Annotated in this window: 52 protein-coding genes and 8 pseudogenes (1 of these 60 cut by a window edge); 34 read left to right on the plus strand and 26 right to left on the minus strand. The window is 65.0% G+C overall.

What is annotated here, in order from left to right:
• From H1Q64_RS26280 to H1Q64_RS26335, 12 genes and pseudogenes are all read left to right on the plus strand, one after another.
• Positions 1–394 carry the 3' portion of a BON domain-containing protein gene (locus tag H1Q64_RS26280; RefSeq protein WP_014197826.1) on the plus strand. The gene continues 260 nt to the left of window position 1, outside the view, so 394 of the gene's 654 nt are visible here — the last part of the coding sequence; the start codon falls outside the window, past its left edge; the stop codon is at positions 392–394.
• Between the two features lie 12 nt (positions 395–406).
• Entirely contained in the window at positions 407–1,033 is a 627-nt protein-coding gene (locus H1Q64_RS26285) for an HdeD family acid-resistance protein (protein ID WP_330874595.1), read from the plus strand.
• Between the two features lie 126 nt (positions 1,034–1,159).
• Complete coding sequence (locus H1Q64_RS26290; RefSeq protein ID WP_237906793.1) at positions 1,160–1,813, plus strand: nucleotide exchange factor GrpE; 654 nt, start codon at positions 1,160–1,162, stop codon at positions 1,811–1,813.
• A gap of 12 nt (positions 1,814–1,825) precedes the next feature.
• A pseudogene (locus H1Q64_RS26295) lies at positions 1,826–2,126 on the plus strand (co-chaperone GroES).
• Positions 2,127–2,141: 15 nt separating this feature from the next.
• Positions 2,142–3,167: pseudogene (groEL, locus tag H1Q64_RS26300) on the plus strand (chaperonin GroEL); the annotation flags it as partial.
• A 93-nt stretch (positions 3,168–3,260) separates the two neighbouring features.
• Positions 3,261–5,216, plus strand: coding sequence for a molecular chaperone DnaK (dnaK, locus tag H1Q64_RS26305; protein ID WP_237906794.1), 1,956 nt, complete (start codon positions 3,261–3,263; stop codon positions 5,214–5,216).
• A 27-nt stretch (positions 5,217–5,243) separates the two neighbouring features.
• The gene (gene clpB, locus H1Q64_RS26310; RefSeq protein WP_237906795.1) at positions 5,244–7,868 is read left to right on the plus strand and encodes an ATP-dependent chaperone ClpB; all 2,625 of its coding nucleotides are present in this window, start codon (positions 5,244–5,246) and stop codon (positions 7,866–7,868) included.
• Between the two features lie 4 nt (positions 7,869–7,872).
• Positions 7,873–8,166 (plus strand): hypothetical protein, encoded by a 294-nt coding sequence (locus H1Q64_RS26315; RefSeq protein ID WP_237906796.1) that lies wholly within the window; start codon positions 7,873–7,875, stop codon positions 8,164–8,166.
• 38 nt (positions 8,167–8,204) lie between these two features.
• Positions 8,205–8,573 (plus strand): NADH dehydrogenase ubiquinone Fe-S protein 4, encoded by a 369-nt coding sequence (locus tag H1Q64_RS26320; protein ID WP_237906797.1) that lies wholly within the window; start codon positions 8,205–8,207, stop codon positions 8,571–8,573.
• Positions 8,574–8,732: 159 nt separating this feature from the next.
• Positions 8,733–9,335 (plus strand): Hsp20/alpha crystallin family protein, encoded by a 603-nt coding sequence (locus tag H1Q64_RS26325; protein ID WP_237906798.1) that lies wholly within the window; start codon positions 8,733–8,735, stop codon positions 9,333–9,335.
• A 46-nt stretch (positions 9,336–9,381) separates the two neighbouring features.
• The gene (locus H1Q64_RS26330; protein WP_237906799.1) at positions 9,382–9,897 is read left to right on the plus strand and encodes a DUF1269 domain-containing protein; all 516 of its coding nucleotides are present in this window, start codon (positions 9,382–9,384) and stop codon (positions 9,895–9,897) included.
• A 50-nt stretch (positions 9,898–9,947) separates the two neighbouring features.
• Positions 9,948–10,337, plus strand: a complete 390-nt coding sequence (locus tag H1Q64_RS26335) for a PRC-barrel domain-containing protein (RefSeq protein WP_237906800.1) — start codon at positions 9,948–9,950, stop codon at positions 10,335–10,337.
• A gap of 534 nt (positions 10,338–10,871) precedes the next feature.
• On the opposite strand, the gene H1Q64_RS26345 is transcribed toward H1Q64_RS26335, so the two are convergent.
• From H1Q64_RS26345 to H1Q64_RS26395, 11 genes are all read right to left on the minus strand, one after another.
• Positions 10,872–11,843, minus strand: a complete 972-nt coding sequence (locus H1Q64_RS26345; RefSeq protein ID WP_237906801.1) for an LLM class oxidoreductase — start codon at positions 11,841–11,843, stop codon at positions 10,872–10,874.
• Between the two features lie 9 nt (positions 11,844–11,852).
• Positions 11,853–12,296: a hypothetical protein gene (locus tag H1Q64_RS26350; RefSeq protein ID WP_237906802.1), complete on the minus strand. Its 444-nt coding sequence runs from the start codon at positions 12,294–12,296 to the stop codon at positions 11,853–11,855.
• Between the two features lie 21 nt (positions 12,297–12,317).
• Positions 12,318–13,856, minus strand: a complete 1,539-nt coding sequence (locus H1Q64_RS26355) for a DegQ family serine endoprotease (RefSeq protein WP_237906803.1) — start codon at positions 13,854–13,856, stop codon at positions 12,318–12,320.
• Positions 13,857–13,895: 39 nt separating this feature from the next.
• A complete protein-coding gene (locus H1Q64_RS26360) occupies positions 13,896–14,630 on the minus strand; it encodes a universal stress protein (RefSeq protein WP_237906804.1) in 735 nt (244 codons plus the stop codon).
• 24 nt (positions 14,631–14,654) lie between these two features.
• Positions 14,655–15,176 carry a DsbA family protein gene (locus H1Q64_RS26365; RefSeq protein ID WP_237906805.1) on the minus strand — a complete coding sequence of 174 codons (522 nt, stop codon included), beginning with the start codon at positions 15,174–15,176 and terminating at the stop codon, positions 14,655–14,657.
• A gap of 66 nt (positions 15,177–15,242) precedes the next feature.
• A complete protein-coding gene (locus H1Q64_RS26370) occupies positions 15,243–15,710 on the minus strand; it encodes a redoxin domain-containing protein (RefSeq protein ID WP_237906806.1) in 468 nt (155 codons plus the stop codon).
• A gap of 141 nt (positions 15,711–15,851) precedes the next feature.
• Positions 15,852–16,283 carry a hypothetical protein gene (locus tag H1Q64_RS26375; protein WP_237906807.1) on the minus strand — a complete coding sequence of 144 codons (432 nt, stop codon included), beginning with the start codon at positions 16,281–16,283 and terminating at the stop codon, positions 15,852–15,854.
• Positions 16,258–16,497, minus strand: a complete 240-nt coding sequence (locus tag H1Q64_RS26380) for a hypothetical protein (protein WP_237906808.1) — start codon at positions 16,495–16,497, stop codon at positions 16,258–16,260. Before H1Q64_RS26380 ends, H1Q64_RS26375 begins: the two co-directional genes overlap by 26 nt.
• A gap of 56 nt (positions 16,498–16,553) precedes the next feature.
• Positions 16,554–17,783 (minus strand): hypothetical protein, encoded by a 1,230-nt coding sequence (locus tag H1Q64_RS26385; protein ID WP_237906809.1) that lies wholly within the window; start codon positions 17,781–17,783, stop codon positions 16,554–16,556.
• Positions 17,780–18,451, minus strand: a complete 672-nt coding sequence (locus H1Q64_RS26390) for an RNA polymerase sigma factor (RefSeq protein ID WP_237906810.1) — start codon at positions 18,449–18,451, stop codon at positions 17,780–17,782. Before H1Q64_RS26390 ends, H1Q64_RS26385 begins: the two co-directional genes overlap by 4 nt.
• A complete protein-coding gene (locus H1Q64_RS26395; RefSeq protein WP_119508544.1) occupies positions 18,448–18,828 on the minus strand; it encodes a DUF5335 domain-containing protein in 381 nt (126 codons plus the stop codon). The genes H1Q64_RS26390 and H1Q64_RS26395 overlap by 4 nt, the downstream gene beginning before the upstream one ends.
• 282 nt (positions 18,829–19,110) lie before the next feature.
• Here H1Q64_RS26395 and H1Q64_RS26400 point away from each other — a divergent pair, with 282 nt between their 5' ends.
• Entirely contained in the window at positions 19,111–20,058 is a 948-nt protein-coding gene (locus tag H1Q64_RS26400; protein ID WP_237906811.1) for a DnaJ C-terminal domain-containing protein, read from the plus strand.
• Positions 20,058–20,423 (plus strand): chaperone modulator CbpM, encoded by a 366-nt coding sequence (locus tag H1Q64_RS26405; RefSeq protein ID WP_237907204.1) that lies wholly within the window; start codon positions 20,058–20,060, stop codon positions 20,421–20,423. Before H1Q64_RS26400 ends, H1Q64_RS26405 begins: the two co-directional genes overlap by 1 nt.
• A gap of 496 nt (positions 20,424–20,919) precedes the next feature.
• On the opposite strand, the gene H1Q64_RS26410 is transcribed toward H1Q64_RS26405, so the two are convergent.
• Positions 20,920–21,765 carry a DUF2279 domain-containing protein gene (locus tag H1Q64_RS26410; RefSeq protein ID WP_237906812.1) on the minus strand — a complete coding sequence of 282 codons (846 nt, stop codon included), beginning with the start codon at positions 21,763–21,765 and terminating at the stop codon, positions 20,920–20,922.
• 199 nt (positions 21,766–21,964) lie between these two features.
• On the opposite strand from H1Q64_RS26410, the gene H1Q64_RS26415 reads away from it, so the two are divergent.
• A complete protein-coding gene (locus H1Q64_RS26415) occupies positions 21,965–22,777 on the plus strand; it encodes an IS5 family transposase (RefSeq protein WP_237906813.1) in 813 nt (270 codons plus the stop codon).
• Positions 22,778–22,793: 16 nt separating this feature from the next.
• On the opposite strand, the gene trxC is transcribed toward H1Q64_RS26415, so the two are convergent.
• Entirely contained in the window at positions 22,794–23,246 is a 453-nt protein-coding gene (trxC, locus tag H1Q64_RS26420; protein ID WP_237906814.1) for a thioredoxin TrxC, read from the minus strand.
• 146 nt (positions 23,247–23,392) lie between these two features.
• Between trxC and H1Q64_RS26425 the strand changes: the two genes are divergently transcribed.
• Complete coding sequence (locus H1Q64_RS26425; protein ID WP_237906815.1) at positions 23,393–24,109, plus strand: TMEM175 family protein; 717 nt, start codon at positions 23,393–23,395, stop codon at positions 24,107–24,109.
• Positions 24,110–24,260: 151 nt separating this feature from the next.
• Here H1Q64_RS26425 and H1Q64_RS26430 read toward each other — a convergent pair whose 3' ends face one another.
• The 3 genes and pseudogenes from H1Q64_RS26430 to H1Q64_RS26440 all read right to left on the minus strand — a co-directional run.
• Entirely contained in the window at positions 24,261–24,944 is a 684-nt protein-coding gene (locus H1Q64_RS26430; RefSeq protein WP_237906816.1) for a helix-turn-helix domain-containing protein, read from the minus strand.
• A 146-nt stretch (positions 24,945–25,090) separates the two neighbouring features.
• Complete coding sequence (locus tag H1Q64_RS26435) at positions 25,091–26,254, minus strand: response regulator (RefSeq protein ID WP_330874619.1); 1,164 nt, start codon at positions 26,252–26,254, stop codon at positions 25,091–25,093.
• Positions 26,166–28,784, minus strand: a pseudogene (locus H1Q64_RS26440) (ATP-binding protein); the annotation flags it as partial. The gene H1Q64_RS26435 and the pseudogene H1Q64_RS26440, both read right to left, overlap by 89 nt.
• 968 nt (positions 28,785–29,752) lie before the next feature.
• Here H1Q64_RS26440 and H1Q64_RS26445 point away from each other — a divergent pair.
• From H1Q64_RS26445 to H1Q64_RS26460, 4 genes and pseudogenes are all read left to right on the plus strand, one after another.
• Positions 29,753–30,174: pseudogene (locus H1Q64_RS26445) on the plus strand (YbhB/YbcL family Raf kinase inhibitor-like protein).
• A 54-nt stretch (positions 30,175–30,228) separates the two neighbouring features.
• Positions 30,229–30,774: a DUF2267 domain-containing protein gene (locus H1Q64_RS26450; RefSeq protein WP_237906818.1), complete on the plus strand. Its 546-nt coding sequence runs from the start codon at positions 30,229–30,231 to the stop codon at positions 30,772–30,774.
• Positions 30,775–30,800: 26 nt separating this feature from the next.
• Positions 30,801–30,995 (plus strand): ComEA family DNA-binding protein, encoded by a 195-nt coding sequence (locus H1Q64_RS26455; protein WP_237906819.1) that lies wholly within the window; start codon positions 30,801–30,803, stop codon positions 30,993–30,995.
• 41 nt (positions 30,996–31,036) lie between these two features.
• Positions 31,037–31,219, plus strand: a complete 183-nt coding sequence (locus H1Q64_RS26460; protein WP_014197791.1) for a hypothetical protein — start codon at positions 31,037–31,039, stop codon at positions 31,217–31,219.
• 23 nt (positions 31,220–31,242) lie between these two features.
• Here H1Q64_RS26460 and H1Q64_RS26465 read toward each other — a convergent pair whose 3' ends face one another.
• Both H1Q64_RS26465 and H1Q64_RS26470 read right to left on the minus strand, forming a co-directional pair.
• A complete protein-coding gene (locus H1Q64_RS26465; protein ID WP_237906820.1) occupies positions 31,243–31,383 on the minus strand; it encodes a hypothetical protein in 141 nt (46 codons plus the stop codon).
• Between the two features lie 85 nt (positions 31,384–31,468).
• A pseudogene (locus tag H1Q64_RS26470) lies at positions 31,469–32,050 on the minus strand (Tn3 family transposase); the annotation flags it as partial.
• A 519-nt stretch (positions 32,051–32,569) separates the two neighbouring features.
• On the opposite strand from H1Q64_RS26470, the pseudogene H1Q64_RS26475 reads away from it, so the two are divergent.
• Positions 32,570–33,073: pseudogene (locus H1Q64_RS26475) on the plus strand (recombinase family protein); the annotation flags it as partial.
• A gap of 58 nt (positions 33,074–33,131) precedes the next feature.
• On the opposite strand, the gene H1Q64_RS26480 reads toward H1Q64_RS26475, so the two are convergent.
• Genes H1Q64_RS26480 through H1Q64_RS26490 form a run of 3 tightly spaced genes read right to left on the minus strand, consistent with a single transcriptional unit; the run spans position 33,132 to position 35,210 of the window.
• Positions 33,132–33,599 carry a DUF2269 family protein gene (locus tag H1Q64_RS26480; protein ID WP_237906821.1) on the minus strand — a complete coding sequence of 156 codons (468 nt, stop codon included), beginning with the start codon at positions 33,597–33,599 and terminating at the stop codon, positions 33,132–33,134.
• A gap of 1 nt (position 33,600) precedes the next feature.
• Positions 33,601–34,842, minus strand: a complete 1,242-nt coding sequence (locus H1Q64_RS26485) for an SDR family oxidoreductase (protein WP_237906822.1) — start codon at positions 34,840–34,842, stop codon at positions 33,601–33,603.
• Positions 34,839–35,210 (minus strand): hypothetical protein, encoded by a 372-nt coding sequence (locus H1Q64_RS26490; RefSeq protein ID WP_237906823.1) that lies wholly within the window; start codon positions 35,208–35,210, stop codon positions 34,839–34,841. The genes H1Q64_RS26485 and H1Q64_RS26490 overlap by 4 nt, the downstream gene beginning before the upstream one ends.
• A 195-nt stretch (positions 35,211–35,405) precedes the next feature.
• Between H1Q64_RS26490 and H1Q64_RS26495 the strand changes: the two genes are divergently transcribed.
• The 3 genes from H1Q64_RS26495 to H1Q64_RS26505 are packed head-to-tail and all read left to right on the plus strand — an operon-like array spanning position 35,406 to position 38,698.
• Positions 35,406–37,067 carry a sensor histidine kinase gene (locus tag H1Q64_RS26495; protein WP_237906824.1) on the plus strand — a complete coding sequence of 554 codons (1,662 nt, stop codon included), beginning with the start codon at positions 35,406–35,408 and terminating at the stop codon, positions 37,065–37,067.
• Positions 37,064–38,407, plus strand: coding sequence for a sigma-54-dependent transcriptional regulator (locus H1Q64_RS26500; RefSeq protein ID WP_237906825.1), 1,344 nt, complete (start codon positions 37,064–37,066; stop codon positions 38,405–38,407). Before H1Q64_RS26495 ends, H1Q64_RS26500 begins: the two co-directional genes overlap by 4 nt.
• Positions 38,408–38,455: 48 nt before the next feature.
• Positions 38,456–38,698: a hypothetical protein gene (locus H1Q64_RS26505; RefSeq protein WP_237906826.1), complete on the plus strand. Its 243-nt coding sequence runs from the start codon at positions 38,456–38,458 to the stop codon at positions 38,696–38,698.
• A gap of 68 nt (positions 38,699–38,766) precedes the next feature.
• Here H1Q64_RS26505 and H1Q64_RS26510 read toward each other — a convergent pair whose 3' ends face one another.
• Positions 38,767–39,771, minus strand: coding sequence for a sensor histidine kinase (locus tag H1Q64_RS26510; RefSeq protein WP_237906827.1), 1,005 nt, complete (start codon positions 39,769–39,771; stop codon positions 38,767–38,769).
• 254 nt (positions 39,772–40,025) lie between these two features.
• Between H1Q64_RS26510 and H1Q64_RS26515 the strand changes: the two genes are divergently transcribed.
• The 3 genes from H1Q64_RS26515 (at position 40,026) to H1Q64_RS26525 (ending at position 44,000) form a co-directional block, all read left to right on the plus strand.
• On the plus strand, positions 40,026–40,499 hold the full coding sequence (locus H1Q64_RS26515) for a lysozyme (protein WP_237906828.1): 474 nt from the start codon (positions 40,026–40,028) through the stop codon (positions 40,497–40,499).
• Positions 40,500–40,809: 310 nt separating this feature from the next.
• On the plus strand, positions 40,810–42,021 hold the full coding sequence (locus H1Q64_RS26520) for an HlyD family secretion protein (protein ID WP_237906829.1): 1,212 nt from the start codon (positions 40,810–40,812) through the stop codon (positions 42,019–42,021).
• Positions 42,021–44,000, plus strand: a complete 1,980-nt coding sequence (locus tag H1Q64_RS26525) for a glycosyltransferase (RefSeq protein WP_237906830.1) — start codon at positions 42,021–42,023, stop codon at positions 43,998–44,000. The genes H1Q64_RS26520 and H1Q64_RS26525 overlap by 1 nt, the downstream gene beginning before the upstream one ends.
• On the opposite strand, the gene H1Q64_RS26530 is transcribed toward H1Q64_RS26525, so the two are convergent.
• Positions 43,969–45,165: a cache domain-containing protein gene (locus H1Q64_RS26530; protein WP_237906831.1), complete on the minus strand. Its 1,197-nt coding sequence runs from the start codon at positions 45,163–45,165 to the stop codon at positions 43,969–43,971. The genes H1Q64_RS26525 and H1Q64_RS26530 overlap by 32 nt on opposite strands.
• Before the next feature lie 1,406 nt (positions 45,166–46,571).
• Between H1Q64_RS26530 and H1Q64_RS26535 the strand changes: the two genes are divergently transcribed.
• The 3 genes from H1Q64_RS26535 (at position 46,572) to H1Q64_RS26545 (ending at position 49,070) form a co-directional block, all read left to right on the plus strand.
• Positions 46,572–46,949, plus strand: a complete 378-nt coding sequence (locus H1Q64_RS26535) for a response regulator (protein WP_237906832.1) — start codon at positions 46,572–46,574, stop codon at positions 46,947–46,949.
• A 587-nt stretch (positions 46,950–47,536) separates the two neighbouring features.
• Positions 47,537–47,695, plus strand: a complete 159-nt coding sequence (locus H1Q64_RS26540; protein WP_237906833.1) for a hypothetical protein — start codon at positions 47,537–47,539, stop codon at positions 47,693–47,695.
• A 1,021-nt stretch (positions 47,696–48,716) separates the two neighbouring features.
• Positions 48,717–49,070 (plus strand): hypothetical protein, encoded by a 354-nt coding sequence (locus H1Q64_RS26545; protein ID WP_237906834.1) that lies wholly within the window; start codon positions 48,717–48,719, stop codon positions 49,068–49,070.
• 322 nt (positions 49,071–49,392) lie between these two features.
• Here H1Q64_RS26545 and H1Q64_RS26550 read toward each other — a convergent pair.
• A pseudogene (locus tag H1Q64_RS26550) lies at positions 49,393–49,542 on the minus strand (IS5/IS1182 family transposase); the annotation flags it as partial.
• Between the two features lie 100 nt (positions 49,543–49,642).
• On the opposite strand from H1Q64_RS26550, the gene istA reads away from it, so the two are divergent.
• From istA to H1Q64_RS26565, 3 genes are read left to right on the plus strand one after another with little or no spacing between them, the layout of a single operon-like run.
• Positions 49,643–51,169 (plus strand): IS21 family transposase, encoded by a 1,527-nt coding sequence (gene istA / locus H1Q64_RS26555; protein WP_237906835.1) that lies wholly within the window; start codon positions 49,643–49,645, stop codon positions 51,167–51,169.
• A 29-nt stretch (positions 51,170–51,198) separates the two neighbouring features.
• On the plus strand, positions 51,199–51,942 hold the full coding sequence (gene istB / locus H1Q64_RS26560; RefSeq protein WP_419468866.1) for an IS21-like element helper ATPase IstB: 744 nt from the start codon (positions 51,199–51,201) through the stop codon (positions 51,940–51,942).
• Positions 51,943–51,986: 44 nt separating this feature from the next.
• Positions 51,987–52,607: a plasmid pRiA4b ORF-3 family protein gene (locus H1Q64_RS26565; protein WP_237906837.1), complete on the plus strand. Its 621-nt coding sequence runs from the start codon at positions 51,987–51,989 to the stop codon at positions 52,605–52,607.
• Between the two features lie 61 nt (positions 52,608–52,668).
• On the opposite strand, the pseudogene H1Q64_RS26570 reads toward H1Q64_RS26565, so the two are convergent.
• Positions 52,669–53,804 (minus strand): annotated as a pseudogene (locus tag H1Q64_RS26570) (transposase); the annotation flags it as partial.
• Between the two features lie 340 nt (positions 53,805–54,144).
• Between H1Q64_RS26570 and H1Q64_RS26575 the strand changes: the two are divergent.
• Positions 54,145–54,600, plus strand: coding sequence for a nuclear transport factor 2 family protein (locus H1Q64_RS26575; protein ID WP_237906838.1), 456 nt, complete (start codon positions 54,145–54,147; stop codon positions 54,598–54,600).
• A 634-nt stretch (positions 54,601–55,234) separates the two neighbouring features.
• On the opposite strand, the gene H1Q64_RS26580 is transcribed toward H1Q64_RS26575, so the two are convergent.
• Entirely contained in the window at positions 55,235–55,429 is a 195-nt protein-coding gene (locus H1Q64_RS26580) for a hypothetical protein (RefSeq protein WP_237906839.1), read from the minus strand.
• Positions 55,430–55,715: the final 286 nt, after the last annotated feature.

Below are 55,715 nucleotides of genomic sequence, written 5' to 3' on the forward strand. Positions count from 1 at the left end.
CGCGGCGATCAAGAGCTGGCTGCCGCTGTCCTGGGAGAGCATCAAGGTCATCGTCAAGTCCGCCTGGGTGACGCTGGAAGGCACGGTCGAATGGAACTATCAGCGCGAGAGCGCCGAGAAGGCGGTCCGCCAAGTGCGCGGGGTTAAGGGCGTCACCAACCTGATCACCCTGAAGCCCCAGGTCGCCCCCTCCGAGATCAAGCAGAAGATCGAGCAGGCGTTCCGGCGCAGCGCCGAAGTCGATGCGAACCGCATCACCGTCGAGGCCAACGGCAGCGAGATCGTCCTGAAGGGCACCGTCCGGTCCTGGGCGGAGCGGCAGGAGGCCGAACGGGCCGCCTGGGCGGCGCCCGGCGTCACCAAGGTTGAGAACCGGATCGTCATCAGTCCGTGAGAGGAGGCTGCGATGGGCACGGCTTTCGGCGCAGACAATGCCTTTCCCAATTCCGAGCCCGCGAAGTCCGGGGCAATGAACGCCATGCTGGCCCGGAACTGGTGGGTGATGGCATTGCGCGGCGTGTGCGCTGTCCTGTTCGGCCTGATCGCGCTGCTGCTGCCGGGCGTCACGATCGCTTCCCTCGTTCTGCTTTTCGCCGCCTACATGCTGTTCGACGGCGTCTTCGCCATCGTCGCCGGCGTGCGCGCGGCGACCCGCCGCGAGCGATGGTGGCCCTTTATCCTCGAAGGGGTGATCGACCTCGCGGCGGGGGTGGTCGCCGTCGTCGCGCCGAGCGCCACCATCCTCGCCTTCGTCTGGCTCAGCGGCGCCTGGGCGGTCGTTTCGGGTGTGATGATGATCGCCGCCGCCATCCGCCTGCGGACATCGCACGGCAAGTGGTGGCTGGGCTTCGGCGGCCTGGTGTCCATCGTCTGGGGCATCCTGCTCTTCATGGCGCCGATCGAGGGCGCGGTGGTCATGACGTGGTGGCTCGGCGCCTACGCGCTCGTCTTCGGCGGTGTGCTGATCGTGTTGGCGTTCCGGCTCAGAGGACACCGGAACGAGCCGCGGGGAGCCGTGCCGCAGGGTGCCTGAGAGAGAGCCTGAGAGAGGTCCGATCCCTACCCAATCCATACCCGGCCCCATTCCATACCCGGCCAAGGCGGCGCACCCATGAACCCTGACCCGAGACGCACCGATCCCATGCCAGACGAGCCCCCCGTGGACCGTGTCGACGAGGCGTCCGACGAGTCCTTCCCCGCGAGCGACCCGCCGGCCTGGACTCCCGTTCGCGGCGAACGGGGGGGCAGTCCCGAAGCCGCCAGTCCCGAAGCAGAAGGCACCGGCAAGAACAGGGACGGCAACGATGGGGGCGGCGATGACGCAGCCCCGCCGCTCGAAGGCGAGGTGTCCCACCTCAAGGACCGGCTTTTGCGCGCGCTGGCGGAGCAGGAAAACATGCGGCGCCGGGCCGAGCGGGACCGTGAGGAGGCCGTGCGATTCGCCGCCTCGGGGTTCGCGCGGGATTTGCTGCCGTCGGCCGACAACCTCCGCCGCGCCATTGAGACCGTGCCGATGGAGTTCGCCGCAGCCGAATTGTGGGTCCGGAACCTTATGGCCGGCCTCGTGGCGACCGAGAAGGCGCTGCTCGACGCCTTTGAGAAGCACGGCATCCTCCGGATCGATCCGGCCCCCGGCGAGCCGTTTGATCCCCATCGCCATCAAGCGATGTTCGAAGTGGGGAACAGCGGGCTGCCGGCTGGCGCCGTGGCGCAGGTCCTGCAACCCGGCTACGCCCAGCATGAGCGCCTGTTGCGTCCCGCGCTGGTCGGTGTCGCCGCGGACGGCACCGCGCCATCTGATCAACACACCTGATTGGAGGGAAGCATGACGGGCTTCAGACCGCTGCACGACCGTATCCTGCTTAAGCGCGTCGCGGCGGAGGAAAAGACCCCGGGTGGCATCATCATCCCCGACACCGCCAAGGAGAAGCCGGTCTGAGGGCGAGGTGCTGGCCGTCGGCCCGGGTGCTCGGGACGAGGCCGGCAGGGTGCAACCTCTCGACGTCAAGATCGGCGACCGCGTGCTGTTCGGCAAATGGTCGGGCACGGAGGTGCGCATCGAGGGTGAGGACCGGCTGATCCTCAAGGAGTCCGACATCTTGGGCGTGATCGAACGAGGCGCGTAACGGAGGATTGATGCCATGGTTGCGAAGGACGTTCGGTTCAGCACCGATGCGCGCGAGAAGATGCTGCGCGGCGTCGACATCCTGGCGAATGCGGTCAAGGTGACGTTGGGCCCGAAGGGGCGCAACGTCGTCATCGAGAAGCCGTTCGGCGCCCCGCGCATCAGCAAGGACGGCGTCACCGTCGCCAAGGAAATCAAGCTCGCCGACAAGTTCGAGAACATGGGCGCCCAGATGGTGCGCGAAGTGGCCTCGAAGACCAACGATGTGGCCGGCGACGGCACCACCACCGCGACCGTGCTGGCGCAGGCCATCGTGCGCGAGGGCGTCAAGGCCGTCGCCGCCGGCATCAACCCGATGGACCTGAAGCGCGGCATCGATGTGGCCGTGAACACGGTCATCGACGATGTCCGCAGGCGATCGCGGAAGATCGCCACCTCCGATGAGATCGCCCAGGTCGGCACGATCTCGGCGAATGGCGACCGTGAGATCGGCGAGATGATCGCCCGGGCCATGGAGAAGGTCGGCAACGAAGGCGTGATCACGGTCGAGGAGGCCAAATCCCTCGACACCGAACTGGACGTCGTCGAGGGCATGCAGTTCGACCGCGGCTACACCAGCCCGTACTTCATCACGAACGTGGAGAAGATGATCGTCGAATTCGAGGATCCGTACATCCTGATCTACGAGAAGAAGCTCTCGAGCCTCCAGCCGCTGCTTCCCGTTCTCGAGGCGGTGGTGCAGAGCGGTCGGCCGTTGTTGATCATCGCCGAAGACGTGGAGGGTGAAGCACTCGCCACGCTGGTGGTGAACCGGCTGCGCGGCGGGCTGAAGGTTGCGGCGGTGAAGGCGCCTGGCTTCGGCGACCGGCGCAAAGCCATGCTCGAGGACATCGCCACCGTCACCGGCGGCCAGGTGATCAGCGAAGACCTCGGCATCAGGCTGGAAAACATCACGCTGGACATGCTGGGCCGCGCGCGCCGCGCGCGGATCGACCGCGAGAGCACGACGATCATCGATGGCGCCGGTCGGAAGGAGGACATCATGCCGGGCGGCGGCATGGGCGGCATGGGCGGCATGGGCGGTATGGGCGGCATGGATTTCTGACAACCGGGACAGAACACGCCGGAGGGCGACATGGCAAAAGTCATCGGAATCGATCTCGGCACCACGAACTCGTGCGTCGCCGTCATGGAGGGCGGCCAAGCCAAGGTCATCGAGAACGCCGAGGGGATGCGGACCACGCCGTCCATCGTGGCGTTCGCCAGGGAAGGCGAAATCCTCGTCGGCACGCCGGCGAAGCGGCAGGCGGTCACCAACCCCGAGAACACCATCTTCGCGATCAAGCGCCTGATCGGCCGCCGCTACGACGACCCGATCACGGAAAAGGACAAGGCCCTCGTCCCCTATAAGATCGTGCGGGGCGACAATGGAGACGCCTGGGTCGAGGCGCAGGGCAAGAAATACAGCCCGAGCCAGATCAGCGCGCTCATCCTGACGAAGATGAAGGAAACCGCGGAAGCCTACCTCGGCGAGAAGGCAACCCAGGCGGTCATCACCGTGCCGGCCTACTTTAACGACAGTCAACGCCAGGCGACCAAGGACGCCGGTCGGATCGCCGGGCTCGAGGTGCTGCGCATCATCAACGAACCGACCGCCGCCGCGCTGACCTACGGCCTTGAAAAGAAGGGCCAGGGCAAGGTCGCGGTGTACGATCTGGGCGGCGGCACCTTCGATATTTCCGTTCTCGACATCGGCGAGGGCGTTTTCGAGGTCAGGGCCACCAACGGCGATACGTTCCTCGGCGGCGAGGATTTCGACAAGCGCATCATCGACTATCTGGCCGACGAGTTCAAAAAGGAGCAGGGCATCGACCTGCGCAACGATCGGTTGGCGCTCCAGCGCCTGAAGGAAGCCGCGGAGAAGGCGAAGATCGAGCTCAGTTCGACGGTGCAGACCGACGTCAACCTGCCCTTCATCACCGCCGATCAGCATGGGCCCAAGCACCTCAACGTCAAGCTCACCCGCGCCAAGCTGGAAGCCCTGGTCGACGATCTCGTGCAGCGCACCATCGAGCCCTGCCGGGCGGCGCTCAAGGACGCCGGCCTCAAGGCCGCGGACATCGCCGAGGTGATCCTGGTCGGCGGTATGACCCGCATGCCGAAGGTGCAGGAGGTCGTCAAAGACTTCTTCGGCAAGGAGCCGCACAAGGGCGTCAACCCGGACGAAGTCGTCGCCATCGGCGCCGCCATCCAGGCGGGCGTGCTCCAGGGCGAGGTGAAGGACGTCCTGCTGCTCGACGTGACTCCGCTGTCGCTCGGCCTCGAAACGCTGGGCGGCGTGATGACGAAGCTCATCGACCGCAACACGACCATCCCGACCAAGAAGTCCCAGACCTTCTCCACCGCCGAGGACAACCAGACCGCGGTGACCATCCGCGTCTTCCAGGGCGAGCGCGAGATGGCGGCGGACAACAAGATGCTCGGCCAGTTCGATCTCGTCGGCATCCCGCCGGCCCCGCGCGGCGTGCCGCAGATCGAGGTGACCTTCGACATCGACGCCAACGGCATCGTCAGCGTCACGGCGAAGGACAAGGCCACCGGCAAGGAGCAGCAGATCCGCATCCAGGCCTCGGGCGGTCTGTCGGAGGCCGACATCCAGAAGATGGTCAAGGATGCCGAGGCGCACGCCGAGGAGGACCGGAAACGGCGTGAGTTGGTCGATGCCCGCAACCAGGCGGACGCCGCGATGTACACGGCCGAGAAGCAGTTGCAGGAGCATGGCAGCCGGGTGGGCGAGACGGAGCGCAAGCCCGTGGAAGACGCCCTGAACGCCCTGCGCGAGGCGGTCGGTGGCGACGACATCGACCGCATCCGGCAGCGGATCGACACGCTCTCGCAGGCGCTCACGCGCTTCGGCGAGACGATCCACCGTGCCGCCGCCGACACCGGCACGCGCAGCGCAGCGGAGCAGGCTGCCGCCGCCAATGCCGACCCGTCCGGACCGTCCGGTAGCGGGGCCGGTGGCGGGAGCGAAGGCATCGTCGACGCCGAGTTCGAGGAAGTGGACGACCAGAATCGGCAGCGCGGCTGAGTGCCACGGGAAAGGAGCACCACAGCCATGGACCCCGAAAAATACACGGATCGAGCGAAGGGTTTCCTCCAGTCGGCACAGACGCTCGCGGTGAGCCGCGGCCATCAGCGCCTGACGCCGGAGCACCTGCTCAAGGTGTTGCTGGAGGATTCGGAAGGGCTTTGCGCGAACCTCATCCGCGCGACCGGAGGCGACCCGAAGGCAGCGCTTTCAGCCGTCGACGCCGCGCTCGACAAGCTGCCACGCGTCGAAGGGGCCGGCGCCGGGCAGGTCTACATGGCGCCGGAGCTGGCGCGCGTCTTCGAGGCCGCCGAGCAGCTGGCGCAGAAGGCCGGCGACAGCTTCGTCACCGTGGAGCGGCTGCTGCTGGCGCTGGCCGCCGCTGCGGGCACGCCGGCCGCGAAGGCGCTGGCTTCGGCGGGGGTCAACGCCCAGGGCCTCAACAAGGCCATCGAGGACATCCGCAAGGGCCGCACCGCCGATACGGCGTCGGCCGAGGAAGGTTACGACGCGCTGAAGAAGTACACGCGCGACCTCACGGCCGTGGCGCGCGACGGCAAGCTTGACCCCGTCATCGGCCGCGACGAGGAGATCCGCCGTACGATCCAGGTTCTCGCGCGCCGCACCAAGAACAACCCCGTGCTGATCGGCGAGCCGGGCGTCGGCAAGACCGCCATCGTCGAAGGCCTGGCGCAGCGCATCGTCAAGGGCGATGTGCCTGAAAGCCTGAAGGACAAGAAGCTGCTGGCGCTCGACCTCGGTTCGCTGCTGGCCGGGGCCAAGTACCGTGGCGAATTCGAGGAGCGGCTGAAGGCGGTCCTGTCGGAAGTCACCTCAGGCCGGGAAGGGGTTATCCTCTTCATCGACGAACTGCACACGCTGGTGGGAGCGGGCGGGGCGGAGGGGGCGATGGACGCCTCCAACATGCTGAAGCCGGCGCTTGCCCGCGGCGAACTGCACTGCGTCGGCGCCACCACGCTGGAGGAGTACCGCAAGCATATCGAGAAGGACGCCGCCCTAGCCCGGCGTTTCCAGCCCGTCTTCGTCGGGGAACCCTCGGTGGAGGACACCATCTCCATCCTGCGCGGCATCAAGGAGAAATACGAGGTTCACCACGGCGTGCGCATCACGGACAGCGCCATCGTCGCCGCGGCGACGCTGTCGCATCGCTACATCACCGACCGCTTCCTCCCCGACAAGGCCATCGACCTGATGGACGAAGCGGCATCGCGGCTTCGCATGGCGGTCGATTCCAAGCCCGAGGAGATCGACGAGCTCGATCGCCGCATCGTGCAGATGAAGATCGAGCGCGAAGCGCTCAAGAAGGAGAGCGATCCGGCCTCGCGGGAGCGCCTGCAGAGGCTGGAGAGGGAGCTCAGCGAGCTCGAGCAGAAATCCGCCGAACTCACGGTGACGTGGCGGGCGGCGAAGGAGAAGCTCGCCGGCGCGCGCACGCTGAAGGAGCGGCTCGACCAAGCCCGCATCGAACTGGAGCAGGCGCAGCGGCGCGGCGACTGGACCCGCGCGGGCGAACTCGCCTACGGCATCGTCCCCGATCTCGAAAGGCAGCTAAAGGAAGCCGAGGCTCAAGGCGACCAGCAGATGCTCGAGGAGGCGGTCACCGCCGAGCATATCGCCGCGGTCGTGTCCCGCTGGACCGGCATTCCGGTCGACAAGATGCTGGAGGGCGAGCGCGAGAAGCTGCTGCACATGGAGGACGCGCTGAGGCAGCGTGTCATAGGCCAGGACGAAGCCATCGTCGCGGTCTCGAACGCGGTGCGCCGCGCCCGTGCCGGCCTTCAGGATCCGAACCGGCCGATGGGATCCTTCCTGTTCCTTGGGCCCACCGGTGTGGGCAAGACCGAGCTGACCAAGGCACTGGCCGAATTCCTCTTCGACGACGAGCACGCGATGGTGCGCATCGACATGTCGGAGTTCATGGAGAAGCACTCCGTGGCCCGCCTGATCGGCGCCCCTCCGGGCTACGTCGGCTACGAAGAGGGAGGCAGCCTGACCGAGGCGGTGCGGCGCCGGCCCTATCAGGTGATCCTGTTCGACGAGGTGGAGAAGGCGCACCCGGATGTCTTCAACGTGCTGCTCCAGGTGCTCGACGACGGGCGCCTGACCGATGGGCAGGGCCGCACGGTCGACTTCCGCAACACGCTGATCGTGATGACCTCCAACCTCGGCAGCGAGTATCTCGCGACCTTGGGGGAGGACCAGGACGTCGACACGGTCCGCGCCGAGGTGATGGAGGCGGTGCGGGCGGCGTTCCGGCCCGAGTTCCTGAACCGGCTCGACGAGATCCTGATCTTCCGCCGCCTCTCGCGCGAGGACATGAGCGGCATCGTCGACATCCAGTTCCGGCGGCTCCAACGCCTGCTCGACGACCGCAAGCTCGTGCTGGAGGTGGACGACGCGGCGAAGCGCTGGCTGGCCGACGCCGGCTACGATCCCGTGTACGGCGCCCGGCCCTTGAAGCGGGTGATCCAGCGCGAACTGCAGAATCCGCTCGCGGAGATGATCCTGCGCGGCAAAGTCCGCGACGGCGATACGGTCCGGGTCACCGCCACGGAGCTGGGTCTGCTCATCGAACCGCCGCAGCATGGCGATGGGGCGACCGAACAGCCGTCTCGAAACGCTGCGGAGTGACGCGATGTACGCCCGGATGACGCGGTTCCGTTTGAAGCTGGGAACCAGGGACGAATGGTTCCGCCTGCGGGACGGGATGGCGGCCGACATTCATGCCCTGAAGGGTCTGAAGCACTGGTTCACCCTTCAGGGGGACGAGGTCGTGGTCGTCGCCATCCATGACTCGGTGTGGAGCGCCGAGGCGGCCATGCCCGATGTCCTGAAGCTTTGGCAACGGATTGCGCACCTCATGGACGATCAACCCTCGACCAAGTTTTACGACGTGACGCGCTTCGACACGATCTTCGACAATGTCTAGCAAGCGCAAGGACCGGCTGCAAAAAGCGGAGGCAGGGCATGGCTTTCAGGCTGCCGCACCCACGCGATCACAACCTTTGGCGAAAGCCGCCGACCATGCCGGGCGTGTCGCTGCCGGCGACGACCGCCGTGCCGATGGCCTACATCCACCGGCCGTCGCCCTCCGTCACGCAATCGGGGCCCGGTCGCAAGCAGTGGGTTCTGGAGTTCGAGCCGACCAACCCGCCGTTTCCGCATCCGGTCATGGGCTGGACCGGGAGCGCCGACCCCTTCGCCCACATCCAGGTCTCCTTTCCGGATCTGGACAGCGCCGTGTCCTTCGCCGAGCGGCACGGCTGGCGCTTCCAGGTTGAGGAGTCGCCGAAAAGGAAGACGATCTCAAAGAATTTTTCGGACAAATTTAAGTAGCGGTTGGCCAGATCCGTCCTAATTTCGAGACATTAGAAGGAGGATGTGCCGTAAAAGCGTTGGCCTGTCGGCATTCGTTTGTGTCCTATGTGGAATTTATTTGTTCGGATCTTTGAAACCATCATTTCAAAGAAACACGAAACATCAAGGAGGACAGCCATGGCGCAGCGTTCCCAACTTCCATCGCTCTTCGGAGGCTCGCCGTTTGCGAGGTCGGGCGCCGATCCCTTCGCGATGCTCCAGCGCGAGATGGGCCGTCTGCTTAGTGAGGCCGCCCGTGGCGGCGGTGGGTTTGTGCAGACGGCGGAGACCCCGGCGATCATGGCGCCGCGCATCGACATCAGCGAAAGCGAGAGCGACATCAAGGTTCGCGCCGAGCTTCCCGGCGTCGACCCGAAGGACGTCGAAGTCACGGCCACCGAGGATTTGCTGACGATCCGCGGCGAGAAGCGGGTCGAGCGCGACGAGGACAAGGAGAATTTCCACTTGGTGGAACGCGCCTACGGGTCGTTTGCCCGGAACATCCGCCTGCCGTTCAAGGTCGACCCCGGACAGGTTCAGGCCAACTTCGAGAACGGCGTGCTGACGATCGCTCTGCCAAAGCCAACGGAACTTCAGCCGCGCACGAGCCGCATCGAGGTCAAGGGGGCCGGTCAGCCGGGCGCTTCGGAACAGAAGCTGAAGAGCGCCGCCGACGAAATGCGCACCGCCAACGCATCCCAGGAGGAACCGGCGTCCAAGGCCGGCGCGGGCACCCGGTAACGCGTATCCGCGCGTCGAACACCCCATCATCGGAAGGGAGAAGGCCATGAGCGACCTGATCGTCATCGCGTACGACGAGGAGTCCAAAGCGGAGGAGGTCCGTTCGACGCTCCTGCGTTTGCAGAAGGAGTACTTGGTCGATCTGGAAGACGCGGTTGTCGTGACGAAGAGCAAGGACGGCAAGGTCCGGCTAAGCCAGACCTACAACATCATGCCGGCATCCATCGCCTCCGGAAGCCTGTGGGGCCTTCTGGTCGGCATGCTGTTCTTGAACCCGCTGCTCGGGGTTGCCGCCGGCGCGGCCAGCGGCGCGTTGGCGGGCGCGCTCACCGACATCGGCATCGATGACGGTTTCATGCGTGAACTCGGCGAAGCCTTCGAACCCGGCACCTCGGCGCTGTTTATCCTCGTCCGCGAGGCGCGGCTGGACAAGGTCCTGCCCGAGATCAGCCGCTACGGCGGCAAGGTTCTGCGCACCTCCCTGCCCAAAGAGCAGGAGGAGAAGATCCAGGCCGCGCTCATGGGCGAGGCGCGGAACCAAACCATGCAGCAGGCCGCCTGACGGCGGTCGGCCGTATTGCCCAATGTCCACACAAACTCGGGAGAGCAACAATGAAATCGTTCCGGAGCATTCTGGCGGCAGCGGGGCTTGGCGCCGCAATTCTGGCCGTCCAAACCCCCTGGCCGGCGCTGTCGCAGGCCGTCGCGTTGGTCGTCGTCGATGTGAAGGCCGTCGCGGCGGGCTACCGCGCGAGCAAGCTGACGGGCACGTCCGTCGTGAACGACAAGAACGAGAAGATCGGCGCACTCGACGACATTATCATCGGACGGGACAAGGTGCTCTTCGCGGTGCTCGAGGTCGGCGGCTTCCTCGGCATCGGTGCCCACTTGGTGGCCGTCCCGTTCAGCGACCTGCAGTTGGACGAAACCGGCAAGAAGATCACATTGCCGGGAGCGTCGAAGGATGAACTCAAGAAACTGCCGGAATTCAAGTACGGCTGATACGCCCGGCCGGAGGTGAGAGTCAGCGATGGGTGTGGCCAAGTCCAAATGTTTCTCTCGCAATGCCGCGTGGTTGGACGTCGATAAGGAAATTATCAAGCGCTTCGGTGACTTTGTCAGCCAAAGGGGCTGCAATCCTCTCTTGCGTTATCAGGCCACACAGTGAAGTCAAATGGTCGCGATATTATAGAACCATTTGACCTGCTGATCACCGAAGACTGCATGAGCGCATTCATGACTGCGAGCGCAGCGACGAAGAGGTCTAACTGCGCTCTATTCTGGATGGCCCATTCTGGATGGCCTGACCGCGCGGCCCCGCTCGATCTCGACTACAGCAATGAAGCCGAGACCCCGCTCTCCGCCGTGACCGGCAGACTCCGGCAGACTTGGCGTGGCTCTCGCTGACACGTTCAAGGCGATCAATCCCGATCGCAAAGATCCTCAGGCCGAGGATTGGGAGGGCGCTTTCCGTCTTTTCGACCTTCTGATGAGGCACCTGATGGCGCCCATCGGCATGCCCCTCTCGATCAATGCTCACGGGGCGGCATTGAGACGTGGGAGCACGTTCCGGCCGATCTCGTCGATCACCTCCGCCGCGTCGCGCGCGCCGTACTTCACGTTGAGAATGACGTGGTTGACGCCCGCCTGGCGCAACGCGTCGAGGAATTGGAACAGGATGTTCCGGCCGCCGCGGAAGCCCAGGTGAATCGGCTGGGCAGGGTGGTCCGGCTCCGCGGTCAGGTCGATGTAGAGCGATTGCACGAACGGCGTGAAGACGCCCGGCCTCATGGCCGTTACGGTGGCGTGCCAGTGCGCGGCGTGCTCCGCCTGTTGCGCGAGGGATCGCGGGTAGGTGATCCAGCCGTCGGCATGCCCGGCGATCCATTCCAGGGTCTGCCGGCTGGTGCCGGTGATCAGGATCGGCAGCGCGCCGACCGGCTTCGGCACGAGGTCGGTGGTTCCCTGCATCACGCCATAGGAGGACTGGATGCGGGGGAAGTTCTGGGTGAGCACGGTGCGCAGAACGGCGAAGCTCTCGCGGAAGAGGGCGCCCCGCTTGTCCATGTCGACGCCGAACGCCGGGAATTCGACCGGTCGGTCGCCGGACGCAACCCCGAGCACGAGGCGGCCGCCGGAAAGCTGATCCACCGAAGCGGCCGCCTTCGCCGTGTGCAACGGATGGCGCAGGGGCAGGATGATGGAACCGGTGGCGAGCGCAATGTCGCGCGTCTGCGCCGCGATCCATCCCAGATAGACCCACGGATCGTAGACCTGCCCGATGTCGCCGAACGACGGGTCGCGCAACGGCACGTCCCGCACCCAGAGCGCGGCGAAGCCCAATTCCTCGGCCCGCTTGGCCAGGCGTTCCTGGTCGCGCATGGTCGGCTCGTCGCGTTGGAAGGCCTCGATGGGAAAGAAGACGCCGAGCGTCAACCGGCCCGGCGCGAACATCCGCCGGAAGCCCTTCGAATCGCCCGGCCGGGCCGTCGTGTTTGCCTCCAGCATGGCAGCTCCTTACCGAGGTGACGTCACGCTCAACCAGTTTGTCGGTCCGGGGAGCCGCATGGAGATCATGCGATCCTCGACCGTCCTGGGGGGAAGGGCGGCGAATTGCTCCGGCGTCAGGTCCACGAGGACGACGGCGGCCCGTTCCGGCGCATAGCGCGTGTTCGCCGGGCTCACGGCCACGAGATGAGCCTTGGGAACCGCCGGAGGACCGCTCGCCACGACGATCTCGGCCGGTTGGCTATCGGTGCCGACGACCACATCCTGGACGACCCCCACGCGGCGGGACCCATCCTCCGACAGGACGACGAGGCCGACCAACGCGGGTGCCGCGGGCATGGGTTCGGCCGCGGCGTATCGACGGTCTTCATGCTGGGCGCAGGCGCTTGCGGTCATCAGGACGGTTGCGCACAGCAACGGCAGAATCGGTAATGGCAGAATCAGTGTCCGCATGGTCTGGGTCTCCCTTTTTGGTCAACTGCCGACCGGCAGCGGCACGAACAGGGCGCCATCCTCACGCCGACGCAGAACGAGCACGTAGTCCTTCTTGGCTTTGCGCGCCTCCTCCACCGCCTTGGCCACATCGGCGGGACCGGTCACCGGGGCCTGCCCGACGCGGGTGATGACGTCGCCGGGTTGCAGGCCGACACCGGCGGCCGGGCTGTTCGGTGCCACATCGACCACCACCGCGCCTTGGGCGTCGGGGTCGAGCCCGTACTCCTTGCGCAGCTCCGGGGTCACCGGGGCCAGCGCCAAACCCAACTTGCCCTCGCCGGGGTTCTGCGGCTGTGCCTCGGCCTGCCGGGTCGGTTGCAGTTCCAGGACATGGGCGTTCAGCGGGATCGCACGGCCGTCGCGCAGCACCGCGATCGGGACGGTGTCGCCCGGTTTGGTCTGCGCCACCAACCCCGTCAGGGTGTGCGGCTCGGACACGGGTTTGCCGGCGTAGTCGGTGATGACGTCACCCGGCTGGATACCGGCCAGGGCGGCGGGGCCGTCCTTGGACACGTCGGCGACCAGCGCGCCCGAGCGGTCCTTGAGGCCGAGAGCATCGGCGACCTCCGGACCCACCGGCTGGATCATGACGCCGAGGTAGCCGCGCGTCACCCGCCCTTTGTCGCGCAGCGCGGCGATGACGGGCTTTGCCAAGCCCGACGGAATGGCGAAGCCGATGCCGACGTTGCCGCCGCTTTGGCTGAAGATGGCGGTGTTCACACCGATTACCTCTCCCTGAAGGCTGAACATCGGGCCGCCGGAGTTGCCTTGGTTGATGGCGGCGTCGGTCTGCAGGAAGTCGTCGTAGGGACCCGCACCGATGTCACGGCCGCGGGCCGAGATGATGCCGGCGGTCACGGTGCCGCCGAGACCGAAGGGGTTGCCGATGGCCAGCACCCAGTCGCCGATCCTCGATCGGTCGCTGTCGCCCCACTGCACGCTGGGCAGCGGGTGTTTGGGGTCGACCTTGAGCAAGGCGAGGTCGGTCTTCTGATCGGTACCGACGATCTTGGCGGGCAAGGCCTGCTTGTCGGACAGCGTGACCTCCACCTTGTCGGCATTCTCGACAACGTGGTTGTTGGTGACGACGTAACCGTTCGGGTCGATGACGAAGCCGGAGCCCAGCGCCCTGGCAGGCCGGTCGCGCGGCGCGGCGTCCGGGCCTTCACCCCGGTGCGGTGTCTGCCGGCGCATCAGATCTTCCAGAAAGTCGCGCAGCGGCGAATCCGGCAGCGTGGAGAACGGTCCCATGCCGGGGCCGATGTCCGGCTGCTCGGATTGCGCCATCTGGCGTACCGGGGGAGCGCCGCTGGAGGCGATGATGGTGACGACGGCGGGCAGCTTGGCGGTGGCGAGGTCGGCGAAGGTGGGAGGCACCTCGCGCTGCTGCGCCACAGCCGGGTGCGCCAGCAGCAGACAGGCCGACAGTGCAAGGCCGACGGCGTGCACATGGGCGGGCGGTGCCAGCGCGGCGGCTCGGGCACTCGATCGGCTGGGCATGGTGTAAGCGCTGGGCATGGCGGCCTCTGTGTTGCATCGGCCAGGCAGGGGTACGGGTCAGTGAGCCATCAGGACCGGCACGGTCATGTTCTCGAGGACATCTTGCGTCATGCCGCCGAGGATCATTTCGCGCAGGCGCGACCGGCCGTAGGCGCCCATAACGATGAGGTCGGCTCCGATGTGGACGGCGCGGGACCGCAGGGCATCGGCATCGGCCAGTGCCTCCGGCTCGAACGTCTCCGCCCGGACGGTGAGGCCGTGCCGCGCAAGATGCTGGACCACGTCGTCGACCCCCCAGTCCTCGTCGGGATCCGGATTGACGGAGAGGACGGTCACCGTGGTCGCCATGGTCAGAAGCGGCAGGGCGTCGTGCACGGCGCGCGTCGCCTCGCGGCTGCCGTTCCAGCCGATCAGCACGGTCGTGCCGACCTGCTCAATGAGTTTGGCATGCGGCACGACCAGCGCGGGGCGGCCGCAGGCGAGGATGACGTCCTCCGGCGCGTCCAGGCCCGTGGGCTCATCGGGATCGTGCTGCCCGAGGATGACAAGGTCGGCGCCGCGCGCCTGACGGGCGACGAACGGTTCGGGAAGCCCGATGATGCCTCGCCACTCGCCCACCACCCCGGCGCTCCGCAGCATGGTCCGGAATCCGTCCTCGTCGGTGGGCGACTCCGGCGCGCCGGCACCGATCAGGTAGGCGTCGTACCGGCGCGCGAGATCGACGGCGAGGGCGAGACGATCGGCGCACGCGGGCGAAGAGCCGACATGGACGAGGATGTCTTTGATGGGCATGGTGCTTCTCCCGGACCCGACGGCCTAGAACTGCGTGTCGATGGCTGCGACGAGATGGGGGAAGTCGAACGGGCCATCGTGCCGCCGATCGTTTATGAAGAAGGCCGGGGTGCCGTTCACCCCGCTGCGCACGCCGCCGAGGAAGTCGTCGCGGACCTTGGGCGTGTATGTCCCCTCGGCCAGTGCGTCGCGGAGCTCGGTTTCGGACAGCCCCAACGACCGCACCGCGGCGAACAGAAGCGGAATGCCCAAGCGCTCCTGGTTCTCGAAGAGGAGGTCGTGCATCTCCCAGAACCGCCCATGCGCCCCTGCGAACTCCGCACTCTCCGCCGCGCTTTGGGCATTGGGGTGGACTTCCGTCAGCGGGAAGTGCCGGAACACGAACCGGAGCTGCCGGCCGTAGTGCTTCTGCACGAGCTGGACGTGAGGGTGCGCGGCCCCGCAGTACGGACACTCGTAATCGCCATATTCGACCAGGGTAACCGGGGCGTGGGCGTCTCCCTGGATGTGGTCACTCGAAGTGACCGGCATTTTCAACACCGCCATGGCTGCTCTCCCGAAGCGATGGTCCGTTCGGCATGAACGGCATGTCGCCCCTAACGTGAATCCGGTCTAGCTGGGCAACCGCTCCAGCGCATTGAGGATGCCGTCGGCACCGGGGTTGACGGCGAGCGGCGAGCGGTAGCTCCAAAAGATGACGCCGTTCTTGTCGATCACAAACAGCGCGCGTTCGCTGACCCCGTCCCCGTCCCGATAGGCCCCATAGGACTTCGAGACGCCGCCCTTTGGTTCGAAATCGGCAAGCAGCGGGAAGTGCAGGTTGCGAGCTTTTGCGAACGCCTGATGGCACCACGCGCCGTCGACGGAAACGCCCAGCACCTCGGCTCCATGTTTCAGGAACTCGGGACGGACCTGGTTGTACAGCACCATCTGGTCGCCACAGACTGGGCTCCAATCGGCGGGGTAGAAGGCAAGGATCACCGGCCTGTCACGAAATTCAGAAAGCGACAAGCATTGATCGGGCGTGACATGGAGCGTGAAATCGGGAGCCGAAGTCCCCGGGGATAAAACTTGAGACATGTGTCACCTCGCTGGAGCAGACGGCAATGGTCTCCGCGGTGTTGCGTGCATGGAATCGATTATGTTGCGGTGGCTGACGGTTGCGTTGACGAGCGTCAACATTCCTTGATTTTTGTAAGTCGGAACGATCCCGACATCGGCTTATGGGTTTGCAAGCGGCTCGTCGCCGAGCCACGGGTCTGGACGCAGCGAAGCCAAGGGAAGATCCTCGAGACGTTTGTCGATCTCGATTTCATGCACACGAACGGCTTCAGCGCCGTGCTCGCGCAGGATTCGCTGAGCCTTCTCCTCTTGCTCGGGCGTGCGGACGCGGACCCACAGGACGAGGCCGCCGACAGCCATCAGCGTTTCGAGTTCCCTGGCCCGCTCCGCTCCGAGAACACGGCTGATCAAGGCACCGACGCCGCCTCCGGCCGCCCCGCCTGCGGCGGCCGCCGCGAGGGCCAGCGCCAACGTTCCTCCCGAGGCGACGACCCCAAGCGCCGCAGCCGCAGCGCCGACGTAGGAGAGGGCCCCGGCGACCAGCGCCGTGGTGGTGGCCACGTCCTCATGCGCGATATAGGCGCGGCACATCCGGCACATCGGCAAGTTCCTCGGCGGGCGCATAGACGCCGCCAAGTTTCTCCCGGATCGTGTCGGGGTGGGCCATGAGGTCGATGTCCGCTCGGTCGAAGCCTCCGCAAAGCAAGGCGTCGGCCGCGGCATCGAGCGCATCGGGCGAGCGGAGTACGCCGGCCACCTCGCGCACCTTGACCCGCTCGATCACCGTGTCGGAAGGCCCGTTCATTGCCATGCTCCTTTATGGATTTCGCCCCACCCGAGCATCGCGTGCCCGGTGCATCGTCAGCGCAGCAGCGCCGCCATCGGGCCGCGGTCGCGCAGCAACTGACGCGCCCGGTCGCTGCGTACCAACTCGAGTGCCGCCCTTTCCGCGAGGGCCTTCTCGAGCGCCAACTCGACCACATCCTCGACGGGCTCGACCGCGCTGCTGCCGCAGTTCGGGCATTGCTGGACAACCGTTTCCCACAAAGCGGCACAGTTGCCGCAACGGGTGCCGGGCTTGGCGAACATGTCGTCGACGGCGAAGGTCATCACCCGCCCCACGGAAAGGGCCTCGAGCGTCGGGCGCACACCCCAGGCGGCGCTGTTCGGAGCGGCGTCGATGATCCGTTGGATGGTAGCGACTTCCTCGCGCTCCTCAACGGCACGCTGCGCCGGTTCGGCTGCGGTCGCTACTTCGGCCGGCCGCGCATGGGCCTCGACGGAGAACGCGCCGCAGACGCGTTGCCGGGCCGCTTTGGAGAGCTGCTCCATGAAGGCGGTGCGAAGCGCCGGATGCTGCGCCGAGACCAGCAGGTAACGGCCTTCGAACTGCGACAGGACCATCTCGGCGACGTGGGCAAGCACTTTGGCCTCGATCTTCTTGGCGTCCGTCACCAGGACGTCGAGGCGGTCACGCGGCACGCGGTCGGAGAGCATCTGGTGCAGACGGTCGCCCCTGACTTGGAACACCTCCTCCACCACGCCGATCTGGCTGATGAAGAAGCGGCTGTGCTCCTGCGACAGGATCACCAGGACGAAGCGGTCGTGCTCGTCCTGTGTCCGCACCAGCGGGCGGATGTGGGGCCGGCTGCCCACATGTACGCCGTCGGGCAACTCCAGCGGAAGTGCGAGTTGCCGCCACAGGCCAAGCGGCCGGCAGACAAAGAACGCGGCCCCGCGGCCCATCGTGGGGAACGCGTCGTGCAGGGTATGCTCGATCCGACTGAACTCCTCGACCAACTCCTGCCGTGCGCGCCCATTGTCAATTTGTTTCAACATGGGCGTGACGAGGCTCGAATAGGCGGAACGCCAAGCATTGCCGACCCGCCGATCAGGACCGAGCCGCAGGTACACGCTCAGCACCGGCGCTTGCGGCGCCTCGACCTTGGCGAGTTCCCGCAAATGCCCGGGTGTCAGAAGGCGGTAGGCCGTCCTGTCGTCCATGGACGTTCGAAGCCGCGCGACGATTCTGTCGCGGAGTTCGGGCGTGTAGCGGTCGTGTACGGTGACGGATACGGATGGAACGCTCATTCCGTCTGTCCTTTCCCTTCAGGCTTGACCTCGCGGACAGCGTCGGCGAGCCAGCGCGCCGCTTCTGGCACGGACAACCCGAGCGCCATGGCGGCCTTGGGCAAGGGCACGCGATAAACCTCGGCCAGAAGGAAGACGTGGCGCGCGCGCGGATCGAGCAAACGGGTGAACGCTTCGGCAGCGGCAGCGGCCTGTTCCGGAGTCATTGAGGACCGGTCCTGCACCACGTCCTCCCAGCGCGTCATCTCGTCGGGCTGGTACCACTCCCAGAACGACTCGTCATCGTCGTAGACCGGTTCGGCCGGCACCCGCGCTTCGAGCGACACCTTCGCCAGATTCCTGAAGCGGGCCTCGCGCCGAACGATGTCGACGACGACCCGGAACAGCAGGGCAAGCAGCCATGCCCTCGTGCCCACGCCCGGCGGCCGGCGGTGGCGATCCTGCCATGCCCGGATCAAGACCTCGCCGGCGAGTTCCTCCGGCGTCAGGTCGTCCGGGCTGAGGTCGCCGATGGCAACGCGGTATTGCAACTCGCGCCGCGCCGCCTCGAACAGCTCCTTCAGGTGCGGCGTCACGATCGCTTGGAAGGCGGCACGGTCGCCGCGCAACGCAGCCTCCCAGTTCGCCTTTGCAGCCATCCCGGTTTCCGATGGAGCTGTTTTCGTCACCGTGACCGCTCCTGGCCCTGTTGGGCGCTCGGGTGGGCTTCCGATGGGGGCGGCAGCATCAGCGGGTCGCGCAGCGTGATGATCTGCCGGTTGTCGTCGGCATCAACGATTTCCAGACTCGCCAGGTTGCCCACGGCGAGATCGACGTACAGTTCCCGTGGCCGGTTCACTATGTGGTCGACGCCTTCCAGGGCAACTTCGATGACATCGTCCTTGGGATCGTAAACGATCCCAAGCAGAGGCAGCCACTCCGCCTCGATCTGCTGACCAAGAGCGAGGGATGCGACCTCAATCTCGGTGCGTTTGCCGACGAGGCCTTTCGATAGGTAATCGAGAAAGCTGTGCCATTCCGCCTTGTCGAGCTTCTGGAGGGCCATGGGCTACCTCCCCAATCGGGTTTTGCCTGCAGCGCCGGCTGTCAAGGAGTCGTCGCGCTGGAAGAAAGTATGCATTAGTATGTGCGGTATGGCGTTGACGGATGTCAAATTGACGGATGTCATTTTGTTGGAGGTGAGCAGGGGTTATGGTTTTGTATATTTGTGAGCGTATGGGGGTTTGTGTATCGTCGCTCCTGAATAATCAGATGAATACATTTTTCTCTTTGAAAATCATTTAAACAAATTGCTTGACATTCCGTTCCTGTTGCTGGAGGCATCGTCGTGGAAGACCCCTATGAGGTGCTCGGGGTGAAGCGGGACGCGAGCGACGACGGCATCCGTCGCGCCTACCGCAAACTCGCCAAGAAATTCCATCCTGACTTGAACCCTGGCAACAGCCAGGCAGAGGAGCGCTTCAAGGCGGTGTCATCGGCCTACGAGCTTCTCTCCGATCCGGACAAGCGCGGCCGCTATGAACGCGGCGAGATCGATGCCTCGGGCGCAGAGCGACGGCCCGATTACTCCTATTACCGTGACTTCGCCGAGGGGCGGAACGGCGGCAGATACTACGGTGGTGATGAGGAGCAATCCGACGATTTCAGCGATCTGTTCGCGAACCTCTTCGGTGACCGGTTTCGCACCAGGGCCACCGGTGGCGGTGCCGGGCCGGAGATCCGGCTGCGCGGTGCCGACCGCCGCTATGTGCTGACGGTGGACTTCCTCGACGCGATCAATGGGACGACGCAACGGCTGCAATTGCCGGACGGAAAGACGCTCGACGTTGCGATCCCTCCCGGTATCGAGGATGGCAAGGTGCTGCGGCTCAAGGAGCAGGGTGATCCCGGTCTGGGCGGCGGCTCGCCGGGCGATGCGCTGATCGAGGTCCGCGTCACCCCCCATCCGTTCTTCAAACGCGTCGGCAACGACCTGCACGTCGAGGTGCCCGTGACGCTTTCGGAGGCGGTGCTGGGCGGCTCCATCACCGCACCCACGCGGACCGGGCCGGTGACGGTGACGGTGCCCGCGGGCTCGGACACCGGTCGGGTGCTGCGCTTGCGCGGCAAGGGAGTGCCGGCGGGGCGCGGTGGCCGGCCGGCCGGCGATCAGTACGTCACGTTGAAGGTCGAGGTCGGGCCCGGTGCTGACGATGCTGAGTTCAAGGACTTCCTGCGGAACTGGGCGCCCAAGCATCCGTTCGATCCGCGCCGCAAACTGGGGATGACGCCGTGATGATGACACTAAATGAGTTGCGACGGTCCTTCGCCGACCTCGAAGCGGCGGACCTCGATCGATGGATCGACAACCGCTGGATCCGGCCGGAAGGGCGGCCGGGTGCTTATGTCTTTCATGAGATCGATGTTGCACGCACGCGTCTGGTTGCGGAGTTGCGTGAGTTGGCAATTGACGATGACGCCCTGCCGCTGGTGCTCTCGCTGCTCGACCAGCTCTACGGCGTGCGGCGGCAGATGAAACTTTTGTACAAGGCGATCAACGCTCAACCGGAGGAGGTCCGCTGGGCGCTCCTGGTTGCTGTACGCGCGAGCGCACCGCCGATGGATGGCGCCGATGCCGACCCGGAGCGCGGTGGTGCTTGAGGATGGCGTTCGATCCGCCCAGGCGTCGGCACCGCAATCGACCGGCGCCTTGCTGCCGCGGAGTCCCAAGCCGCCTCGGGCCGCTCACCCCGTACGGTCGCGTGGGCACGCGTGACGATATCGCCACGATGTGTTCGTGGATGGCGAGGTGATCCTTTACTGGACCTCTGTGGAGACGGCTGGGTGGAGCGGAAAAGAAGGCGGCCACTCGTGGGAGGAGTGGCCGTAAGTATCCAGGAGGAAACGCAACGATGCGTTATGGCTCAAGTGTAGCGGGGCAGACCTCTTGTGCCATGACATTCGTCAAATTACTCCCCGTGTTTCCGAGCTGCGGTGCGTCCTCAGGAGTATCCCCTAGGGCGCTTCTGCAAACCGGTGGCGGGTTGTGGATGTATCTGCCAGGAAGACCCATTGACGGTTGAACGCTACTGTTGGCTTACGGGCTTTCCGCAAAATTCATTATCGATACCATCCCGGATCACTGCCCGATATACGATCATCGCCGGTCCAGGTTGCGGTCCAAGGTGACGTAGGTGTAGGGCACTTGCACGTAGTTCAGCACGCCTCCCGTATTGACATGCGGTGACAGCAGCTTGGTCAGGTTTAGCCCAAGGCCGATGTAGAGGTGCCGTTCCCGCTGATCGGCGGAGCCCGGCTGGTATTCGGCGTAGTTGCGGGCATAGTAGCCGACGTGGAACTCCAGGTGCTTCAGCCAAGGGTTCTCGATCGCGTCGAAGCCGTCCGCCTTCACTGCTAGCAGGTACTTGGTGCGCTGGTAGTCGGTGGTGATGTCCACCTGGCGCTTGCCGCTCGGGAATGGGTCGTATTCGGCGCGGAAGTCTACCTTGCGCTTGATCTCCGGATATTCCCACAGCACGTAGCCCAGCGCCGCTCCTGCCACGTTGAACAGCATGTCCTGATAGGAAAAGCCGTAGTCGTCGCTGAACGCGTCGCCGACCTCGATCAGCCCCATGACGCCCAGCGACGATAACGCGCCGTAGCGTGCCGCCTCGGTTCGGCTGTAGCCGAAGTGCTCGTAGCGGTTGGCGAATAGGTGGCTGATCGCATAGCCCGACCACGCGTGCCCCAGCTTGTCGGCCCCGCCTTCCGCCGTCGTTCGGCCAAACCAGCCCTCATCCTGGAAGCGCGGCCCGGACGTTCCCCAGTCCCAAGACCAAGCGCCCCACCCCAGCGCCACCGCGCCGACGCCCACATTCAGCCAGAAGGCCTTATCTTCGCGGGTCCAATCTGAAAAATCCCCGCGGATCCAATCCGCAGACCACACCCACCCTGGTCTGCAAACGAGGGCAAGCACGAGGAAAACCCGAGCCAGACGTTGCATCCCGCCTCATACCCAAATGGCACCACTCTCCATAAGTAGACCGGAGAAGATTTCGCATGTCCAGGGTTTGCGGCTTTGCCGCTGATCGGCCAAAAAACGAATTTTTCTTGCCCCGGTAGGTACTGTAAGGGCTGTCTTACGCAAAACGGCTTTTCCGGAAAACGGTGGACCTTGGTCTCCTCGCCTCTATCTGGTTCGAATGGTACACCTTGAATTGACGGATGCACAATGGCAGCGGCTGGAGCCGCTGCTTCCTCCCGAAAAGCCACGTACCGGACGACCGAGCCACTCTCACCGCCGGGTCCTCAACGGCATCCTCTGGATCAACCGCACCGGCACGCCCTGGAAGGATCTGCCGGAGTGCTACGGCCCAGTGGGCACGGTGTCGAGCCGGTTCTATCGCTGGCGTAAGGTTGGGGTCTGGCAGCGGATCTTGGAAGCCTTGCAGGCGCGTGCCGACCGTAAAGGGCGGGTGGATTGGTCGCTGCACTTCATCGATAGCACCGTTGTCCATGCTCACCAGCACGCTGCTGGTGCCCGGAAAGCCGGAAGGCAATGCGATGGCGAGGCGCTCGGCCGCTCCCGTGGTGGGTTTTCGACCAAACTCCATGTCCGTGCCGAGGGCCTCGGCAAGCCGGTTACCTTCACGCTGACCGGCGGTGAGGTGCACGACAGCATGGCCTTCCCCGCACTCATGGGCACGGGCTGGATCCGGCGTGTGGGTCGAGGACGGCCACGCCTGAAACCGGATCGGCTGGCCGCCGACAAAGCCTACAGTAGCGGAGTGATCCGCCGCGCCCTGCGCCGCCGCGGCATCCAGCCCGTGATCCCGACCAAGAGCAACGAGCGCCCGGAGCCGACGTTCGATCGCACCGCCTATCGCGAGCGCAACCGGGTGGAGCGCCTGATCGGCCGGTTGAAGCAGTTCCGCCGGATCGCCACTCGGGACGAAAAGCACGCCGCCAACTACCTCGCTATGATCACCGTCGCCGCTATCCTTCTATGGCTCTGACCTTTGCAGAAGCGCCCTAGTCCGCCGTTATTCCGGCGTGTTGCTGCGTCCACGCGATGAGTTGGGGCAGAGGCATGACACCGGCGGTCCGGGCGAGTTCCCTGCCTCGCAGGACCAGCGCAAGCGTTGGAATGCTTCGCACCGCGAAACGCGCAGCGACATCCGGTGCGGCCTCGGTATCGACTTTTGCCAACCGGACATGCGGCTCAAGCCGCTGCGCCGCCTGCTCGACGATCGGCGCCATCATGTGGCACGGACCGCACCAGGCGGCCCAGAAGTCGATCAGGAGCGGGATGTCGCTCCCCTCGGCGTGCTTGGCGAAGCGGCTCGGGTCGTTCAGGGGCAGGGGGTGCCCCTCGAACAGCGGCCGATGGCAGGCGCCGCATTTTCCGCCAGCGCCCAGCCGCGCACGCGGTACCCGGTTGGTCGTGTCGCAGTGGGGGCAGACGACGTGCAGCGCTTCGGACATTTCATCCTCCTCATGGAGCGGCCGGCGTTTCGTATGATGCGGCATGCAAAACCGCGGCGCCTTGACAGGCGTCAACGCCGCCGCCGCCTCGTTGCCTTACAGTGCTGGCTGCCGTTTCGAGGCAGCCCACCGAGGCGTAGCCCACCATGGATCAGCGTCGCACCGCAGCTTCCAGCTTCCATTCGGACGGGATCCCACCATTCGAAGAAACGCCATCGCCGGCGCGCCTGGAGGGATTCAGCGACGGCGTGTTCGCCATCATCATCACGCTGTTGGTGCTCGACGTCCGCGTGCCGCGCGAGGCCACGCTGCATGGAGAACCTCTTGCTGCCGCGCTGCTGAAGCAATGGCCGGTCTATGTGGCGTACGTCCTGAGCTTTTTGCAGGTCGGGGTGGTCTGGGCCAACCATCACACGATGTTCCATCATATCCGCCGCAGCGATCACGTCCTTCTGGTCTGCAACCTCCTGCTCCTGCTCTGCGTGGCGGTGCTGCCATTCACCACGGCGCTGCTCGCGGAATACGCCCGCGCCGGTGAAGCGGAACTCCGGCTGGCCGCGCTCATCTACAGCGCCGCACTCGCCGGTGCGGGGATCTTCTTCAGCGCGATCTGGCAGCACGCGCTGCGCGCGGGGTTGGTGGACGCGCGTGCCGATCCCCACCGGCTGCACGCGCTCGGGTGGCATTGGGAAATGGTGCCGCTGTTCTACGGGGTTGCCTTCGGGCTTGCGTACGTGGCCCCGTACCTCAGCGTGGGCATGTACATGCTTCTGCTGTTCTACTACGCGCTGCCCGGTCCTTCCGTCGTGCGATGGATGCGGGTGCGGCGGGCGCGACGGGTGCGCCAGGCGGCGAAGACCTGAGCTGCGGCACGGCACCGTCATCGCTCAGGGGACGTGCACGGTTCCGCTTGCCGCACTCCTCGGACCGCCGCTGCCCTCCAGCCTTCCTCAGCGGCTCGCCGAGGGCCAGCCCTCCTGTGGACATGGCCAATGCGCCATCGGAGCGCCCAGTCTATTCGTCGCTGTCCTCGAGGGCGTCGTAATGGATGATCTTGACGCGGCGGGTGCCCACGAGCCTGATGGCGCCGCGTTGCTTGAGGCTGGTCAAGGCGCGGCTCACCGTCTCGACCGACAGGGTGAGATAATCGGCGATGTCGTAGCGCGACATCGGCAGGAGAATCCCTTCCCCGGTTTTGCTGGCCTGGGTCCTGCTGGACAGGCGCTCCGCCATCTCGAGGAGAAAGGCACTGACCTTTCCCAGCGAGCCGATCCGCCCAAGGATGAGAATCCTCGTCTGCAGACGGGCAATTTCCGCAGCCGTCACGGTACGGATTTCCCGTCCGAGGTGGGGGTTGGCGTCGGCAAGGGCCTCGGCGCGCTCGCGTGGGTAGGCGGCCACGACCGTGCCCTCCACGATCGCCTCGACGGCGAAGAGATGCACGTTCCGGGATGCAAGGCCGAAAAAATCGCCGGGCAGCAGGAAGTCCACGATTTGCCGCCGTCCGTTGACCTGAACGGTAAAGCGCCGCGCCGCGCCGGAAACGACGCGGTACCAGTGCTCGGCCGGGTGATCCTGGGTATAGATCTCCTGCCCGCGGCCGTAGCGCGTGGTCATCGCCAGCGAACTCAGAACATCGCCAGGGTAATGGCGATGCCCCGTGGGCTGGTCGTGGCAAAGCTGGCTGGAAACATGCATGAAGGCGGCTCCTCGTGCCTGTCGAGACCGATCGAGCTGTCGAGACGTTGCAGTCGGAACGCGGCTGCGCCACCAGCTGCAAGACGATGTGCAATATCACGATGGGATCGGGGCGCCGCAATCCGGCACATCCCTACGGCGTGACCCTACTCCTCCTGCGTTTCGTCCTGCGTCCGGAGCGGGGCGCGCAGGCCTGCCGCCGCGGCCATGAGCACGGCCTCGGGCAGGGTACGTGCGCCGAGCCGCTCCATCACGTGGGCCCGGTGGTTCTCCACCGTGCGCGGGCTGATCCCGAGATCCCTGGCCATGGTCTTGTTCGTACCGCCGGCGAGCAGCCCTTCCAGCACCGCCCGTTCACGGGTGGACATGTCCGCAATGCGCGCCCGCGCGATTTCCGCGACGCTGCAGCGTTCCGCCGTGTCCCGGATGTCGGCCAAGGCAGACGCCACCGCGGCCAGCAGCGCCTCGTGCTCGTAAGGCACCTCCAGGAAATCCACCGCGCCCGCCTTCATGGCCCGCACCGCCAAGCTGATGTCTCCATCACAGCTGCCCACGACGATCACGGGGAGGTGGATCCGTCGTGCCCGGAGTTCCCTCGGGACCGCCAAGCCACCCATCTCCGGCGCCCTGATGTCGAGCAGCACGCAGCCGGGTATCAGCGCCGGCGCCATCTCGAGGAAGGCCCGCGTGGACGTGAAAGTCTTCACGTCGTACCCAACGCCTCGCAGCAAAAGGGGCAGCTCTCGATGAGTCGCTTCCTCGGCATCGACCACGTAGATCAGCGACCCGCTGTGGTTCGTGATGTCCTGGGCGATGCCGGCAATGCGCCGTATCCGGCTGCCCTCGCCGCGGATGGCGAAGAAGGTGTCGCGAATCCAGCGCACCGAGCCGTTGCCCCGGACGATGCGGTACTCCTGGTCGACCGTCTCGCCCTGCAGGACACGGTCCATCGCGTCGCTTGCAAGCTTCCCGATCCTCCGGGTGCACGGTCCCGAGCCAGTGAGGACGCCAGTCCCGCAGCATCGCGTCCGGCGGCTCTCCCCAGACCAGCTCGTAGGCGGGACTGAGGTATTCCATGCGCATGGTCCTGACATCGACGATCCAGAGCACGCTGGCGGAGTGCGCGGCGAATTGCCGGAAGCGCTCTTCGCTCTCGCGCAGGTCATCTTCCGCCCGCTTGCGCGCGGTGATGTCAAGCGCGGCCCCGATGAATCCGACGGGTCGCCCCGCATTGAAGACGGTTTGGCCGTGCGTGGAGATCCACCGCTCGATCCCGTCCTCGATTCCGATGACGCGGTAAGCGATGGCATAGACGCCGTCGCCTCGGGGATCGAGGCAGTGCGCAATGGCCGCTTCGACGCGCGGCCGGTCGTCCGGGTGAATCGCTCCGAGAAAGATGTTCATATCCACATGGGCCTCGGGAGGCAGGCCCCACATGGCCTTGAGGCGCGCATCCCAATCCAGGGCGTCGGTCGTCGGGTCCCAGGAATAAAGCGTCATGCCGACGAGATCGACAGCCGCCCTCAGCCGCGCTTCGCTTCGGCGTACGCGGTCGGCCGCGTCGTGGCGCTGCCGTGACAGGGCAAGGGCGGCATTCACCCGGGCCAGCAGTTCGCGGGCGGCGAACGGTTTGATGAGATAGTCGTCGGCTCCGGCGGCGAGCCCCTCCGCCTGGGCCTCCGCGCCGGCGCGTGCGGACAGAAGAATGATCGGCACGTCCGCGAGCTTCGGTTCCCGCCGCAGAGCGGTCACCAGGTCCACCCCGCTCAGGCGGGGCATCATCACGTCCGACAGCACGAGGTCGGGCCTGCGCCGCCGCGCCGCCTCCAGCGCCTCCTGGCCATCCGGGACCGCCACGACGTCCCAGTGCGCCGACAGCAGGCGGATCAGGTAGTCCCGCATGTCGGCGTTGTCGTCAGCCAGCAGAATCCTTGCGCGTTTCTTGGAGCGCGCTGCACCCGCCACCTCGCCGGGAAGGCGCGGCATCCCGTCTGCGGGGTCATCGCCGGGCAGCCATCGCAGCGCCTCCGCGACGTAGGCGGCCGCTCGCGCGGAGGTGAGCGACTGGGGGTGCGAAACCCCGACCCGCTCCGCCGGCGGGGGGCCTGTCCCGAACGGCAGGGCAACCGTGAACGTCGTGCCACGGCCGACCTTGCTCTCGGCCGTGATTGTGCCTCCATGCAGATGGACCAGTTCCTGCACGAGCGCCAAGCCGATGCCGCTGCCCTCGAACGAGCGGCCTCTCTGGCCCTCGACGCGGTGAAAGCGCTTGAAGACCTGTGGCAGGTCCGCGGTTGGGATGCCGATTCCGGTGTCGCTGACCCGCAGCGCGACGCCGTCAACCATCGCGGTCATGCGCACGGTGATCCCGCCTTCGAAGGTATACTTGATGGCGTTGGAGAGCAGGTTGAGGACGATCTTCTCCCACATGTCCCGGTCCACATGGACCGGTTGCGGAAGCGGCGGGCAGGCGATGTCGAACCGCAAGCCGGCGCGTTCGCAGATCGAGCCGAAGGTCGATGCCAGTTCCGCGGTGAAGCGCGAAAGGTCCGTCGGCTCGTAGGCCACCTGCGCCCGGCCCGCTTCGATGCGGGAAAAGTCGAGCAGCACGTTCACGAGCTTGAGCAGACGCAGGCTGTTGCGATGGGCCATCGTCACCAGAACCCGGCCGTCCTCCGGCAACTCGCCCTCGGGCTTGGCCAGCAACTCCTCAAGGGGGCTTATCATCAGGGTGAACGGCGTGCGGAACTCGTGGCTGACGTTGGAAAAGAATATCGTTTTGGCCCGATCGATGTCCGCAAGCGCCTCCGCGCGCCGGCGTTCGCTTTCGAAAGCCCGTGCATCCGCAACACCGCCCGCAATGTGCCCCGCCACCAGGGCAAGAAAGCTGCGGTAATCCGCGTCCAGAACGCGTCGCGGGCTGATCCCGACAAGGAAGAACCCCGCCAAGGCCGATTGGCTCTGCATCTCCAAAGGAAGGATGAGGGCGGTTTGGACGAGGTCGGGCCATAGGGGGGCGGTAAATATGCTGCCGCGGCTCGGGAGGTCGCGCACCTCCACGGCCTTCTGCGTCCGTGCGACCGCGGCCAATGGCCAAGGCTGGTGCGCGGCAGGTCCGGAGAGCGGAAAAACCTCTGGGAACGTCGATGGATCATCGGGCAGCCGCGCCCCCGCGATCCGGCGAGCGGTCGCGCCATCCTCATCCAGAAGATAGATGGCCGCGAACGGGATGTCCAAGGGGTTGGCATCCAGAACCTCGACTGCCTTCCGACAGGCGGCGTCGACCGTGCGTTGCTCGGACACCCGTAGGCCGAGGTCGCGCAGGGTCGAGAGCCGCCGCTCCCCGAGCACCCTCTCGGTGGTCTCCGTGCAGACACAGAAGACCCCTTCGAGCGTACGGGCATCCTGCGCCAGGATCGGGCTGTAGCTGAAGGTGATATAGACCTCTTCGAGCGGCAGCCGCCGGGCGAAGAAGAACTGGAGGTCTTCGACCCAGGTTGCTCGCCCGGCCCGGACCTCGTCGTGCATCGGGCCGATGGCCGGCCAGATCTCGCTCCAAGCCTCGCGCCCGGGGGCGCCGAGCATGGCCGGATGCTTCGTCTCGCCGAGGAACGGGATGTAGGCGTTGTTGTAGACGATGCGGAGTTCGGGGCCAAGCCAGAGCAGGATCGGGAAGCGGGAGTTCAGGCAAAGGCTGACGGCGGTCTTGATGCTCTGGGTCCAGGTCTCGGGTGGTCCAAGCGGATGTGCCGACCAGTCCTTTGCGCGCATCAGCGCGCCAAGCTCTCCCCCGCCGCGGAGAAACCCTAGGGGATCCTGTGACGATGACGCTGAGATCATGGCGGTTTCCCCCGTGTGCGGTGGACGACCACGAGGCGGGAGATGGTCGTTTCGTTAACTTTCCGCCGCCGAAAAAGTTCCTACCCCAATAGCAAGAGGAGCCAAGACGTCCGAAGTGTCCTAAAAGAGTAGGCGTCGAGTGAATAATTTCGATTCGCGACTACTGGGCGTGCTGGATGCGGCAGCGGCATTGCATGCCGAGCTGCCGATCAGGAAGCGGAGCTTTCGGATTAGCGCGTCCCTGCTCATCGATACGCTGGCTGTCGAGCGGATCGACGTTGAGCCGTGCGCGTCCACATCCGCCAATTCGCATCATCGCGTCCTGCGTTCACCGGCACCGGCATGTGCAAGGAATCGAGCATGGATGGCTCAGTAAAGCGCTGAGCCGCACGACGGCTGCCCGCTGTCCGAACTGTTAGTGGCCGCTCTCGTGGAAGCGCCTGTCGTGCAGCATCACTGAGGCCGTCGGTAAGGGATCTCCCTTAGGCACACGCCGGATGGCCGACCGGCGATGCGGCACGATACTTCGTGGCTGAATATGGGAGAGCGAGTGTGCAGCGACCTCGTCCAGCGGCGTCAATCTCGGCGTTCCTCGAACCCACTGCCGCGCCGTCGAGGGTGACGGTCGCCTCCGAAGCATGATCTGCACACCGCCGCTGAAGGCCCCTCCACCGGCGGAGAGCTCGACCGCGGACCTCCGGCCCACCACCCCACGGTGGGCCGGAGGATCTCAGTCGACAGGCACGTTTGGGAGATTCCAATGGGCGTTTGCGTGAAGCGAGAATGGCTGCGTGAGGCACCGGGTGCCTCCGCCGAGGTGAAGCCCTCCTCCGAGTTCCAGCAACGGCAGGCTGTCCGCAGAGAGGTTCCGGATCAGCCGCAGGAACGAGACGCATCGCGCGGCGAAAACACGGGGAACCGGTAGCATGCCATTCGCTTTGTACAGCCCGGCCTTTCCGAACGGGCAGATGATCCCGTCGAGGTACACGGCGGAGGGCGACAACATCTCGCCACCGCTGGAATGGAGGGATGCCCCCGCCGGCACCCGCAGCTATGCCCTGATCGTCGACGACCCCGATGCGCCACGCGGCGTTTTCCATCATTGGGCCGTCTACAACGTAGCCGGCGAGCGCGACCGCCTGCCCGAGGGCGTCACCGCGGGCGCCAAGACCGAAAGCCTGGGGCACGGGATCAACGATTATGGCCACGCGCATTACGACGGCCCCAGTCCCCCCGCGGGCACGCCGCGCATCATTACCGCTTCCTCCTGATGGCGTTGGACGTGGACGCGCTCGGCCTGGGGCCCAACGCGACGGTCGACGAGGTGCGCAAGGAGGCCGGCAAACATCTGCTGGGCGAAGCCGAACTGGTCGGCACCTACGCGCACTAGCGCTTCGGCCCGCCAAAGCCGCAAAGAACGCAACAGCCGATAAGGAGGACAAGAATGGACAGGCCAGCCGCGATCAACCGGACGGTCCAGGAAGCCGACATCTGGCTCAACGAACTCCGCGAGGAGATGCAGGCCGCGAGCAAGGACACCGCCTATGCGTCCCTGCGGGCCGTTCTCCACGAACTGCGCGACCGGCTGACGGTCGATGAGGCGGCACAGCTCGCGGCGCAACTGCCGATGCTCATCTGCGGCCTGTATTTCAACAGCTGGAAACCCGCGGCCAACCCCACACGGGTGCGGACCGTCCAGGAATTCCTGGACGGCGTGCGCGACCGGGCTGCCGGCCACGAGGAGATCGATCCGGACCTGGCGACGCGGTGCGTCTTCGCGCTGCTCGCCCGCCATGTTTCGCCGGGCGAAATCGACGATGTCATCCGGCAGCTTCCCACGGAACTGCGCGCCCTGTGGACCCCTCCGCGCGCGGAGCGCAGCGCCATTGTGGAAGCTGCGGTGACGCTGGTGGAAATCGACCGTGGGACGGTCCTCGACGAGGATGCCGGCCGGGCCTCGCCGACGCCGCCGACGGAGGTGTCGCGCTGATGCGTTGCGAGGGAGCCATGAACAGGATGTTGAAAGTCGACCTCAACCGCGCGAGCAAGGAACAGTTGCTGTCGATCCCGGGCATCGGCGAAGAGCAGGCCGCCGCCATCAGCGACTACCGCAAGACGCACGGCCGCTTTCGCCGCGTCGAAGAGATCGCCCTTGCCACGACACTGCCGGGCGTCACCATTGGCGACCTGCTCGACCGGGTCGAGGTGTGAGACGCAGACGGATATTGAACAGACTTTGAGAGGAGACAACCATGACCGAAGACGACGACCATCTCCGTCGCAAGGCCGTCAGCGGCAGCAAGAGCCGGCCGAACGACCGGGACGGCGGTGATCACATCCGTCAGGCGCAGGAATGGAACGGCGGGTCGAAGGGCCGCAAGGGGCCGATCACGCCCGAGGACAAGCGGAACCCGAACACCAGCGTCAAGAGCTGATCGTCGACCGTTCGCCCGGCCCTTCAGATGGCGGTGATGATCCGGAGGTTTCCGGTCCGCTTGAGTACGGAAACCGCAACCTGCGCGCCGTGCCGGCAGAACGACACGTCCGCGCAGGCCGGGCCGAGCGACACGCCACTCAACTGCACGGCATCGAGGAGCAACGGCAGACGCGGGTTGTCGAAGCGGATTTCCCCGCCTGTCCGGTCGGTAGAAGTGCAGGTCCTGCCAGTTGCGGATCCGCGGTATCAGCTGGATGCCGAGCAAGTGAGCCAAACCGAAGATCGGGGCGCTTTGCCCCTGGGTATCGGCATGAAGGGTGTCGGGCTGGAGAGCCGACCGGCTCTCGGTGACGAAGTCCAGGATGTGGTTGCACTCCCAGGCACCGCAGGCAATGAAGCGGGAGAACAGGGCGATGTAGGTGTCCGACACCAAGCAATAGCCGATGCCGCCATAGCCGCCGTAGCGGATGTGGTACTCGAACATCAGGCTCTGTGGATGGAGATTTCACTGCGTGCCATCAGCCGAGGCCGATCGCCCCGCCCCCCAGTGCCGCGGTAGATCGAAGCTGGCGTAGGCGTCGATCACGGTGGCGATCGCGGCGTCCAGCGCGTCTTCGGTGATGTGCCGCTGGTTGAGGAAGGCGATCTGCCGCCGGTCCAAGTCCTTCATGGAGCGCGCAGCCTAGGATGGGCCCAGCTTGCAGCCGTAGCAGAAGACGGTGGCGAGGTACCGTTCCTGCGGTCGCTCGATCCGGGCGTCGAAGCCGGAAATCGGGCCGAAGTGGCGGGTCCAGTTCAGCCAGTGCTCGGTGTCGGCCAAGGCGTCCACCAGATCGACCGGAGCGAGCCGCTCCTTCAGCTGACGCTCCAAGTCGGCAGCGCCAGCGGGCTCGGGCTTGGCGCGCAGGCGCTTCAGGACCGGCTCGCCGTTTACGATCTCGACGTGCTCGTTGTCGGGGAGGCAGCGCGCCTCGGCGGCGAACCTTGGCGTCCGGGACCTCGGCGAACACCGCGGTGTCGGCGCCCTGCTCGCGCAGCCAATCGAGATGGCGCAGGAAATCCTGCAGGTGGCGCGGGGTCGGCCGCTTCGGTTCGGTCTTCACGCGGTCCCGCCCGCCGGGTGCGGCCAACGACGAAGACCATCTCCGCCGCCGTCGGCGTGAAGCCGGCCAGTTCCGCCATGCCGGGCGACGCCGCCAAGCGCGGATAAGCGGTGTCCTGGATCAGTGGCATCGCGGAAAATCCAAGGTCGCGGATCCGGGAGCGCCATCGGCCAACCCAGTCTGTCACTTATTCTATTCACGGACCGTTTGCATGTCATAGTCTGCGAGACCGATTGCGTGACTGTTCGGCGCCGGATGACGACCGTCCCGGATTGGCGGCGTACCTCAAGGCGTTGCGCGCCGGTGATACCCTGGTGGTGTGGAAGCTCGACCGCCTCGGCCGCGACCTGCGCCATCTGGTCAACACGGTGCATGATCTGACCGTGCGCGGCATCGGGCTGAGGGTGCTGACCGGCCACGGCGCCGCCATCGACACGACGACGGCATCCGGCAAGCTGGTGTTCGGCATCTTTGCCGCCCTGGCCGAGTTCGAACGCGAACTCATCGCCGAACGGACCCGCGCCGGCTTGGCCGGCGCCCGCGCCCGCGGCCGGACGGGCGGGCGGAAGTTCAAGATGACCGTGGCGAAGCTGCGACTCGCCATGGCGGCCATGGGCAAACCGGAAACGAAGGTGAACGAGCTGTGCCGGGAACTGGGCGTCACCCGGCAGACGCTCTACCGTCATGTCGGACCCGACGGCTCTTTGCGAGAGGACGGCCGCAAGTTGCTCGAACGGCGACATGGATGACGCGATGGCATGGAGTGTAGACGTTTCATCGTGGCTGGGAGCTTGCCGACCGACCCGATCAGAATTCGGGTTTGAAAACCATCAACCCGACGATTGCCACCATCGCCGCGAAGGCGGGCCAACCGAGCGCGAACCAAATGCGGAAAAAGCGGTGATACAGCGGCGGCAGGTCGGTCCCGGCGGCAACGGCGTCCTCGGCCATGCGCCGCATGCGGAGTTGTAGCCAAACCACCGGCAGCCAGCACGCGCCGGCGACAGCGTAGAGCACCAGTGTGAGCACGATCCAACCGGAGGTGAGCGGCCATCCCTGCTCCAGCACGAGCCATAGGCCGCTGATCGGCTGGATCACCACAGCGGGCGTGGTGAACAGCCAGTCGGCCAGCACGACGTTGCGGTTGGCGACCGCAATGGCGCGCACATCCTTCGACAGGTTGCTCGCCATGCCGTGGAAGGCCGTCCCCAGGCCCGTGCCGAACAGAAGGATGGCCGAGAGGATGTGGATGAATTTGAGCGCGGTCGCGTCCATGTCAGGATTCCATGGCCATCATCGCCAGCGTCGCCGCAGCGATGGGCAGGTTCTTGAGAAGCGGAGCGAAGGGGTGCGTCCAGTGTTCCGCTGGCAGGCCGGCGGCGAGCAGCGAGAACGCTGCCACGCTGGCGAGCATGGCGCCACCCACCGCCACGGGACGCCATCCGACCAGCAGGAGAAACCCGAGGGTCAGGTCAAGCCCGGCGCCACCGAACAGCGCCAGAGTGGCCAACGGGCCGTCCAACCCCACTGAGCCCAGCAGACGATAAGAGTCGGCCAACGGATACAGACCGAACGACAGCAGGCCCGTGACGATCCATAGCAGTGCAAGGCTCCAGCGCAGGATCGGCCGCACAAAGAACAGGCGCGCGTGCAGGCGATCCGCGTCCGACACTGAATGTCGGGCCAGAGCCTGCGGCAAGGCTTGCGGCGCCCGCCCGAGAATGTCGGCGAACGGCGCAGAGCTGGCGGTGTTGTCCGCCTTCAGCATGGCGAGGGTTTCTCGATTGACCGGCCCGCCCTTCAACCGCTCACCCAGGATGGAGACGACGCCGAGAAGTGATGCGGGGACCGCCAGAAAGCGCCGCGACGGCAGGTCCAGCCACGCCCGCAGGGCCGTGGTGAGTGTGTCCGTGCTCATCGGTTCGGTCCCGACCACGTCGATGCGGCGGGGCAGCGGTCCCACCCATGAGACCAGCCGCACCACCAGCGTGGCCAAGTCGTCCACATGCACGGGCTGGACCGTCCAGGTGCCGGGGCCGATGCGTATGGGAAGCGGCAAGGCCGCCAGAGCCGAGAACAGAGCCGTGCTGGCACCGCCACGGCCGATGACTACCGAGGGCCGCAGAACGCACCAGTCCAGACCGGTGCTGGTGGCCAGCACAGTCTCGGCGTGCCCCTTCGTGCGCTGGTAGGCGGTCTGTCCGTCCGGCGCGGCCCCCAGGGCCGACAGGTGGATCAGCCTGGGCACAGCGGCCGTGCAGCATGCGTGGATCAGCCGCTCCGTCCCTTCGGCGTGCACCGCAGCCATGCTGTTGGCGCCACGGCTGCGCACCAGCCCGGCGGCGTTGACCACCAAGCCGTGACCGGCAAGCTTGGCGGCAAGGTCGGCCTCGTTGTCGCGGATCAGATCGATGCCGTCACGGCCAACGGCAGTGACGCGGTGACCGGCGGTGGTGAGCGCCGCAGCCAGATGCCGGCCGATGAAGCCGCGGCCGCCGATGATCAGGACCGATGTCACGACTGCGTCTCCCCGTGATGACCGGCCGGGGGGGCCTGCAACATGCGGGCTATCGGACGCCACACCGCCCGTCCCATCACCAGCAGTGCAACGACGATGCCGGCCAGGGCATAGAAGACGGTCCGCTGTAGGACCGGACCGCTTCCCTCAGCGACCGCCGCATGATCGAAGAGACCGGGGGTCGAAACCACCAGCAACGGCGTCGCCACGGTCAGCGCACAGGCGTAGACCGTCCAGAACTGCGCCCGCTCTCGTCCCCCGCAGAGGTCCGTCAGCACGGTCAGAAGCGGACGGACAATCACGGCGCAGGCCACGACGGCGAGGAGAAGCGCCACCCCCCATACTGAAAACAGTGTTTCCAATGACATGACTGACCTCCAGGTTCATTCGATTCTGGACCTGGAATGGCAAAGGTCGTGCCACACCGCACGACCTTGTTTTCCGCGGCTGGATGGGCGTCGGGTGTTAACCGCGGTTGCGCTTTGCGTTAGGTTGCCTGTTAACGTTGGATACACCGGCGTGTGGGTTCAGAGGTGGTTGCGGTGGATGCATCGACAGCACTGATGGCGGCCATGGGCCTTTGCGCATTGGCAGGTGCCGGCTTGGCCATCCTCCTCTGGCGTCATGGAGGCGGGATCGCAGGAACGAGGCCGCTGGCAGCCTTCCTTCTATTGGTTGGTGGCTGGTCGGTTGGGCTGCTGATACCTGGACGGCTCGGCGCTGTGCTGATGGCTCTGGCGCCGCTGGGCGGTGCGCTGTTCGTCCATTTTTCCGCCCTCATGGCGGGATGGGGTAGGTCGGTGGTTCGCTGGGCCTACGGGGTGGGGGCGGTCGCCGCGCTCGCCGCGATTGTCGGCGGAACCGGGAGCTTCGTTCCGTGGCCGGGTACTGGCACGCTGTTCCGATACGAAGGGGCCGGGTTGGCGGCGAGTGCAACCACCGCCGTCCTCGCGGTCGCCGGACACCTGCTGCTGCTGCGCGCGTGGCGCACGGCCAGCGGGGTACGCCGACATCAGGTGGGGCTGGTGCTGCTGTCTTCCGGCCTCGGCCTGCTGTCGGTCAGCGGACTGGCGTTTCCAGTGCTAGGCATCGACACCTACCCGTGGCCGTTGCTGGTGCTTCCTCTTTACCTCGCCGTGCTGGCCTATGGCGTGCTGCGCTATCGGCTGATGGCGGTAAACCGCTGGGCGGTCCGGGCAGTGTGCTGGGGGCTACTGATCGCACTGGCCGCCCTAGTCTCCGCTCTAACCGCCGGTTTCGCCGCAGAGCGGGTCGGCGCGCCTTTCATCTGGACCGCGGTGGCGCTGCTGAGTGGTCTGGGCCTCGCCGGTCCGGTCCGCCGGCTGGCGGACCGCATCGTGTATCCCGGTGGCGATGTGACCGCTGCTGATCTCGCTCGGTGGCGTCAGGAACTGGGGGAGGCGACCGACGAAACTGCGCTGACGACGACGGCGGCACGGCTGCTGCACCAACGCGTCGCTTTGACCGGCGATGCCGCCGTTGCCGAGTTCGACCCTGGCGAACAGGATTTGAGCGATCTTGTCCATGCTCCACCGGGGCCGCGCCGGGTGGCCGAGGTTCTGGCTGAACTGGTCGCGCAGGCCCGTGCCGATCTCATCAAGCGGCGGGCTTTTGTCGAACGCCAGCGTCTGGCAGAGCTGGGCGCTTTGGCTGCCACTGTCGCGCATGACCTGCGCAATCCCATGAACGTGATCGCCATGGCGGTCGCCGATGCCACGCCGGAGACGCGCGGCGAGGTCAGTATCCAGCTCGGCCGCATGGACGCCTTGGTCCGCGACCTGCTCGACTACGCCAAGCCATGGCGGGTGGACCCGGCGGAGACTGTCCTTGTGGACGCGCTCCCCCAGATCGATGGCTCGGTGACCACCGACATCCCCCCAGGGCTTTCGCTGCGCGCTGACAACGCGCGCCTGAGGCAGGCTCTGGTGAACCTGCTGGATAACGCCAGGGCTGCCGGTGACCGCATCCTGGTGGCAGCCGAGCGCCATCCCGATGGTGTGGTCATCGACATCTGCGACGACGGTCCCGGCATACCGGCGGACATCCGCACCTCGCTGTTCCAGCCCTTCGTTTCGCGCAGCCAGGATGGAACCGGTCTCGGGCTCGCCATCGTCGCCAAGGTGATGGCGGCGCACGGCGGTTCTGTGTCTCTGGCCGAACGGCCGGGATGGTCCACCTGCTTCCGCTTGAGATTCCCGGTATGAGCAAAATTCTCCTTGTCGATGATGAGCCCGCCTTCCTCCGCCTTGCCGCGGCGTGGCTTGAGAAGCAGGGCCATACGGTGGCCACCGCCGCCGACGGAGCCCAGGCTCGCGATCTCTTCCAGCAGGAACGCCCGGATCTGGTGCTGCTGGATCTCGTCATGCCGCCCGAACGCACGCCAGAGGCAGGACTGGCTCTGGTCCCCATCTTCGCAACGGTGCCGGTGGTGGTGTTGACCGCGCATGCAGAGCACGAACTGGCCCTGCGGGCAGTGGCGGCAGGAGCCTGGGACTTCCTGGCCAAACCGGTGGAACCGGACCTTCTGCGCTTCGTCGTCAGCCGGGCTCTGGCCAAGCGCGCGTTGGAGCAGAAGGTGGCAACTCTGCGTGCAACCCGCGTACCGGACGATGGCATCATCGGCGCCAGCCCTGCGATCCAGCGCCTGAAGGACATGATCCGCCGCATCGGGCCGGCGGAGGTGCCGGTGATGGTGCTGGGTCCCAGTGGCAGTGGTAAGGAACTGGTGGCACGCGCTCTCCACACCGCAGGTCCACGCCACGCCGGCCCCTTCGTCGCCGTCCACTGCGGCGCCATTCCGGCGGAACTGCTGGAAAGCGAGTTGTTCGGGCATCTGAAGGGTAGTTTCACCGGCGCTCATCAGGATCGCCAGGGGCTGGTCGCGGCCGCGCACGGCGGCACCCTGTTCCTTGATGAGGTCGGGGAGATGCCGCCGGCCATGCAGGTCAAGCTGCTGCGCTTCCTGCAGGAGGGGACCTACACGCCGGTCGGTGGGCGGCAGGTTCTGACGGCCAACGTCCGCGTGGTTTCAGCGACCCACCGTGACCTGGAGACGATGGTGGCACAGGGGGCCTTCCGCGAAGACTTCTACTACCGACTCAAGGGCTTGATCCTACGGACGCCGGCCCTGGCGGAACGCCGGGAGGACGTCGCGCTTCTGGCGACCCGGTTCCTCGTAGACGCCTCCAGGCATTGTCCCCTTCGCCTGACGCCTGACGCGTTGGCATGGCTGGCCGCCCAGGATTGGCCGGGCAATGTCCGCGAACTCCGGGCGGTGGTGACATCCGGCGCCGCTCTGGCCGAAGGAAACGCCGTCACACCCGCAGACCTCGCCTTCGCCCGCAGCGGCGATCCCGCCGCACTTGCCCCAATTCCTCCGGCCACCCTGGCCGAAGCGGTAGCGGAATTGGAGCACCGGATGATCACCGCCACTTTGGCGGCCACTGGCAACAACCATAGCGCCGCCGCCCGCAAGCTCGGCCTGTCGCGGGTGGGACTGCTGAAGATGATGACTCGGCTGGGCCTGCGGCGGTCCAACTTATGAAAACCCGATGCCTGTGTGAACTTTACGCAGCTTTGGTTGCCGTCCCCCGTGAAGCTGCAACTCGAAACCGAACTGCGGCTTTCCAACGAGCATCTGAACTCTGCGCGGACCGGACGGGACGAGGCCCGAACCGCGCTGGTGCGGGTCCAGCACGAGGTGGAGAACCTGATGGCAACGAACCAGCGGCTGGCCGAAGAGGCCGCGGTCGCTGAAGCGGCAGCCCGCGGGGCGCCGGTCGGCGCGAAGCCCACAGCGCGGCAGGTGCCCGGAGAGCGGCCATCGGAAAGTTGAACGAGCCGGCCGCTCAGTGCCCCGTACAGCCATCTTGCAAGGCGGGAAAGCGCAGTGTCGATTGGAGCCTAGCCTGGACGCGGAACAGGAAAACGGAGCATTGCCTGAATCCCACCTTCCGGCCGGGACTGTATGTCCAGCTTGCCTCGAAGCTGCAACGCCAGCTGCTGCACGATCTGACGCCCGAGACCTGTCCCTTTCGGCTGGTTCGAGGTGAACCCGACGCCGTTGTCGCTGACGCACAGAACGTACTCGTCTGCCTCCTGCCGAAACGAGAGATCAACCCAGCCTGCCTGCGCATCGGGGAAGGCGTACTTGACCGCGTTGGTAACGAGTTCGTTGGCAATGGTGCCGACGGCGACAGCCGTGTTCATGTCCAAGTCCACGCTGTCCGAGCGGGCGCTCAGGGCAATCGGTCGGACGCCCACCATGCCCAGCTGGAGGTCCTCCACCAAGCTCTCCAGAAACTCCTTTACGTTCACGATGCTGGCCCCATCGACCCGGCGCAGGCGGCCATAGATGCGCGCCAACACATTGATGCGCTCAATGGTCCCTTGCATCATCGCTTGAGCGTTTTCCGGCCGCATGGCCGCCAAGGTCAGCTGGGCGGAGATCAACTGGAGATCGTTGCGGATGCGGTGATGGATCTCCTGCAGCATGAGATCCTTTTCCCGATCTGACGCGGCCAGCTTTTCCCAGGACTGGCACAGCTCCTCGAGTGTCGTGCGCAGCATTTCCGTGATCGCGGCGATACCAAGCCCCAGGCCGACATAGATCATGAAGGCCAACTGGTCGCCGTGATCGGCGATCCAGAGATTACCCCGCGGTTCCATGAACAACCACGCCGCGAAGCCACCCGATAGGAGAACGGCGATAAAACCAGACGCGCGGTCGAACAGCAGTGAGACCAGGAAAATTGCAGGGATGTATAAAAGGAAGGGGTATTTGCTTAGGATGGGCTCAAGGACGTAACGTAACAGCGTCGTGATACCGATGATCACGGCTGTAACCCCATATCGCACCCAGATCGATTGTGGGGCCTTGGGGAGGAACTGAAGAAGCAGGTTTTCCATACCTTAATCCGATCAAGCCGGCAGACCGGTATGGACAACACCTGAGGGCCGTCTTCGGTCACAGAACGGATTGTCTGGAAAGCTGCGGGACTGAGGCGCCCTCCGCGTTCACGGTCCGCTCTCACGAACCGGACGATCTGGTCACTCCCTATCGTGACCCCGCCAAGGTTCAGCTAATCCCGTGCCCTGGAAGGCAGATGGCGCAACGCCAAACGCGGCTGCTCTTTAAAACAATTCCAATGAGGAAGTAACTCATGACCACCACGCCCTCCGGCGCGGCGATCCCGCGCGAGACCCACCCCGACGCCCTGGCGCTGGTCCGCCACTTCGAAGGCCTGTACCTCGAAGCCTACCTGTGCCCCGCAGGCGTCCCGACCATCGGCTATGGCCACACCGCCGGGGTCAGGATGGGGCAGACCATCAACGGCCTCCAGGCGGAGGTCTACCTGCGCGCCGATATGGCCAATGCCGCTGCAGCGGTGGACCGGCTGGTCACGGTGCCGCTGACCGATCAGCAGCGCGGCGCCTTGCCCTCCTTCGTGTTCAACCTGGGGGCCGGCGCCCTGCAGACCTCGACACTGCTGCGCCTGCTGAACCAGCGCGACTATGTCGGGGCTGGGGCCGAGTTCCCGAAGTGGGTCTACGCCACCGTCAACGGCGTCAAGAAGCAGCTCGACGGGCTGAAGAAGCGCCGGGCGCCAGAGAGGGCGATGTTCGAGGCGGGCTGATCTTTGGGCGCCAGCCCCTCACCAACGCCAGGAAATGCGAGACACCGTCTGGCGCCATGAGGTGCCTCCGGCTCAAAGCAGGTGAGGGGCTTCACCCCGTTCGGGTCGGTTTGGACGCACTGGTCCAGCGTGGGTGATCACGTCACTGACTGCTTGGTTGTCCACTGCACCTCAATGACTACAATGGCATACTCTCGCCCGATCCTTGTGGCGACATAGTATCAAAGGCGCATTAGTCGATAACACAATTTTAGCAACTCCGTGCAATAAGTTCGGAGTCCTTTTAATGGCCTTAAGGGCAACTCCCGTCATGCGCAAACTCTTCAAGCTCGCTGCCGGCCTCACGATCGCCGGGGTAGCCGGCTACATCATCCTTGCGGAAGGTGTAGCGGTCGTCAGCGCCGATGCGGTCGTCAATGCGCGGGTCGCCGTAGTGCGTGCACCTATCGATGGTCTGCTTTCGCTGCAACCGCGCGCCATTGGCGAACGGGTTCAGCGAGGACAGACTCTCGGCAACCTGACGGATGTCCGCGCCGACGACGCCCGCCTGTTCGATTTGGAGCGCGTGGCCGGTGCGCTCGATACCGACATCGGGCGCATCCAGGCGCAGATTTCCAGCATGACGGCGAGCGCGGCCACGCTGCGTGAACGCACCGAAGCGTACCGCGATGGGCGCATCCGTCAGCTGAAGGCCCGGATCGACGAACAACAGGCCTTGCTGTCCAGCGCCAAGGCGCAGTCGACCGAATCCACCGCCGCCCTGAAGCGTGCGGAGGAATTGAGGGTCAACGGGGTCCAGTCGGTGGCGATGCTGGACAAGGCCCAGGCCGCGCATGAGGTGAACAGCCTGAACATTCGCGCGGCAACGGCCCGCCTGGACGTTCTGCGCACCGAACTGGAAGCGGCCTCCAACGGCACCTTCCTCGGCGACTCCTACAACGACACCCCCTATTCCAGCCAGCGGTCCCAGGAATTGGATCTGCGTCTTGGCGAACTGTCTGCCGAGTTGCAGGAGCGCACCCAGCGCCTGGCGAAGATCCGGGAGCAGATCGCGCTCGAACGCCAGCGGGTGGCCAAGCTCCGCGACGCCTTCCTGACCTCTCCGGTGGACGGGCTGGTGTGGGAAGCGCCCCTGGGCAATGACGAGTACGCGCGCAAAGGACAGGACCTGCTGCGTCTGCTCGACTGCTCCACGGTCATCGTCACGGCCAGCGTCGCGGAAAGCGACTACAACCGTCTCAAAGTCGGCGATCCGGCGCAATTTCGGCTGTCCGGCACCAACCGGGTCTTCAATGGCCAGGTGTTGCGCCTAGCCGGCTCCGGCGCCGCGACCGTCTACAACAACCTCGCCATCGCGCCGGGCGCGGACCATCTGAAGCGCTTCGACGTGGCCTTGGCGATCCCGGATCTGCTGAAGGACGCGGAAGCCGGCTGCGCCGTCGGCCGGACGGGCAAGGTCGTTTTCTCCGGTACGCCGCGCGACCTTTTGCGCACCGTCGGTTCCTGGCTGGGGCTCGCCTGATGGTTCTTTCGCCTTTCGAGGCCAGTTTCGCGCCGTCCCTTTTGGTCTGCGGCGCGGCGCTTGCGATCCTGCCCTTCTGCCGGCCAGACAACAGCCGGGTGCGGGTCGTGCTGTTTACCCTTTGCATCGTGCTGGGGTGGCGCTACATCGCTTGGCGCTTCGCCGAGTCGATTCCGCCCTTGGCGTTCAACGCCGAGGCAATCGGCGCCTGGGCGTTCGCCCTGCTGGAAGCGGCGACCACGGTCAGCTCGACGTTGGCCTTCGCGCTGATGTCCCGTGTCAAGAACCGCAGCGGCGAGGCCGACCAGCATGCCGGCTGGTGGCGGCCGACAGCCCCTCCGCAGCTGGACGTGCTGATTACCACCTACAACGAAGAAGAGGCGATCCTGGCCCGCACCATCGGCGGCGCCCTGGGCATCGATCATCCAAACCTGCGGGTGTGGGTCCTGGACGACGGCAAACGAGACTGGCTGCAGGATCTCTGCGCGCGCAAGGGCTGCCATTATCTGCAGCGGCCGGACAACAGCCACGCCAAGGCGGGCAACATCAACCACGCGCTGAAGCATCTGGCGACGCTGTCCCGGCAACCCGACTTCGTCGTCGTTCTCGACGCCGACTTCGTGCCGCATTCCAACTTCGTCACCCGTGCCCTGGCGCTGTTCCACGACCCGTCGGTCGGTCTGGTGCAGACGCCGCAGCATTTCTTCAATCCCGATCCGATCCAGTCGAACCTGCGGATCGGACGCGCCTACCCGGACGAGCAGCGCTTCTTCTTCGACCATCTGCTGGCCTCCCGCGACGCCTGGGGCATCGCCTTCTGCTGCGGCACCTCGTCCATGATGCGCTGGGAAGGGCTGCAGGCCATCGGCGGCTTCCCGACTGACAGCGTGACGGAAGATTTCCTCGTCACCATCCGCCTGAAGGAGCGCGGCTGGCGCACCGTGTACCTCAACGAGCGGCTGAGCGACGGGCTGGCGCCGGAAGGGTTGAAGGAATACGTCACCCAGCGCGGCCGCTGGTGCCTGGGCATGATCCAGATCTTCCGAGGCCCGTCCGGCCCTTTCTCGAAGAATCCCCTCAGCCTGATCGACCGGGTGGGCCTGATCGACTCCTTCCTCTACTGGGGGGTCACCTTCCCGTTCCGCTTTGCCTGCCTCTTCGCGCCGATCCTGTACTGGTGGTTCGGCATCAGCATCGTGAACGCCACCGCACCGGACGTCATCACGTATTTCGTGCCCTATTTCCTGGCCGCGATGATCGCCCTCAACTGGACCACCCGAGGCCAGATCATCCCGCTGCTGCATGACGTCAGCCAGATGCTGACGATGTTCGAGATCATCCAGGCGGTGGCGGTGGGTCTCGTCAAGCCGAAGGGGCACAAGTTCAAGGTCACAGCCAAGGGCGGGCAACGCGACCGGGTGACCGTCCAATGGGGCATGATGCGCCGGTTCGGGCTTCTGGCTGCCGCGACCGCGGGGGGCATGATCTACGCCGGTCTGGCCGACTACGCCCCCCAGGGCGGCGCCGGCGACGGCAAGGTCATCGTCCTGTTCTGGAGCTTCTACAATCTGGCGGCCCTGGCCCTGGCGATGGCGGTCTGCATCGAGTTGCCCCGCTACCGGCAGGATGAGCGCTTCTGGACCGACGAGCAGGCCGACATCGAACTGGTTGGCCGGGAGACCACCGGGCGGACGCGCCGCATGCGAGTGCTGGACATTTCGCTCGGCGGGCTGCGGATGTGGGGGATGGTCGATGCGGTGCCGGGGGCTCCGGTTCTCGTTCACATCGAGGGGGTTGGGCCGGTTCAGGCCGTGCTGGTGGGACAGGCGGACGGCGCTTTCACCCTGCGCTTCATCGAAGATGCACAGGTCCGCGACCGCCTGATCCGCAAGCTCTATTCCGGACGCTACAGCGGCGGCGCCCGGTCGATCAGCCTGGAAAAAATCCTCACGGGGCTGCGGGCTCGCGCGACGCGCTGACCGGTTCCGCATTTGCGGGGGTGGACGGTGCGTCCGGCCTCCGGGCAGCGAGCGTCAGTTCAAGCGCCATGGAGAGCTGGACGAGGCTGGTCGACAGGCTCGTCGCCTCCGCAAAGGCCCGGGTGGGGGGGACCGGTGTCGCGAGGTCGCCATGACTGAGGCGCCGGGCGGCCTCGGCCAGCACCTCCAACGGGCGTGACAGGCGCCCCACCCACACCCAGCCGGCCACAAGAGCGAGGATAGCCATGACAAAGCTCGCGAACAGGATGCGGTGCTGGAGTGCGGAGACGTCGGCAAGAGCGGCAGCGGCGTCGTGGCGGACCAGAACCACCCAGCCGAGGCCGCGGTATTCGCCCTCGCCGCGGGTCGGAGCCACGGCGGTGAAGTAGCTCTTTCCGTCAGGCCAGACGTCCTGGACGGTCTTCGTGACTCCCTGCACGCCGGCGCGCACGCTGGCGAGGTCGAGCTTCTGGCCTTGCAGGTTTTTTGGCCCCATCAGAACGACGCCCTCGCGGCTCAGCACGAAGGCATCCACGTCCGGCTTGTCGTCACCGCCGCGTTGCAGAACGGATTCGGCGACCTCGTTGGCCCAGGCCCAACTGAGATGGGCGCCCAGAACGCCGAGCGGAACGCCATCCTTGCGGGTCAACGGCATGGCGATATCGACGAAGCGCAAGGGCTCGCCATTGGGAGCCGGCGGCAGCTTCTGAGCCAGCAGAAGCGCTTCGTGCAGATCGCCGGCGAAGGGCGCCTGCGTGCCGGCACGGAACCAGGGCCGGGCCGACACGTCGACGCCCTCGAGCAGCCGTTGCGAGCTCACCACCACCTGCCCACCGGTTTCCGCAGCGCCGATCCAGGCATAGATGGGGACGTTCCGTTTCAGCGTGTCGAGCTGATCACGCAGATCATCTGTCCGCTCCAGAGAGCCCTGTGCATTGATCATCGACGCGACCAGCGTCATGTCGCGCCAGCGTTCGTGCATGCCCAGATCGAGCATGCCGGCAATCCGGGCGCTGACGTCCAGCAGGTGCTTATCCGCTTCCGTACGGACACGTTCCCCGACGGAGGCGCTCGCGTAGAGACCTACAACGGCGCTGGGAACAATGCACAGTCCAACAAGGCCCAAACGGAGAATGGTGCCAAGGGAATTCAGACGCTTCGTCATACCTGGGCCTCTTATCGGCATGATTTACCGTTGGAGATCATTGCAGGTAGATATATAGATAACGTTAATTGTAAAATCCTTATTTATGATTTCTTTCCGGATCCCCCATGACCGAGTTCCTCAGCCCGAAGCTGGTCCACCGCCAGTACGGTGACCTAACTCTTCACGAGTACTGGTGCCCCGGCTGCAACGCCATGCACCAGATCACCGTGGGCATCAAATGCTAACAATTGGATTACCAATATTTTCTGAAATTCTCAGGATCACCAAGAGTTACAGATATTGCGTTGGCGCATTTCATATATGCAAAGGTAATATAAATTTCCATAGGTCCGGATGAATAGTACTCGTTCATGATATTGGTTTCAGGAACAAATCCTGGTCCTGCGTGAAAGTGAATTGCAGGCGCTGGCATGGGTGGTTTGCTTGGGGTGTATAATGACCTGATGTCAGGGGATGTAATACATAATTGATCCTTATTATTTAAGATTAGCCTCATTGTACTATACTGAAAGTTCTCGTTGATATAAATGCTAGCATCGCCGTCGATAGCGTCGTTCTGGTTTCTCTCTGCCTTCTGCCACCTGTACGACTCGATCATGGCATTAGGTTTTGTATCCATAGAGAATTTTACATCGCTGTTAAAAACGTTTCGAATGAATCTTGCGTCTCTCCACGCTGCTGGCTGCTCGAAAGCTCTCAGCCTTTCTAATAGATTTATAGAAGAACTGGCTGTGGGGTTAGGCTTTTGGACATTTAACATTCCGCTCGATCCTGAGCAGCCACTCACGATAATGATAGAAAACAGTGATATTACTAATTTTTTTGTCGTGCGCATAAAAACATGCCCTTGGATGCGGTGCGTCACTGCATTTCGGACTTTTCGCCGCAAAAACTCAATGACGTATCGACTTCTGCGGCGACAGTTCGCACGCGCTCGCCGGCCAGATGGTGAACCTGCCGGACATCTCGGCAAATGAGCTGGATTGAGGGCGTGACCGCCGGGTATGTACGTCACCCCCTACGTTCGGTCGAGCCATCCGAAGATGGGCCGACGCCGGCCCGCGTTGTCCGGTCCACACAGCGGTCACTGTCCGCGACGTATGCGTGCTGAGCCGAGGCTCCTCCCGCCACCCAACGTCCGAAACGTCTTCGCAGACTGACCGGAGCCTACAGCACCGAGGTTTCACTCACCAGCCGCCCGGCGGCTTTTCCTTTACCAGAGTTCCCCATGTGCGACTTGCAGGACAACGCCCAACGCCCAACGCCCAACGCCCAACGCCCCAGGCATCACCTTGCCGGCCGAGACGACGCCTTCGCTACGAACAGCCTGCAATCTTTCTGCTGTGCATGAGTTGTTATCTGGATAGAAATGGCGGTCATATACTCGTTGATGCGGGTGACTGATGCGCGAATCCCCTCATGTTCTTCTGGCCGAGGACGAGGATCTGGTTGCCATGGTGGTGGCCGATTTTCTTGAGTCCGAGGGGTTTCGGGTCACCGTCACGCACAACGGACTAGCGGCCATCGAGGCTGACGCCATCGATCCGGCTGACCTCCTGCTCACCGACATGCGCATGCCGGTGATGGGCGGTGAGGCGCTGATCCGGCTCATCCGGCAGCGGCGCCCCGATTTGCCGGTTGTCGTCTCGACCGGATTCAGCGAGCACATTCCTGTCGAGGAGCCGGGACGGCTGGTGGTCCTGCGCAAGCCTTATTCCTTGTCCGCGCTGGTCCCGGTGATCACCGCCCTGCTGTCCAGACGGACGGGGCTGACCTCCTGAGTGAGGGGGATTGGCACCAGCGGACGAGCTGGACTGAGGCGACCAGCAGAACAACCGCCCATCGCAGTTTCCAGGTGTTGCAGATCCGCACTGCAAGTGCGGTTTCCGAAAACCGCGTCTCAGGTCAAGCGGAGTGCCGGATCTGCGAACTTGCGCAAATCCGCAAGCTGGGCGCTCGAATCCGTAAGGCCGACGGCCGGCAGCTCCATCACCTCAACCCTTTTCCCATCGTCGGTCTGCCGATCTGGCACAGGCGTCCTGCGCTTCAAGCCGGGCCTGAACGGCTCGTGCGACCAACTGCCGGCTCTGCTCCTGCACCGACCGCGCCCGCTCGAAGGCATCATCCCGAAGACGGAGGAGATGCTGAGATCGGTCCGCGGAAATGCGTGTTTCCATAGAGACTTAACCTACCCAGTGTGCCGCCGTTCCAGCCGCCGCAAAATTGAGTCTTTTCCGCCGCCCGGCCCTGGCCCGGCGGCTTTTCCTTTTCCGGAATCCCCATAACCGAGATCCTCAGCCCCAAGCTGGTCCGCCGGCAGTACGGCGAACTGACCCTGCACGAGCACTGGTGCCCCGGCTGCAACGCCATGCACCAGATCGCCGTGGACACCCCGTTCCGGAACGGCGCCCAGTGGACCTGGGATGGCAAAGCCGCGGCACCGACCTTCAGCCCCTCGGTGAGCATCACCCTGAAGTTCGTGTCGAACAGCGGGCGGGCTTCTTTGGTTTGCTATGACAGGAAGTAGAAGGGACACTTGCACAGTTTTGAAGTGGTTGAGAATGCGATTGCAGGCGTCTTCCGATCATTAGCCTTTCAGCATTGATGATAGCAATTGTCATGAGAATGTTTTCTGCGTATGACCAAAGTCGTGTATAAATGCTAATAAACATCGGCCATATTTGCTGAATGGTATGTTTGTGAGCTAAAACAGTCATGAGATGATCGTTTGAATACACACTATTGCAAGCGTTCGACGGATATCTGCTGATATTCGGATTGGCTGTATGTGTTTGAGAATGCCAATTCTTTAGTGATTTAGCATATCTGAAATGCGCATACTCCGGATTATAAATGAATATGTCTTGTTACCATATTGTTCCGTCAACTATTGTTTATAGCATGTCCGCTGAAATCTATGCACAATCATAGAGCAAAATGGAGGTGGCAAATGTTATGCTTTCATAAGTACATCGCATCTCTATCTGTTGTGTTCTGCGCCTTTTCAATGGGCGCGACAAATGTGTCGAAGGCTGCGGAAGTTGATAGCTTCGGTTCTTATACTGAAGAGAAGGATATTTGTGGGCCAACGCGCGATACCCCCGAGCTTCATAATGTGAGATACTCAGGCGACGGAAGCTGCCACAGGGTTGGTGATGGGAAGTGGTGTTTTAAGAGTACAATATTGACTGTCACGACTCCAAACGAGCGTTGGATATTTTCTTCAGGACCAAGGATAGAGTGTGTTCGGAATAATGATCGATCATGTGAATGGAATGCGCTGGGAGCTTCGGATAGGTTCTTTGTACAATTGAATAATCCAACACTGATTGATGCTGTAGCGCTTACGAATTCACGTAGCATAGGAATAAGAATATGCGCGAAGGCGCGATACTATCCCTAGGGCAATAGTGATCTGCCGTCTATGAGTTTGATTGAAAGCTGAGCCATGGCCTGATTAACCTTTTGCCGATTTACCTATCGACTTTCGCGCCGCCCGGCCCCCGCCGAGGCGGCCTTTTTTCATGCCCGAAGGAGGGGCACCCATCATGCTTCCACTGCTCATCCCCATCATCTCTGCCTTGGCCCCTGTGCTGCTGCCGGAGGTAGCCAAGGCCGCCCTCGGCACCGGCGAGACCGCCCGGCAGGTCGGCGAAGCTGCGGTGTCCGTCGTCTCCGCAGTGACCGGGGGCCCGATCAGCACTCCGGCGGATGCAGAGCGCGTCGCCGCCGCAGTGCAGGCCGATCCCGCCAAGCTGGCCGAGTTGTATTGCCAGCAGGGCGATCAGGTCGTGGCGCTGCTTCGGCTGGACAACGAGGACCGGGCCGACGCCCGCGCCCAGACCGTCCAGCTTGCCCAGGCCGGCAACCGCATCTCCTGGGGGCGCCAGTCGTGTCGGTGATCGTGCTGCTCGCCTTCGGCTACGTGCTCCAGCTCGTCCTGACGCAATCCATCCCGCCAGGGCAGGAAACCACGCATCAAGTGGGACATGCACGGCACGCGTGAAAGATGAGCGACGGGGAGACACTACTATACTCGCGCGTCGGCCCGTCCAGTGCCGTTGCGAACAGGAGTCTCCGCCTTTTCGCGACAGCACCAGGGCGGGCAAGCCCGCCCCTATTCTGCTGCAGCTTGAATCTGCTTCTGGCCGATAGTGTTGAAAAAGTCGGTTGCCGGTAGCGTCCCCCTGTTACGCCGGCGAAGGGTCGGCGGGCAATTGCCCTTCATGCCGGGCTGGGGTCCGGCATGGGGATGAGCTTGGCGAGTTTGCGGAGGTTCTGGGCGGCGGCGGCGAGGTGGAACTCATCGCGGGCGCCGTTCGGCCCCCGCAAACGCAGACGGTCGAGCCCCAGGATGCGTTTGAGGTGGGCGAACTGCACGGCGCCAATTACGATGACCGCCTGACGACGATTGGAATGGCCGGGTGGCGGCTCCGTCATCAGCCTCTCCCCCGCGATCGCGGGGGAGAGGCTGATGACGGGCGCGCGGATCACCGACCGGCAGGTCAGGCGGTACATGGACGAGCGCAGGCAAGGAGACAGTCAGGCGACGGCGGCGGCGAAGGCCGGGTTCAGCGAGCGGACGGCGCGCCGGATCGACGCCAACCCGATCCCGCCAAGCCAACGGCCCCGTGAACGGACCTGGCGTACCCGCGAGGATCCGTTCGCCGGCGTGTGGGACGAGGAGTTGGTGCCGGTTCTGCGCTCAGCTCCACACATCCGGGCGACCACCCTGCTGGAAGAGCTCCAGCGCCGTCACCCCGGCGACTATCCTGATCGCCTGCTGCGTTCGCTTCAGCGCCGGGTCGCCCTGTGGCGGGCGACCGAAGGCCCGGAGCAGGAGTTGATCTTCCGCCAAGACCACCCTCCCGGTTATCAGGCCCTGTCCGATTTCACCGAGACCGCCAGCCTCGGCATCACCATCGACGGCATCCCCTTCGACCATCTCCTCTATCATTTCTGGCTGGCCTACAGCGGCTGGGAGGCCGTCAAGCTCGTCCAGGGCGGCGAGAGCTTCACCGCCCTGACCGAAGGGCTTCAGGAAGCGCTGTGGCAACTCGGCGGCGTTCCTCACACCCATCGCACCGACCGCTTGTCCGCCGCCTACCGCAACCTGACGGCCGAGGACGACGAAGCCGCCGGGTACGCCGCCTTCTGCCGCCATTACGGCATGACCCCGACCCGCAACAACGCCGGCGTCGCTCATGAGAACGGCAGCGTTGAAGCCGCCCATGGACATCTGAAAGCAGCCTTGCGCGACGCCCTCGATCTGCGTGGGTCGCGCGATTTCCCGGACATTCCCACCTACCAGGCCTTCCTGCAGGACACCGTCGCCCGCAAGAACGCCCGCCGCCGAAAGGCGCTGGAGGTGGAGTTGCCGGAACTCAAGCCGCTGCCCCGCCACCGCACCACCGATTTCTCCACCACCACCGTCACCGTGACCCGTAGCGGCACCATCTCCGTGCGCAAGGTGCTCTACACCGTGCCGTCCCGGCTTGTCGGCTGCCGGCTTAAGGTGCATCTCTACGACGACCGGCTGCTCTGTTGGCTGGGCACGACCCAGGTGCTGACGCTCGCCCGCAAGCATCCCAAGGGCAAGCTGCGCGACCGGGTCGTCGATTACCGCCACCTCGCCGCATCCCTGGTGCGCAAGCCGCAGGCGTTCCGCCGCTCCGTTTTCCGCGACGAACTCTTTCCCCGACCGGCCTTCCGCCGGGCCTGGGAGGTGCTGGACGAACAGCTCGACGACCGGCAGGCGTGCCGCGTCTACGTCGGTCTGCTTCATCTGGCGGCCACCGGCGCCTGCGAGGCGGCCCTGGCCGAGCATCTCGACGCCGTGCTCGACCGCGGCGGCCTGCCCGATCTCGAGGGTGCCCGGACGGCCGTGGCGCCTCCCCAGCCGGCGGCGGTGCCACTGATCACCGTGGCGCCGCCCGATCTCGCCGGATACGACCGCCTGCTGCGGCCGGCCACCGCCACCCCCGATCCGGAGCCTGCATGACCGACATCGATGCCGCCAAACTGCCCGTGATGCTGTCCGCCCTGCGCCTGCCGACCATTGGCCGGCTGTGGCCGGGTTTCGCCGAACGGGCCGACCGAGAGGGCTGGGGGGCCGCGCGCTTCCTGGCCACCCTGTGCGAGCATGAGCTGGCCGAACGCACCGAACGCCGCATCGCCCGCCACATGGCCGAGTCGGATCTGCCCGACGGCAAGACGCTGGCCACCTTCGACTTCGCCGCCGTGCCCACCATCCGCAAACCCCACGTCGAGGCGCTCGGCCGGGGCGACGGTTGGATCGAGCGCGGCGCCAACCTGCTGATCTTCGGCCCCAGCGGCGTCGGCAAGACCCATGTCGCCGCCGCCATCGGCACCGCCCTCATCGAAGGCGGCCGGCGTGTCCTGTTCACCCGGACCACCGATCTCGTGCAAAAGCTTCAGGCGGCGCGGCGCGACCTCGCCCTGCCAAACCTGCTGGCCCGGCTCGACCGCTTCGATTGCCTGATCCTCGACGACCTCGGCTACGTCCGCAAGGACCAGGCCGAAACCTCGGTGCTGTTCGAGCTGATCGCCGAACGCTACGAACGCCGAAGCTTGATCTTGACCTGCAATCAACCCTTCAGCGCCTGGGACGCGATTTTTCCCGATCCCGCCATGACCGTGGCCGCCATCGACCGCTTGGTGCACCACGCCACCATTCTGGAACTGAACACGGAAAGCTACCGCCGCCGCTCCGCCCTGGCCGCGGCCCAAGACCCGAGGGCCGGCGAAGGGTAATCGACGCGACAACCGCGTAATTGTCGCCGGACCGGCGCGGCGGCATGATGGCGGCCATGTATGAGCCGCCGACCATCGCCCAGCTGAAGATCACGATCCTGGACATCGACCCGCCGATCTGGCGGCGCCTGCTGGTGCCGCGCAAAACCACGCTGGCCGAGTTGCACCACATCATTCAGGCCGCCTTCGGCTGGCTCGACTACCATCTCCATCAGTTCGAGATCGGCGGCTTGCGCTTCGGCGACCCCGACATGCTCAACGCCGACGCCTTCGACGACGACAGCCGGGCATTGCCGGAGGAGGACGTTCGCCTGTTCGACTTCCTGTCCACCCCGCCGCCGTTCCTCTATCTCTACGACTTCGGCGACGATTGGCACCATCGGATCGAGATCGAAACCCTGCGTTTGCCCGAGGCCGATCGCAAGTACCCCGCCTGCATCGACGGCGCCCGCTCGCGACCGCCAGAGGACGTCGGCGGTGTCCATGGCTACGCTGAGTTCCTCGACGTCTTGCACGACCCAAACCACCCCGACCATGCCGACATGAAGCGATGGGCGGGCCGAGCATTCCATCCCGAAAAGTTCGACATCGCCAAAACCGATCGCGCTGTTCGCTCCGCTGTCCGCGCCGCAAAACGCCGAGCGGCACTGTCACGATACGACTGATCCCACCCTCCGACCGGACACCGTAATTGGCGTCAACAGGACGTCAAAATTGTCGTTGCACAGCGAACAGCATCTCGACCTTCTTCCGCTGGCGCCGTGAGATGACATAGGCGTCGGTATTGGCGATGACCCGCGCCATGTCGCGGGCCCCTTCGTGGACGGAGTGGGGAACCTTGCGGGCGGGCGTGTTCGGACAGCAGCGCGGCTTGAGCGGACAGGGCGCGATAGCGGACCAGGCCGTCGCTGTCGGCGAGCGGGCGCGGCATCCGATAGGTCTTCTGCCGCGGCCGGAGTTCCTGGCCGGCTGGGCAGACATAGGCGTCGGCCTCGTGGTCGTAGGTGAAATCGGCCCGCTCGAAGGTCCCGTCGCGGCGCCCGGATTTGTCGAAGACCGGGATGTGCGGCTCGATCCCGCGCTCATGAACCAACCAGCCGAGCATGTCGGCTGAACCGTAGGCGCTGTCGGCGGCCAGCCGCTCGGGATAGAGCGCGAAGCGCTCCAGGGTCCGGTCGAGCATGGTGCACGCGGCGCCGACCTCCGCTTGGCGGATGGCGCCGCTCGCCTCGACATCGACGATGACGGCGTGGACGAGGTCGATCAGGTAGCGTCACCTCGCTGGACGCGCCCCAGGCCGCCTCGTCCAGTGTATCGAGATACTCCCGAACCGAGCGGCGGGGCGTCGCCATCGCCTCCCAGTCGACCTCTTCCGATCCCGCCACCGAACGCTGCCTGTTCGCGTCGGCCCGGATCAGGCTGGCATCGACCGCAAAGCCCTTGCCTCCCACAAGCCCGGCCTCCATGCAGCTCTGCACGGTGGTTTCGAACAGCGTGCGCAGGAGATCGCTGTCGCGGAAGCGGCCGTGACGGTTCTTGGAAAAGGTCGAGTGGTCCGGCACGGCGCCCTCCAGGCCGAGCCGGCAGAACCAGCGGTAGGCGAGGTTCAGATGCACCTCCTCGCACAGCCGGCGCTCCGAGCGGATGCCGCAGCAGTAGCCGATGAGCAGCATCCGGATCATCAGTTCCGGATCGATCGAGGGGCGCCCGATTGCGCTGTAGAACGGCTGCAGATGCGCACGGAGGCCGGACAGATCGACGAAGCGGTCGACCGAGCGAAGCAGGTGGTCCGACGGGACGTGGCGTTCGAGGCTGAACTCATAGAACAGCGCCTCCTGCATCACCGTCCGCTCGCCCATCATCGCCGCGTCCTCCTTCTGCCTAGGAGAATTGAATCAGGGCTTCAAGCGGCCGGCAACACCGACTTTTTCAACACTATCGGCCCATTGCAGTCGTTCGCGGATGGTCGATTTAACGTCGGCGATATGTGGCAATCAATCATTGGCGTCCCTGCCAATTCTGTGTGTGTGTTGTGCAGGGCTCCTTGTCCTCCCACCGACTGACCTCCGCTGAAGAAGGTGTACCCAATCACTGCTTGCCACTCATTACCCCTGAGGTAATCGACCGCCCCTCTCTTCCCGGGCAGGTTCAAACATATCGACGCCCCCGCCGGGATCCGGCCACAGCAGCAAGGAGAGCACCGTGCCCGTCAAGTCCAACGCCACCACGGAGAGTTCAGCCACCGCGAGTTCCGTCGCCAACGCCACCCGGGCCGTCGTGCAAGAGTTTCTTGCTGCCCGGCTGGCCGGGGACACCGAGCGGCTGGTTGTGCTCTTCGCCGATGAGGTCGATTGGATGCTGGCCGAGAACCCTGTCGTCCCGTGGATCCGCCCGCGGTCCACCGCCGCCGAATGCGCTGCCCAGTTCACAGAGTTGATGGCGTACACCGTACCCGAGGATGCCCGCGCCTCCGTCGACACCTTCCTCGTCGACGGCCCCCACGCAGTCCTGATGGGGCACGTAGCGGGAACTGTGCGCGCAACCGGAAAATCCTTCGCGGGGCCGTTCGCGCTGCACCTCACCGTCGAGAACGGCCGCATCACCCGGCACCGCCTCTACGAGAACAGCCTCTCGATCGCTGAAGCCTGTGCCCCGTGAGGGCGTAAGCGGTCGCATCCCGAAGGAGTGTGCCTCGGCGGCGCCTTTTCGCGACAGCACCAGGGCAGGCGAGCCCGCCCCTTTCCGTCGCAGCTTGAGTGAGCTTCTGCTGAAGCGGATATCCGAAACTGATCCACAGTGTGTCCGCCAACCCTCCGGTCGCGACCGCTACATCCTGTCAAGGCCCTAGTCTACGCTATCGCCGCCATCGGCAACCGCCCGGCTGACCAGCAGGAGCGCAGCGATCGGAACGACATAGCGCGCCTGCTCGCCTCCCTGTGTCCCGACAAGGAGCAGCAGGACGCGCTCGATCAGCTCGCCCGCGCGCACCTCAGCACCTCGCCATGACAATCGACGACGTATTCGACGCCATCAAGCGGGACGCCCGTCGACGGGCCTACATGGGGTCCGAGTAGCAGCGGAACGGAAAGTCCAATTGGGTTGGGAGGGCTGTGCGGAAAACCTCTCTGCGACGGTTTCCGCACAGCCGATCAATCCGACGGGGTTTCCCGGCTACGCTTCTGAAGCTTTCAGGCTGTTAGGCAACCCGTCGCCCAATCATGTCGGAAAACACATGCTTTCCGGCGTCCGGCCCGAAATCTGATTCGGCATTGTGTCACCAAATAAAACAATCCTATCCCATGATCTTTTTGGCAAGCAAAGCGCCGCCAGCCACAAGACCACCACCGACAACGACGGCCGCAAGAATCTTCTTCGTTTCTGGATCTAGGTCTTTTGTCAAATTCTCAAAAATCTTCCCAAGAGCTTGTGCCGTCTGCACGGTGGGGTCATTCGGGTTTAATGGGGAAATCTCATTGAAGCCTGACATCTTGTTGCCCCTCTTTCCGGCTTACCTAGAGATAGGCACTATCTATAATGCAAAAATGCCGTTTGGCAAAGCCCACGCTTGTAGCCGTCTGTGCTTGCCTCCCTACGCTTCTGGAATAAAGGCGGCATACCGAAGCTGCCTTGGGATGGATTATCGCACAGCCCCGCCACCCAATCTGACTTTTTGTTCCACTGCTACTCGGTCCTCTACACCGAAGTTGCGGACCTGGTGCGCACGCTGGGCTGGAAGTCGGATCGCGACGAAAACTTTCCCACCGCCGCGCGGC

Source organism: Azospirillum brasilense (assembly GCF_022023855.1).
Lineage (GTDB): Bacteria > Pseudomonadota > Alphaproteobacteria > Azospirillales > Azospirillaceae > Azospirillum > Azospirillum brasilense_F.

Coding starts and splice junctions, on each gene's coding strand:
- H1Q64_RS26430 (WP_237906816.1), bottom strand. CDS start 24,944: ATGCATGTTTCCAGCCAGCTTTGCCACGACCAGCCCACGGGGCATCGC.
- H1Q64_RS26415 (WP_237906813.1), top strand. CDS start 21,965: ATGGTACACCTTGAATTGACGGATGCACAATGGCAGCGGCTGGAGCCG.
- H1Q64_RS26450 (WP_237906818.1), top strand. CDS start 30,229: ATGGACAGGCCAGCCGCGATCAACCGGACGGTCCAGGAAGCCGACATC.
- H1Q64_RS26365 (WP_237906805.1), bottom strand. CDS start 15,176: ATGGCGGTGTTGAAAATGCCGGTCACTTCGAGTGACCACATCCAGGGA.
- H1Q64_RS26580 (WP_237906839.1), bottom strand. CDS start 55,429: ATGTCAGGCTTCAATGAGATTTCCCCATTAAACCCGAATGACCCCACC.
- H1Q64_RS26405 (WP_237907204.1), top strand. CDS start 20,058: ATGATGACACTAAATGAGTTGCGACGGTCCTTCGCCGACCTCGAAGCG.
- H1Q64_RS26545 (WP_237906834.1), top strand. CDS start 48,717: ATGCTTCCACTGCTCATCCCCATCATCTCTGCCTTGGCCCCTGTGCTG.
- H1Q64_RS26500 (WP_237906825.1), top strand. CDS start 37,064: ATGAGCAAAATTCTCCTTGTCGATGATGAGCCCGCCTTCCTCCGCCTT.
- H1Q64_RS26460 (WP_014197791.1), top strand. CDS start 31,037: ATGACCGAAGACGACGACCATCTCCGTCGCAAGGCCGTCAGCGGCAGC.
- H1Q64_RS26320 (WP_237906797.1), top strand. CDS start 8,205: ATGGCTTTCAGGCTGCCGCACCCACGCGATCACAACCTTTGGCGAAAG.
- H1Q64_RS26525 (WP_237906830.1), top strand. CDS start 42,021: ATGGTTCTTTCGCCTTTCGAGGCCAGTTTCGCGCCGTCCCTTTTGGTC.
- H1Q64_RS26480 (WP_237906821.1), bottom strand. CDS start 33,599: ATGGACGCGACCGCGCTCAAATTCATCCACATCCTCTCGGCCATCCTT.
- H1Q64_RS26455 (WP_237906819.1), top strand. CDS start 30,801: ATGTTGAAAGTCGACCTCAACCGCGCGAGCAAGGAACAGTTGCTGTCG.
- H1Q64_RS26385 (WP_237906809.1), bottom strand. CDS start 17,783: ATGAGCGTTCCATCCGTATCCGTCACCGTACACGACCGCTACACGCCC.
- H1Q64_RS26330 (WP_237906799.1), top strand. CDS start 9,382: ATGAGCGACCTGATCGTCATCGCGTACGACGAGGAGTCCAAAGCGGAG.
- H1Q64_RS26495 (WP_237906824.1), top strand. CDS start 35,406: ATGGCGGCCATGGGCCTTTGCGCATTGGCAGGTGCCGGCTTGGCCATC.
- H1Q64_RS26425 (WP_237906815.1), top strand. CDS start 23,393: ATGGATCAGCGTCGCACCGCAGCTTCCAGCTTCCATTCGGACGGGATC.
- clpB (WP_237906795.1), top strand. CDS start 5,244: ATGGACCCCGAAAAATACACGGATCGAGCGAAGGGTTTCCTCCAGTCG.
- H1Q64_RS26515 (WP_237906828.1), top strand. CDS start 40,026: ATGACCACCACGCCCTCCGGCGCGGCGATCCCGCGCGAGACCCACCCC.
- H1Q64_RS26490 (WP_237906823.1), bottom strand. CDS start 35,210: ATGTCATTGGAAACACTGTTTTCAGTATGGGGGGTGGCGCTTCTCCTC.
- H1Q64_RS26395 (WP_119508544.1), bottom strand. CDS start 18,828: ATGGCCCTCCAGAAGCTCGACAAGGCGGAATGGCACAGCTTTCTCGAT.
- H1Q64_RS26565 (WP_237906837.1), top strand. CDS start 51,987: ATGATGGCGGCCATGTATGAGCCGCCGACCATCGCCCAGCTGAAGATC.
- H1Q64_RS26510 (WP_237906827.1), bottom strand. CDS start 39,771: ATGGAAAACCTGCTTCTTCAGTTCCTCCCCAAGGCCCCACAATCGATC.
- H1Q64_RS26285 (WP_330874595.1), top strand. CDS start 407: ATGGGCACGGCTTTCGGCGCAGACAATGCCTTTCCCAATTCCGAGCCC.
- H1Q64_RS26380 (WP_237906808.1), bottom strand. CDS start 16,497: ATGAACGGGCCTTCCGACACGGTGATCGAGCGGGTCAAGGTGCGCGAG.
- H1Q64_RS26410 (WP_237906812.1), bottom strand. CDS start 21,765: ATGCAACGTCTGGCTCGGGTTTTCCTCGTGCTTGCCCTCGTTTGCAGA.
- H1Q64_RS26360 (WP_237906804.1), bottom strand. CDS start 14,630: ATGCCCATCAAAGACATCCTCGTCCATGTCGGCTCTTCGCCCGCGTGC.
- H1Q64_RS26540 (WP_237906833.1), top strand. CDS start 47,537: ATGCACCAGATCGCCGTGGACACCCCGTTCCGGAACGGCGCCCAGTGG.
- H1Q64_RS26375 (WP_237906807.1), bottom strand. CDS start 16,283: ATGTGCCGCGCCTATATCGCGCATGAGGACGTGGCCACCACCACGGCG.
- H1Q64_RS26435 (WP_330874619.1), bottom strand. CDS start 26,254: ATGCCATCGCTTACCGCGTCATCGGAATCGAGGACGGGATCGAGCGGT.
- H1Q64_RS26355 (WP_237906803.1), bottom strand. CDS start 13,856: ATGCCCAGCGCTTACACCATGCCCAGCCGATCGAGTGCCCGAGCCGCC.
- istA (WP_237906835.1), top strand. CDS start 49,643: ATGACGGGCGCGCGGATCACCGACCGGCAGGTCAGGCGGTACATGGAC.
- H1Q64_RS26530 (WP_237906831.1), bottom strand. CDS start 45,165: ATGACGAAGCGTCTGAATTCCCTTGGCACCATTCTCCGTTTGGGCCTT.
- H1Q64_RS26335 (WP_237906800.1), top strand. CDS start 9,948: ATGAAATCGTTCCGGAGCATTCTGGCGGCAGCGGGGCTTGGCGCCGCA.
- trxC (WP_237906814.1), bottom strand. CDS start 23,246: ATGTCCGAAGCGCTGCACGTCGTCTGCCCCCACTGCGACACGACCAAC.
- H1Q64_RS26370 (WP_237906806.1), bottom strand. CDS start 15,710: ATGTCTCAAGTTTTATCCCCGGGGACTTCGGCTCCCGATTTCACGCTC.
- istB (WP_419468866.1), top strand. CDS start 51,199: ATGCTGTCCGCCCTGCGCCTGCCGACCATTGGCCGGCTGTGGCCGGGT.
- H1Q64_RS26325 (WP_237906798.1), top strand. CDS start 8,733: ATGGCGCAGCGTTCCCAACTTCCATCGCTCTTCGGAGGCTCGCCGTTT.
- dnaK (WP_237906794.1), top strand. CDS start 3,261: ATGGCAAAAGTCATCGGAATCGATCTCGGCACCACGAACTCGTGCGTC.
- H1Q64_RS26345 (WP_237906801.1), bottom strand. CDS start 11,843: ATGCTGGAGGCAAACACGACGGCCCGGCCGGGCGATTCGAAGGGCTTC.
- H1Q64_RS26315 (WP_237906796.1), top strand. CDS start 7,873: ATGTACGCCCGGATGACGCGGTTCCGTTTGAAGCTGGGAACCAGGGAC.
- H1Q64_RS26520 (WP_237906829.1), top strand. CDS start 40,810: ATGCGCAAACTCTTCAAGCTCGCTGCCGGCCTCACGATCGCCGGGGTA.
- H1Q64_RS26535 (WP_237906832.1), top strand. CDS start 46,572: ATGCGCGAATCCCCTCATGTTCTTCTGGCCGAGGACGAGGATCTGGTT.
- H1Q64_RS26350 (WP_237906802.1), bottom strand. CDS start 12,296: ATGCGGACACTGATTCTGCCATTACCGATTCTGCCGTTGCTGTGCGCA.